54 protein-coding genes (1 of these 54 running past the window's edge) are annotated in these 55790 nt (G+C 62.4%); 29 read left to right on the forward strand and 25 right to left on the reverse strand.

What is annotated here, in order from left to right; genetic code table 11:
- The coding region (locus tag ACE3PP_RS10085) for a LexA family protein (protein WP_374381392.1) at positions 1-357 on the reverse strand (357 nt) is incomplete at its 3' end.
- Between the two features lie 252 nt (positions 358-609).
- On the opposite strand from ACE3PP_RS10085, the gene ACE3PP_RS10090 reads away from it, so the two are divergent.
- Complete coding sequence (locus ACE3PP_RS10090) at positions 610-1236, forward strand: type VI secretion system-associated protein TagO (protein ID WP_374381395.1); 627 nt, start codon at positions 610-612, stop codon at positions 1234-1236.
- 20 nt (positions 1237-1256) lie between these two features.
- Here ACE3PP_RS10090 and glp read toward each other — a convergent pair whose 3' ends face one another.
- From glp to ACE3PP_RS10115, 5 genes are read right to left on the reverse strand one after another with little or no spacing between them, the layout of a single operon-like run.
- Entirely contained in the window at positions 1257-2474 is a 1218-nt protein-coding gene (gene glp, locus ACE3PP_RS10095; protein WP_374381398.1) for a gephyrin-like molybdotransferase Glp, read from the reverse strand.
- Positions 2475-2951 carry a cyclic pyranopterin monophosphate synthase MoaC gene (gene moaC / locus ACE3PP_RS10100; protein ID WP_374381400.1) on the reverse strand — a complete coding sequence of 159 codons (477 nt, stop codon included), beginning with the start codon at positions 2949-2951 and terminating at the stop codon, positions 2475-2477. It lies immediately after the preceding gene.
- The gene (gene trpC, locus ACE3PP_RS10105) at positions 2951-3775 is read right to left on the reverse strand and encodes an indole-3-glycerol phosphate synthase TrpC (RefSeq protein WP_374381403.1); all 825 of its coding nucleotides are present in this window, start codon (positions 3773-3775) and stop codon (positions 2951-2953) included. The genes moaC and trpC overlap by 1 nt, the downstream gene beginning before the upstream one ends.
- On the reverse strand, positions 3775-4833 hold the full coding sequence (trpD, locus tag ACE3PP_RS10110; RefSeq protein ID WP_374381406.1) for an anthranilate phosphoribosyltransferase: 1059 nt from the start codon (positions 4831-4833) through the stop codon (positions 3775-3777). Before trpD ends, trpC begins: the two co-directional genes overlap by 1 nt.
- Positions 4830-5432 (reverse strand): aminodeoxychorismate/anthranilate synthase component II, encoded by a 603-nt coding sequence (locus ACE3PP_RS10115; RefSeq protein ID WP_374381409.1) that lies wholly within the window; start codon positions 5430-5432, stop codon positions 4830-4832. Before ACE3PP_RS10115 ends, trpD begins: the two co-directional genes overlap by 4 nt.
- Before the next feature lie 83 nt (positions 5433-5515).
- Between ACE3PP_RS10115 and ACE3PP_RS10120 the strand changes: the two genes are divergently transcribed.
- Genes ACE3PP_RS10120 through ACE3PP_RS10130 form a run of 3 tightly spaced genes read left to right on the forward strand, consistent with a single transcriptional unit; the run spans position 5516 to position 9127 of the window.
- A complete protein-coding gene (locus ACE3PP_RS10120; protein ID WP_374381412.1) occupies positions 5516-7405 on the forward strand; it encodes a hypothetical protein in 1890 nt (629 codons plus the stop codon).
- A gap of 1 nt (position 7406) precedes the next feature.
- Positions 7407-8591, forward strand: a complete 1185-nt coding sequence (locus ACE3PP_RS10125; RefSeq protein WP_374381415.1) for a divergent polysaccharide deacetylase family protein — start codon at positions 7407-7409, stop codon at positions 8589-8591.
- Positions 8592-8605: 14 nt separating this feature from the next.
- Positions 8606-9127 (forward strand): GNAT family N-acetyltransferase, encoded by a 522-nt coding sequence (locus tag ACE3PP_RS10130; protein WP_374381418.1) that lies wholly within the window; start codon positions 8606-8608, stop codon positions 9125-9127.
- On the opposite strand, the gene ACE3PP_RS10135 is transcribed toward ACE3PP_RS10130, so the two are convergent.
- From ACE3PP_RS10135 to ACE3PP_RS10145, 3 genes are read right to left on the reverse strand one after another with little or no spacing between them, the layout of a single operon-like run.
- Positions 9128-9646: a PAS domain-containing protein gene (locus ACE3PP_RS10135; protein ID WP_374381421.1), complete on the reverse strand. Its 519-nt coding sequence runs from the start codon at positions 9644-9646 to the stop codon at positions 9128-9130.
- Positions 9647-9654: 8 nt separating this feature from the next.
- Positions 9655-11172, reverse strand: coding sequence for an anthranilate synthase component I (trpE, locus tag ACE3PP_RS10140; RefSeq protein WP_374381424.1), 1518 nt, complete (start codon positions 11170-11172; stop codon positions 9655-9657).
- Positions 11173-11198: 26 nt separating this feature from the next.
- The gene (locus ACE3PP_RS10145; RefSeq protein ID WP_374381427.1) at positions 11199-13085 is read right to left on the reverse strand and encodes a peptidyl-prolyl cis-trans isomerase; all 1887 of its coding nucleotides are present in this window, start codon (positions 13083-13085) and stop codon (positions 11199-11201) included.
- A 208-nt stretch (positions 13086-13293) separates the two neighbouring features.
- Here ACE3PP_RS10145 and tpiA point away from each other — a divergent pair, with 208 nt between their 5' ends.
- From tpiA to ACE3PP_RS10170, 5 genes are all read left to right on the forward strand, one after another.
- Entirely contained in the window at positions 13294-14064 is a 771-nt protein-coding gene (tpiA, locus tag ACE3PP_RS10150) for a triose-phosphate isomerase (RefSeq protein WP_374381429.1), read from the forward strand.
- Positions 14065-14152: 88 nt separating this feature from the next.
- Positions 14153-14551: a preprotein translocase subunit SecG gene (gene secG, locus ACE3PP_RS10155; protein ID WP_374381431.1), complete on the forward strand. Its 399-nt coding sequence runs from the start codon at positions 14153-14155 to the stop codon at positions 14549-14551.
- An 81-nt stretch (positions 14552-14632) separates the two neighbouring features.
- Positions 14633-16261 (forward strand): CTP synthase, encoded by a 1629-nt coding sequence (locus tag ACE3PP_RS10160; RefSeq protein WP_374381433.1) that lies wholly within the window; start codon positions 14633-14635, stop codon positions 16259-16261.
- Positions 16262-16292: 31 nt separating this feature from the next.
- The gene (gene kdsA / locus ACE3PP_RS10165; RefSeq protein WP_374381436.1) at positions 16293-17138 is read left to right on the forward strand and encodes a 3-deoxy-8-phosphooctulonate synthase; all 846 of its coding nucleotides are present in this window, start codon (positions 16293-16295) and stop codon (positions 17136-17138) included.
- A gap of 186 nt (positions 17139-17324) precedes the next feature.
- Positions 17325-18494, forward strand: a complete 1170-nt coding sequence (locus tag ACE3PP_RS10170) for an acyl-CoA dehydrogenase family protein (protein WP_374381439.1) — start codon at positions 17325-17327, stop codon at positions 18492-18494.
- A 116-nt stretch (positions 18495-18610) separates the two neighbouring features.
- Here the strand turns inward: ACE3PP_RS10170 and ACE3PP_RS10175 are convergent, their stop codons facing one another.
- The 3 genes from ACE3PP_RS10175 to ACE3PP_RS10185 form a co-directional block, all read right to left on the reverse strand.
- On the reverse strand, positions 18611-20929 hold the full coding sequence (locus ACE3PP_RS10175) for an aminotransferase class III-fold pyridoxal phosphate-dependent enzyme (protein WP_374381442.1): 2319 nt from the start codon (positions 20927-20929) through the stop codon (positions 18611-18613).
- Between the two features lie 109 nt (positions 20930-21038).
- Positions 21039-21521 (reverse strand): hypothetical protein, encoded by a 483-nt coding sequence (locus ACE3PP_RS10180; protein WP_374381445.1) that lies wholly within the window; start codon positions 21519-21521, stop codon positions 21039-21041.
- A complete protein-coding gene (locus tag ACE3PP_RS10185; RefSeq protein WP_374381448.1) occupies positions 21499-22392 on the reverse strand; it encodes a LysR substrate-binding domain-containing protein in 894 nt (297 codons plus the stop codon). Before ACE3PP_RS10185 ends, ACE3PP_RS10180 begins: the two co-directional genes overlap by 23 nt.
- Positions 22393-22501: 109 nt before the next feature.
- Between ACE3PP_RS10185 and ACE3PP_RS10190 the strand changes: the two genes are divergently transcribed.
- Genes ACE3PP_RS10190 through phnY form a run of 3 tightly spaced genes read left to right on the forward strand, consistent with a single transcriptional unit; the run spans position 22502 to position 26327 of the window.
- Positions 22502-23632 (forward strand): 2-aminoethylphosphonate--pyruvate transaminase, encoded by a 1131-nt coding sequence (locus tag ACE3PP_RS10190; RefSeq protein ID WP_374381451.1) that lies wholly within the window; start codon positions 22502-22504, stop codon positions 23630-23632.
- Positions 23633-23637: 5 nt separating this feature from the next.
- Positions 23638-24888, forward strand: coding sequence for a phosphonoacetate hydrolase (gene phnA / locus ACE3PP_RS10195; protein ID WP_374381454.1), 1251 nt, complete (start codon positions 23638-23640; stop codon positions 24886-24888).
- Positions 24889-24899: 11 nt separating this feature from the next.
- A complete protein-coding gene (gene phnY / locus ACE3PP_RS10200; protein WP_374381457.1) occupies positions 24900-26327 on the forward strand; it encodes a phosphonoacetaldehyde dehydrogenase in 1428 nt (475 codons plus the stop codon).
- Here the strand turns inward: phnY and ACE3PP_RS10205 are convergent.
- Positions 26293-27228, reverse strand: coding sequence for a LysR substrate-binding domain-containing protein (locus ACE3PP_RS10205; RefSeq protein ID WP_374381460.1), 936 nt, complete (start codon positions 27226-27228; stop codon positions 26293-26295). The genes phnY and ACE3PP_RS10205 overlap by 35 nt on opposite strands.
- Positions 27229-27337: 109 nt before the next feature.
- On the opposite strand from ACE3PP_RS10205, the gene ACE3PP_RS10210 reads away from it, so the two are divergent.
- Together ACE3PP_RS10210 and ACE3PP_RS10215 are read left to right on the forward strand one after the other, a co-directional pair.
- Positions 27338-28480 carry a TauD/TfdA family dioxygenase gene (locus ACE3PP_RS10210; RefSeq protein WP_374381463.1) on the forward strand — a complete coding sequence of 381 codons (1143 nt, stop codon included), beginning with the start codon at positions 27338-27340 and terminating at the stop codon, positions 28478-28480.
- On the forward strand, positions 28477-29019 hold the full coding sequence (locus ACE3PP_RS10215) for an HD domain-containing protein (RefSeq protein WP_374381466.1): 543 nt from the start codon (positions 28477-28479) through the stop codon (positions 29017-29019). The genes ACE3PP_RS10210 and ACE3PP_RS10215 overlap by 4 nt, the downstream gene beginning before the upstream one ends.
- 7 nt (positions 29020-29026) lie before the next feature.
- Here the strand turns inward: ACE3PP_RS10215 and ACE3PP_RS10220 are convergent, their stop codons facing one another.
- Positions 29027-29515 (reverse strand): transcriptional repressor, encoded by a 489-nt coding sequence (locus tag ACE3PP_RS10220; RefSeq protein ID WP_374381469.1) that lies wholly within the window; start codon positions 29513-29515, stop codon positions 29027-29029.
- Between the two features lie 208 nt (positions 29516-29723).
- Here ACE3PP_RS10220 and ACE3PP_RS10225 point away from each other — a divergent pair, with 208 nt between their 5' ends.
- From ACE3PP_RS10225 to ACE3PP_RS10240, 4 genes are read left to right on the forward strand one after another with little or no spacing between them, the layout of a single operon-like run.
- Positions 29724-30554: an NAD(P)-dependent oxidoreductase gene (locus ACE3PP_RS10225; protein WP_374381472.1), complete on the forward strand. Its 831-nt coding sequence runs from the start codon at positions 29724-29726 to the stop codon at positions 30552-30554.
- The gene (locus ACE3PP_RS10230) at positions 30551-30880 is read left to right on the forward strand and encodes a DUF2849 domain-containing protein (protein WP_374381475.1); all 330 of its coding nucleotides are present in this window, start codon (positions 30551-30553) and stop codon (positions 30878-30880) included. Before ACE3PP_RS10225 ends, ACE3PP_RS10230 begins: the two co-directional genes overlap by 4 nt.
- Before the next feature lie 9 nt (positions 30881-30889).
- Entirely contained in the window at positions 30890-32572 is a 1683-nt protein-coding gene (locus ACE3PP_RS10235) for a nitrite/sulfite reductase (protein WP_374381478.1), read from the forward strand.
- Positions 32535-33041, forward strand: coding sequence for a DUF934 domain-containing protein (locus tag ACE3PP_RS10240; RefSeq protein WP_374381481.1), 507 nt, complete (start codon positions 32535-32537; stop codon positions 33039-33041). The genes ACE3PP_RS10235 and ACE3PP_RS10240 overlap by 38 nt, the downstream gene beginning before the upstream one ends.
- A 63-nt stretch (positions 33042-33104) precedes the next feature.
- Here the strand turns inward: ACE3PP_RS10240 and ACE3PP_RS10245 are convergent, their stop codons facing one another.
- Both ACE3PP_RS10245 and ACE3PP_RS10250 read right to left on the reverse strand, forming a co-directional pair.
- A complete protein-coding gene (locus ACE3PP_RS10245) occupies positions 33105-33770 on the reverse strand; it encodes an OmpW family protein (RefSeq protein ID WP_374381483.1) in 666 nt (221 codons plus the stop codon).
- A gap of 138 nt (positions 33771-33908) precedes the next feature.
- On the reverse strand, positions 33909-35348 hold the full coding sequence (locus ACE3PP_RS10250; protein ID WP_374381486.1) for a deoxyribodipyrimidine photo-lyase: 1440 nt from the start codon (positions 35346-35348) through the stop codon (positions 33909-33911).
- Between the two features lie 119 nt (positions 35349-35467).
- Here ACE3PP_RS10250 and ACE3PP_RS10255 point away from each other — a divergent pair, with 119 nt between their 5' ends.
- Together ACE3PP_RS10255 and ACE3PP_RS10260 are read left to right on the forward strand one after the other, a co-directional pair.
- Positions 35468-36265: a 5'-methylthioadenosine/adenosylhomocysteine nucleosidase gene (locus ACE3PP_RS10255; protein WP_374381489.1), complete on the forward strand. Its 798-nt coding sequence runs from the start codon at positions 35468-35470 to the stop codon at positions 36263-36265.
- 1 nt (position 36266) lies between these two features.
- The gene (locus ACE3PP_RS10260; RefSeq protein ID WP_374381492.1) at positions 36267-36491 is read left to right on the forward strand and encodes a hypothetical protein; all 225 of its coding nucleotides are present in this window, start codon (positions 36267-36269) and stop codon (positions 36489-36491) included.
- Here ACE3PP_RS10260 and ACE3PP_RS10265 read toward each other — a convergent pair.
- Positions 36485-36901, reverse strand: a complete 417-nt coding sequence (locus ACE3PP_RS10265) for an HIT domain-containing protein (protein WP_374381495.1) — start codon at positions 36899-36901, stop codon at positions 36485-36487. The genes ACE3PP_RS10260 and ACE3PP_RS10265 overlap by 7 nt on opposite strands.
- Positions 36902-37002: 101 nt before the next feature.
- Between ACE3PP_RS10265 and ACE3PP_RS10270 the strand changes: the two genes are divergently transcribed.
- Both ACE3PP_RS10270 and ACE3PP_RS10275 read left to right on the forward strand, forming a co-directional pair.
- Positions 37003-37893, forward strand: coding sequence for an EamA family transporter (locus tag ACE3PP_RS10270; RefSeq protein ID WP_374381498.1), 891 nt, complete (start codon positions 37003-37005; stop codon positions 37891-37893).
- Positions 37877-39151 (forward strand): MFS transporter, encoded by a 1275-nt coding sequence (locus tag ACE3PP_RS10275; RefSeq protein WP_374381501.1) that lies wholly within the window; start codon positions 37877-37879, stop codon positions 39149-39151. The genes ACE3PP_RS10270 and ACE3PP_RS10275 overlap by 17 nt, the downstream gene beginning before the upstream one ends.
- A 19-nt stretch (positions 39152-39170) precedes the next feature.
- Here ACE3PP_RS10275 and betA read toward each other — a convergent pair whose 3' ends face one another.
- Positions 39171-40838, reverse strand: coding sequence for a choline dehydrogenase (gene betA / locus ACE3PP_RS10280; protein ID WP_374381504.1), 1668 nt, complete (start codon positions 40836-40838; stop codon positions 39171-39173).
- Positions 40839-40845: 7 nt separating this feature from the next.
- The gene (betI, locus tag ACE3PP_RS10285; RefSeq protein ID WP_374381507.1) at positions 40846-41430 is read right to left on the reverse strand and encodes a transcriptional regulator BetI; all 585 of its coding nucleotides are present in this window, start codon (positions 41428-41430) and stop codon (positions 40846-40848) included.
- A 323-nt stretch (positions 41431-41753) separates the two neighbouring features.
- Here betI and choX point away from each other — a divergent pair, with 323 nt between their 5' ends.
- From choX to ACE3PP_RS10305, 4 genes are all read left to right on the forward strand, one after another.
- A complete protein-coding gene (gene choX / locus ACE3PP_RS10290; RefSeq protein ID WP_374381511.1) occupies positions 41754-42692 on the forward strand; it encodes a choline ABC transporter substrate-binding protein in 939 nt (312 codons plus the stop codon).
- Positions 42693-42797: 105 nt separating this feature from the next.
- Complete coding sequence (choW, locus tag ACE3PP_RS10295; protein ID WP_374381514.1) at positions 42798-43676, forward strand: choline ABC transporter permease subunit; 879 nt, start codon at positions 42798-42800, stop codon at positions 43674-43676.
- Positions 43677-43689: 13 nt separating this feature from the next.
- A complete protein-coding gene (gene choV / locus ACE3PP_RS10300) occupies positions 43690-44931 on the forward strand; it encodes a choline ABC transporter ATP-binding protein (RefSeq protein WP_374381517.1) in 1242 nt (413 codons plus the stop codon).
- A 3-nt stretch (positions 44932-44934) separates the two neighbouring features.
- A complete protein-coding gene (locus ACE3PP_RS10305) occupies positions 44935-45648 on the forward strand; it encodes an HAD family hydrolase (RefSeq protein WP_374381520.1) in 714 nt (237 codons plus the stop codon).
- Positions 45649-45658: 10 nt separating this feature from the next.
- Here the strand turns inward: ACE3PP_RS10305 and rnd are convergent, their stop codons facing one another.
- Positions 45659-46837 carry a ribonuclease D gene (gene rnd, locus ACE3PP_RS10310; protein WP_374381523.1) on the reverse strand — a complete coding sequence of 393 codons (1179 nt, stop codon included), beginning with the start codon at positions 46835-46837 and terminating at the stop codon, positions 45659-45661.
- Between the two features lie 177 nt (positions 46838-47014).
- Here rnd and aspS point away from each other — a divergent pair, with 177 nt between their 5' ends.
- From aspS to ACE3PP_RS10325, 3 genes are all read left to right on the forward strand, one after another.
- Positions 47015-48796 carry an aspartate--tRNA ligase gene (gene aspS, locus ACE3PP_RS10315; RefSeq protein ID WP_374381526.1) on the forward strand — a complete coding sequence of 594 codons (1782 nt, stop codon included), beginning with the start codon at positions 47015-47017 and terminating at the stop codon, positions 48794-48796.
- Between the two features lie 121 nt (positions 48797-48917).
- A complete protein-coding gene (locus tag ACE3PP_RS10320) occupies positions 48918-49955 on the forward strand; it encodes an agmatine/peptidylarginine deiminase (protein ID WP_374381528.1) in 1038 nt (345 codons plus the stop codon).
- Between the two features lie 14 nt (positions 49956-49969).
- On the forward strand, positions 49970-50593 hold the full coding sequence (locus tag ACE3PP_RS10325) for a nucleoside triphosphate hydrolase (RefSeq protein WP_374381801.1): 624 nt from the start codon (positions 49970-49972) through the stop codon (positions 50591-50593).
- Here ACE3PP_RS10325 and ACE3PP_RS10330 read toward each other — a convergent pair.
- The 5 genes from ACE3PP_RS10330 to bmt all read right to left on the reverse strand — a co-directional run.
- Positions 50587-51720, reverse strand: a complete 1134-nt coding sequence (locus tag ACE3PP_RS10330; protein WP_374381531.1) for an aminotransferase class I/II-fold pyridoxal phosphate-dependent enzyme — start codon at positions 51718-51720, stop codon at positions 50587-50589. The two genes, ACE3PP_RS10325 and ACE3PP_RS10330, sit on opposite strands and share 7 nt — an antisense overlap.
- Positions 51717-52361, reverse strand: a complete 645-nt coding sequence (locus tag ACE3PP_RS10335) for a transcriptional regulator (RefSeq protein WP_374381534.1) — start codon at positions 52359-52361, stop codon at positions 51717-51719. The genes ACE3PP_RS10330 and ACE3PP_RS10335 overlap by 4 nt, the downstream gene beginning before the upstream one ends.
- Positions 52362-53034: 673 nt before the next feature.
- Positions 53035-53571 (reverse strand): GNAT family N-acetyltransferase, encoded by a 537-nt coding sequence (locus ACE3PP_RS10340; protein WP_374381537.1) that lies wholly within the window; start codon positions 53569-53571, stop codon positions 53035-53037.
- Positions 53571-55334 (reverse strand): arginine--tRNA ligase, encoded by a 1764-nt coding sequence (argS, locus tag ACE3PP_RS10345; RefSeq protein ID WP_374381540.1) that lies wholly within the window; start codon positions 55332-55334, stop codon positions 53571-53573. Before argS ends, ACE3PP_RS10340 begins: the two co-directional genes overlap by 1 nt.
- 69 nt (positions 55335-55403) lie before the next feature.
- A protein-coding gene (gene bmt, locus ACE3PP_RS10350) for a betaine--homocysteine S-methyltransferase (RefSeq protein ID WP_374381543.1) crosses the window boundary here: on the reverse strand, positions 55404-55790 show its 3' portion. 660 nt of this gene lie beyond the right edge of the window; only the last 387 of its 1047 coding nucleotides appear in the window; its start codon lies beyond the right edge, outside the window; its stop codon occupies positions 55404-55406.

A 55790-nucleotide genomic window follows, 5' to 3' on the forward strand; every position in this document is an offset into this window, starting at 1 on the left:
ATCCTCGTCAGGCCCGAGCGATGGCGCAGAACGGACCTTGCCGAGATTGCCTTCGATGACGCTGGGGGTGAAGCCGCGTCGCGCCGGCTCGCGCTCCGGCGTCGGCGTGCCGGCCCTGGTCCCGGTCTGCGTGCCGACCTGATCCTCGGCGAGGCGCATCACTTCGAGTGCCCGCGCGCGGTGCGGCAAGCGACGGATGAAGCCGCGTTCCTCAAGGCCCGTGATGAGCCGATGCACGCCCGACTTAGACTTCAAGCCGAGCGCATCCTTCATTTCGTCGAAGGAGGGCGACACGCCGGTTTCGCCCAGGCGATCCTGAATGAACTGCAGCAATTCACGCTGTTTTCTGGTCAACATACCCGCTCTATCCCCTCAGAAAGATGCCGCCGGAACCCATCCCCTTGTCGGGTCGCCGGCCGCTCGAAAAGCGCTCTGATCCTTGTTCCAAGCGCGCCAAATCGATCACGATCCGACTTTCGCAATGGAACAAATAATCAACTCCTACATATGTTCTAGTTTAGTTCATGAAAAGTCAAGCGTGAGGTTGTGGATAAATAGGGAAGTTCTCATATACTCGCGATGATAGAAAATTACTCGATATGGGGACGCATGAGAGCGAGTTTCTTTTTCGCGAAAGCGATCTTTGCCGTGTTGATTGGCAGCTGTGGATATTGCTCGGTGTCTGTTGCTCAAGAGACCCCAGATGCCTGCGCCCAAATTGAGGACGACAAAAACCGCCTTGAGTGCTTCGACCTATTGTTTCGCAAATCAAGGGTCGACAAAGCGACCACCTCTGCCTGGCGGGTCAAGGAAGACACTTCTAAAATTGATGACTCCACAAACGTATTTGTTGCCGTGGATTCTACTGAAGAGATAGGCAATCGCTTTGGACAGCGCGGTTTCGCTTCTCTCGTTCTAGTCTGCAGAGAGAATGAGACGAACGTGTATTTTTATTTCGCAGGCGAACATATGGCCAGCATACAAGGGTATGGGGACGTGACTTTTCGCATCGACAAGCAGAAGGCGAAGACTCGCCATTTTGAAGAATCGACCGACAACGAGGCACTTGGCCTTTGGTCAGGTTCAGCGGCAATTCCATTTATCAAGGAGTTGTTTACCGGCAATAGTCTCTATGTTCGGGCCACTCCGTTCAGCGAGTCAAGTTTGCAGGTCGAATTTCCGATTGCTGGTGCAGATGCTGCGACCAAATCGCTGCGCTCCGCGTGTAAATGGTAATTGGTTAGCTTAGTGAGCTGTCAAATACTCAAACACCCGCCGTCGAGCGGCAGGATCTCGGTCGCGTCGCCTTCGTTCGCCGCCGGTGCATGCGGCGGGCGGATGATGAGGGCGTCGGCCTTGGCGATGAGCGACAGCATGGCGCTGTCCTGCTTGGGGAAGGGTGTCGCGACGAGCCCGCCATCGGCACCGCGCGAAAGGGTGGCGCGGAGATAATCCTGCCGCTGGTCATTGGCCTTTAAGGCCGAGCCGAGGCGCGCGAAAGCGGGTGCGGTCTCGATCCCGTTCTGACCGAGCAGGCGCTGGATGATCGGGCGCAGGAAGAGCGTCGCCGTCACCAGCGCCGAGACCGGATTGCCGGGCAGGCCCAGCACCGGCAGGGTGCCGACCGCACCGAACATCACGGGCTTGCCGGGGCGCATGGCGATCTTCCAGAAATCGAGCTTGGCACCCTTGTCCTTCAGCGCCTGCTGGATGAGGTCCAGTTCGCCCACCGAGGCGCCACCCGTCGTCACCAGCACGTCGGCGCCACGGGCACCATCGAGGGCGCGATAGAGATCGGGGAGATTATCGCGCGCGATGCCGAGATTGATCGGCTCGGCCCCGCAAGCCGTCACGAAGGCGGCAAGGCCGATCCCGTTCGAAGCAATGATCTGCGCCGGACCCAGCGGTTCGCCCGGATGCTGCAGTTCGTCGCCGGTCGAGAGGAGGGCCACGCGCGGCTTCCGCGTGACGGACAGCATCGGCCAGTTCATGGCGGCGGCCAGTGCAATGTCGCGCGCGCTGAGAAGGCGCCCCGGCGCCAGGCCGACTTCGCCCTGGCGGAAATCGTTGCCGCCGGCACGCACATGCTGGCCCGGCGTATTCGATCCTTCGCGCACGATGACGAACTCGCCGTCGCGGTCGCAATTCTCCTGGATGACGATCGTGTCGGCACCTGCCGGCAGGATGCCGCCGGTAAAGATGCGGGCGGCATCGCCACCTTTCAGCGCCACATCCGGCGCGGCGCCGGCGGGGACAGTGCTGGTGACGCGCAGCCGTGCCGGCAACTGACCGATATCCGGGCCCCGCACCGCATAGCCGTCCATCGCCGAGACGGCGGCCGGCGGCTGCGACAGGCGCGCGATGACGGGTGCGGCGAGCACGCGGCCGACGGCGCGATCGATGCCGATGGTTTCGGCGGCAAGGGGAGAGAAGGGCGCCAGGACCCGCGCCAGCGCCTCGGTAACCGGGATCATTTACTGTGCCTCAAAGGTGCCGGACTTGCCGCCGCTCTTGTGCACCAGGCGGATATCGCCGATGCGCATGCTTTTATCGGCCGCTTTGACCATGTCGTAGACGGTGAGGGCGGCGACCGAGACGGCGGTCAAGGCTTCCATTTCAACGCCGGTCTTGCCGACCAGCTTGCAGGTGGCAGTGATATCGACGGCGTTGCGCGCGGCATCCAGCTGCAATTCGACCTTGACCGATGTGAGAGCCAGCGGATGGCACAACGGAATGAGGTCCGGCGTGCGTTTGGCGCCCATGATGCCGGCGAGCTGCGCCACAGTGAGAACATCGCCCTTTTTGACGCCGCGATCGCGGATCAGCGCCAGCGTCTCCGTCGCCATATAGACGGAGCCCTTGGCCGTGGCGAGGCGCTCGGTCGCATCCTTTTCCGACACGTCGACCATGCGCGCGTTGCCGGACTCGTCGAAATGGGTGAGCTTGCTCATTATGCGGCCGAGTGGAGCGGTGTCCGGGTGCCGAGCAGCGCCCGGGTCGCTTCCGTCACATCCGCCTGCCGCATCAGGCTTTCGCCAACCAGGAAGATCGAGGCGCCGACGCGGTTCATGCGTTCGAGATCCGCGGTGGAATAGAGCCCGCTCTCGGCCACCAGCAGCTTGTCCTTGGGTGTCATCGCCGCCAGCTGTTCCGTAGTGGCAAGGTCGATGGCGAGCGTCTTGAGATTGCGGTTGTTGACGCCGAGCAGGCGCGATTTGAGCTTCAGCGCGCGCGTCATCTCGGCGGCGTCATGCACTTCGACCAGCACGTCCATGCCGAGCGAGAAGGCCAGAGCTTCCAGTTCGGCGGCCGTCGCATCGTCAAGGCAGGCCATGATGAGGAGAATGCAATCGGCACCCAGCGCCCGAGCCTCATAGACCTGGTAGGGCGTCAGCATGAAATCCTTGCGCAGCGCCGGCAGATCGACGGCAGCGCGGGCTTGTTGCAGATATTCGTCGGCACCCTGGAAATAGGGGATATCGGTCAGGACCGAAAGACAGGTCGCTCCACCGGCCTTGTAGGCCTTCGCCAAGGTCGCCGGGTCGAAATCGGCGCGGATGAGGCCCTTGGACGGCGAGGCTTTCTTGATCTCGGCAATAAGGCCGAAATAGCCCGCCTGCACATTCGCCTCGAGCCGGCGCAGGAAGCCGCGCGGTGCGTCGCTTGCCATGCTTGCTTCGGCAGCTCGGCGGATCTCAGGCAGCGGCACCAGCTTTTCGCGTGCCGCGACATGCAGCCGCTTGTCGTCGCAGATGCGGGTCAGAACGTCGCTCATCAGCTGAGGACCCCACCCGCATTCTCGGTGGTGAAGGCCACCAGCGCCTCGAGCTTTTCCTTGGCACGGCCGGAATCGAGTGCGTCGGCGGCAAGGGTCAGGCCCTCTGCGATATCCTTGGCCTTGCCGGCCACGATGAGAGCGGCAGCGGCATTCAGCCGCACGATGTCGCGATAGGGGCCGACGGCACCATCGAACAGATTGCGCAGCGCCTCGGCATTCTGTCCCGGATCGCCGCCCTTCAGTTCTGCCGCCGTGCTGCGGGACAGGCCGAATTCCTCCGGCGCGATCTCGAATTCGGTGATCTTGCCGTCGCGCAACTCGACAACATGGGTGGGGCCGGTCGTGGTGATTTCGTCAAGGCCATCGCTGCCATGCACCAACCATGCGCGCTCGGTGCCCAGCGTGCGCAGCGTTTCGGCCATCGGCTTCAGCCATTGCCGCGCATAGACGCCGATCAGCTGGCGTTTGACGCCCGCCGGGTTCGACATCGGGCCCATCAGGTTGAAGATGGTGCGGGTGCCAAGCTCGACGCGGGCGGGGCCGACATGGCGCATCGCACTGTGATGCTTCTGCGCCCACAGGAAACTGGTGCCGACCTCGAACAGGGCCTGCTCGAGGACCTTCGTGTCGGCATCGATATTGACCCCGAGTGCCGTCAGGATATCGGCGGCGCCACTCTTCGACGAGGCGGCCTTGTTGCCGTGCTTGGCAACCGCAACGCCATTGGCGGCACAGACGAAGGCGACGGCGGTCGAGATATTGAGCGTGCCGGCACCGTCGCCGCCCGTGCCGCAGACATCGATGGCGCCCATCGGCGCCTCGATGCGGACCATCTTGTCGCGCATGATGCTGACGGCGCCGGTGATTTCGTCGACCGTTTCGCCGCGCACGCGCAAGCCCATCAGGAAGGCGCCGATCTGGGCCGGTGTTGCTTCGCCGGTCATGATGATGTTGAACGCCGCCTCGGCTTCGCCGCGCGACAAAGGCTTGCCTTGGGCGACGATGCCGATCAGACCTTTGAGGTCGCTGGGCTTCGTTTCAGTTGTCGCGTTCACTGCAGGACCTTGGCGCTGGCCGGTGAATTGAGCCCGGCTGAGGTCAGGAAGTTGCTGAGCAGCTTGTGCCCATGTTCCGAAGCGATGCTTTCGGGATGGAACTGCACCCCGGCAATGGGCAGCGACTTATGCGCGAGTCCCATGATGGTGCCGTCTTCCGTCTCGGCGGTGATTTCCAGATCCTTCGGCAGCGTCTCGCGGTCGACGACCAGCGAATGATAGCGCGTCGCGGCAAAATCGTTGGGAATGTCACGGAACACGCTCTTGTTGCCGTGATGGACGTTGGACATCTTGCCATGCATGGGCTTGTTGGCGCGGACGACCTTGCCGCCGAAGGCTTGGCCGATCGCCTGGTGGCCCAAGCACACGCCGAGGATGGGAATCTTGCCCGACGCGGCCTTGATGAGATCGAGGCAAATGCCGGCCCGATCCGGATCGCAGGGACCCGGCGACAGGATGATTCCCTGGGGCTTCTTGGCCATAACCTCGTCGACTGTGATCTGGTCGTTGCGGTGCACTTCGATATCGGCACCCAACTCGCCCAGATAATGGTACAGGTTATAGGTGAAGCTGTCGTAATTATCGATTAGTATGAACATCTTAGATACCCGCCTGCGCGATTTGCGACGGAGTTTAGCAGGGGTGTCACGCGAACGGAAGATTCGGTACGGATGGCGCGGCCATGCACGTTTTGGGTTTGAAGCTGGACATGCCGGGGGTCGACCTCCTGCGCATGCCGCTTTTGTTGCTGCCGCTGCTCATGCTCGGGCTGACGGGGACCTGGTGGGGCATCTCCCCGCTCACGCCGGTATTGGGTTTCGTCGCACCGGCTCTGCTGGCGGCGGCGTTCATTCAGTTCATCCTCTGCCTGCCCATTTATCTGCGGGCCGCTGCCAAACTGTTGCGATTGAAATTCGGCGGCGATCATTTGCTGATCGTTGGCGCGACAGCGGCCTTCGCTCTCGCCGTGTGGCGTTACCAGCATCTGTCACCGGTCGGCGGGGCGCCGCAATTGCTGGCCATCTGGCGCGACGCATCCTTTGGCGCTGCTTTGCCGTCCGTGGCGGTGATCGGCGACATTGTTCTGCGCGCCGCCTATCGCCCGGCACGGAAGGACCATCGGGCGGTGCCGTCGGGGACGGTTCTGGTCGCGGCTGGGGACCTCATCCCCGGCGATGGTGTCGTGACCGAAGGGTACAGCGAAATTCAAGACCCGCTGGGAAAGGATGATGTTTACCCGGTGCTGGTCCGGCCGGGCGATCGGGTGCATCTGGGCGCACGGAATGGGGATGGCGCCCTCAGGATTGTGATCGATAGCGACAACCGTGCGGACAAGGTCGATCTACCCCCGGTGACGCGCGACCGGCTGCAAAGGCTTCTGGACCGGGTGGCGCTGGCGACCCTGGCTCTTATCCTGGCGGTCATCGCCTTCCGCGTCGGTCAGAATGGGTCGACAGACGGTATGCTCATTCCGGGCCTGCGCATGTTGTCTTTGGCGGCCCCACTGGGTCTTGGTCTCGTCTTTTCGGCGCCATCATCTGAAATCATTGCCGCTGCCCGGCGGATTGGGCTTGAAATCAGGGATATCGCGGCGCTCGACCGGCTGCGCCGCGTCGGTGGGGTGGCGATCAGTCATCGGGGCGTGCTCGTACCTGACAGATTGAAGATGATTTCGGCCCACCCGGTGAATGACCTGGCCGCAACCGACCTCATCCGCCGGGCTGCGGCTGTGGCGCAGATCGGTCACGATCCCTGGGGCAAGGCCATTCTCGATTTCGCCGTCGGTTATCGGATGCGATTGAAACCGGCGATGACCTATCATGCCGAGATCGGGAAGGGGATCAGCGCCGTCACGGAATCACAGCAGCTCTTTCTTGGCACGCGCGAATATCTGGAAGGCCTCGGTTTCGATTGCAGCCCGCTCAACGACGCCGCGCGGCAGGCGCTCCAACAGGGGCGCCGGTTGCGCTGGATGGCCGAAACCCAGCCGGAACGGCGTGTCATTGGCATTCTCGTCTTCGGGGCGCCCTCGGTGAGTGGCGCCGTGGAGGCCGTCAAGAATCTGGACCGGCTGGGGCTTGCCACGGCTTGGTTTGCGAATGCCGAGGATCCGGGTCACCAGGGACTCGCCAAGCATCTGAAGATCAAGCGGCTGTTGCCGATCGACCCGCAGCAGGAAGCGACCGCGTTGGCAGAATTCCGCGAAGATGTCGGACCGCTGCTGGTGGTTGCCGCGGACGAAGTGCCCTGGGAACTGAAGTCCGGCGATATTGTCTTGCCCTTCGGGCATCGGCTGGTGGAAAGAATGGGCGCCGCACAAATTGTGACCACGCGTCACGATCCTCGGATTGTCGTCGATCTCTTTCTGTTGGCCGCGCGTCACCGGCAAATGGTTGTCATGAATATGTTTATCGCCTACGGAGCCGCCTTGCTCCTGGCCCTGGCGCCTTTCTGGCTGGGGCCCCGCAGTGATCTGGGAAGCTATGAGGTGGCCGTCGTCCTCTTGCTCGCTCTTTCGCCGCTCAGCTTGCGTGCACTGTCGCTGACCGCGAATGAAGTCGACGAGGAATAGCATGGCAAAGGCGAAGAAACCGGCGCGCAAGAAATCCACCCGTTCGGCACCACGCCGTCGTAAATCTGCCAGCAGCAGCTGGCTGCGGCATTTGCCCGGTGGCACGCTGCTGTTCGGCCTCGGGATTGCATTGGGTTTGGGGCTCGGCGTGGCCGCGACGCTCGTGGTCCCGGGCTGGATGCATTCCCCCAAGCGTGAGGCCGTCGTTGCCGAAGGGGCGGCGCGGCTACCCAAATCGACCGTTCCGGCGACCCAGAAGAAAGTGCCCCCCAGCATCGTCGAGAAGCAACCCGCGACGGATGTCGCGGCCGTACCGGCCAGTGCGCCGACGCCACTGCCACCGCAGCCGGCGGTGGCGGAAGAAGGGCAGCACCAATCGACGGAAGTTACCGAGATTCCAGCCGAGGAACCGGCGCAGGTCGCGGCAGCGCCGTCGCCCAGCGCCAAGGAGCCTTCGGCGCCGAAATGGCTCGAGAACGCAGTCGCCTTCCGTGATCCCGGCAACCGTCCGATGATCGCCATCGTCCTCGATGATGTGGGGGTGGCGCCCCAGCATGCCGAATTGGCCTTGGACCTCCCGGCGCCGATCGTTCTCTCGATCATGACCTATGCCAAGAACGCCTCGGCATTGGCGCGCGCCGCTCATGCCAAGGGGCATGAGGTGATGGTTCACATGCCGATGCAGCCGGTGAACGCGACGGTCAATCCGGGGCCGAATGCGCTCAATGTCGGCATGGACAGCGCCGAACTGCGTCGGCGCATCGATTGGGGGTTGGGCCGCCTCGACGGATATGTCGGGTTCAACAATCACATGGGCAGCCGCTTTACGCAGGACCCCGCCGGGATGCGCGTCGTCCTTGAAGAGGCAAAGGAGCGGGGGCTGCTGTTCCTCGATTCAAAGACGATTGCCGGAAGCGTTGGCGACCGAATGGCCGCCGAAATGGGCGTCACGCATATCGCCCGCGACGTCTTTCTCGATGACGATATGAGCGAGGCGGCCGTCGCCCGCCAATTGGTGGAAGCTGAGCGCATCGCGCGCAAGCAGGGCTATGCGGTTGCGATCGGCCATCCGCATCCGGGTACTATCGCCGTACTGAAGCGCTGGCTGCCGGCTGCCAAGGCGCAGGGCTTTGCGATCGTCCCCTTGACCGCCATCGTCAAGAAGCGCGAGGGTGTAGCGGGCTGAAAAGGAGCGGGGCGATGCGATTCGACCACGATTACTATCCCGGCGTGATTGCCGACATCCTGGGCGCCCATGCGCGCTACTACGCGCAGGCCTGGTCCTTCGGCAAGAAGTTCGAAGCCAAGGTGGCGGCCGACCTCGCTGGTTTCATCATCAACACGAATGCGGATCGCGACCTGTTGCTCACTGCCAAGCGGCCGGATGAACGTTTTCTGGGGTCGATTGTGATCGATGGCAGCGACCATGCCGGTCGCGGTGCCCATCTGCGCTGGTTCATCGTCACGCCGGAAGCGCAGCGCACCGGCCTCGGCAAGCAGCTTCTCGACCGCGCCATCGGCTTCTGTCGCGAGCGCGAATATCGGCACATCTATCTCTACACTTTCGCCGGGCTCGATTCCGCCCGCCGGCTCTATGAGCAGGCCGGGTTCAAGCTGGCCGAAGAACAGGAAGCCAATACCTGGGGGCGGATGATGCGCGAGCAGCGCTTCGACTTGGATCTGCCGCCGGAGGACAGCGCCGGATCGGCGACCTCGGGCTGATCAGGTTTCCCTGCCGTAGCCGCGTCCGGCATCGGCGTCTGCGATATCGTCCGGCCGCGAGCCTTCGTAATCCTCGACGGCAATGCATCGATCCACCGTCTCGCCATCGCTCGAAAGCGGGAAGATGGAGCCGAAGAACGTGACCGTGTGATTGAATTTGCTCGTCAGAACGTCTTTGGAAAAGGTCGGCCTCTTCTCGCGGCAGACCAGCTGATATTCCTTCGCTAAATCCTCGCGGACGTCTGCTGGAAGCTCGCTGACCTGATCCAGGTAGCGGCCCGTCAGTTCATGGCGGAAACTCGCCACCTGGGTGCCGACCAATCGATAATAGATTCGAAACGGCTCATGCTCGATCGACGTCACGATCATGTTGGGCAGGATCCCGCGCATTTCGGCCGGATCGAAGTCCTGCCACGACGGCATGGCGCGGGTGCCGCGCTTTGCGTCCCATATCTGATGAAACGCGCGAACCAGGGGAGACGTGACCTTGTCGAACGCTATATCGAGCTCGACGATCACGGCCGGCCTCAGCGATTGCGGCTGCCGCTTTGCGCGAAGAGCACCGCCTCCTGGGCGGCACGGATCAGCGCGCGGGCCTTGTGGTGGCACTCCTGGAACTCGCTTTCGGGTACGGAATCGTTGACGATGCCGGCACCGGCCTGGACGTACATGGTGCCGTCCTTGATGACCGTTGTGCGCAGCGCGATGCAGGTGTCCATCGATCCGTCCGCCGCGAAATAACCAACTGCGCCGCCATAGACGCCGCGCCGTTCCGGCTCCAACTCCTCAATGATCTCCATCGCACGCACCTTCGGCGCACCTGAAACAGTGCCGGCGGGGAAGCCCGCCATCAGCGCCGACATGGCGTCATATTTCGGATCGATACGCCCCTCGACGTTCGACACGATGTGCATGACGTGGCTGTAATTCTCAATCGTGAACTTCTCGGTCACCTTGACTGAGCCGATGGCGGCAACGCGGCCCACATCGTTGCGGCCGAGGTCGAGCAGCATCAGATGCTCGGCCAGTTCCTTCTCGTCGGCGAGCAGGCTCGCCGCATTCGCCTTGTCCTCTTCGGCGTTCTTGCCACGCGGGCGCGTGCCGGCGATGGGCCGGATCGTCACCTTCTCATCGCGCAGGCGCACCAGGATTTCGGGGCTTGAACCGATGATGGTGAAGCCGCCGAGATCGAGGAAGAACAGGAAAGGAGACGGATTGAGGCGCCGCAGGGAGCGATAAAGGGCGAAGGGCGGCAGCTTGAACGGCAGCGAGAAGCGCTGCGACAGGACCACCTGGAAGATATCGCCGGCCAGGATGTACTCCTTGGCCTTGGCGACCATCTCGCCGAAATAGTCCCGCGTCATGTTGGACGTCGGCTCGGGCAGGTTGGCGATGTCGACGGCGCCGCCCTGCTGTGGCAAGCCGCGGTCGAGGTCGGCGACGATATCGTTGAGCCGCTCCAGCGCCTGATTGTAGGCCGCGCGGGCGTTCAGCGGGCTGTTTTGGGTCCAAACCGGGGTAACAATGGTGAGGCTATCTTCTACATTGTCGAATATGACGATGAGGGTCGGCCGCAAAAAGATGCTGTCATGCAGCCCCAATTTGTCCGACTTCAGCTCCGGCAGGCGCTCGACCTGGCGGATCATGTCATAGCCGAGGTAACCGAACAGGCCGGATGCCATCGGCGGCAGGCCGGCCGGCACGTCGATCCGGCTTTCGGCGATGAGGGCGCGCAAGGAATCGAGCGATGGCGCCGCTTCGGGTTCGAACTTCTCTGGTTCGAAACGGGCGTTGCGGTTGATTTCGGCCTTCGGACCCCGGCAGCGCCAGATGATGTCGGGTTTGAGGCCGATGATCGAATAGCGGCCACGTACCGCGCCGCCTTCGACGGATTCGAGGAGGATCGAGTTGGGGCGACCGTCCGCCAGCTTGAGCATCACCGAGATGGTCGTCTCGAGATCGGCGATGAGGCGCGTCCAGACGAGCTGCGGCTTGCCTGCTTCGTGACCGCTCGCAAATCGCTCGAAATCCGGTTCCACTTTCATGATCGATTACCCCGCAAGAATGGCACTTATTGATCGGACTGGTCGATCAAGCTTTGCCACTGCGCATCATTGCGTTCGACGGGGATCTCGGCCTTCAGGGCATCGTAGAAGGCCTGCTGCAGATCACCACCCAAGGATTGGGAGACGCGCTGCTCCAGTTGCTTCAAATCATCGGCATGCTCTTCGGGCTTGGCCGCCGTCACCTCGATCAGGCGGGCGACGACCGGGCCTTCGGCCGACTGGCCCAGGGTCAGTTCCTGGGGCTTCAACTTGAAGATGGCCTGCGCCAGGACGGGGTCGACCCCGTTTTCCGGATCGCCGTCACCACGGTTGAACGGCTTGCTTATCTTCAGCGTGAGACCCAGCGCGGTCGCCTCGGCATTGAGGTCGCCACCGCCCTTCAACTTTTCGATCAAGGCCTTGGCCTTCTCGGTCGCTTTCTCGGATTGCTGAGCGGCAATCCAATCCTGGGTTGCCTGGTCCTTGACCTGGTCGAGCGGCTTCACGGCCGGGGCGGTGACGCCGGTGACCTGGGCTACGGCATAGGAACCGTCATTGAGTGCCGTGATGTCGCTGGGGTCGCCTGCGTCGGTGCCGAAAATGAGCCCCACCGCGTCCGACGACAGAGCAAGGTCGGTGCCGGCCGCATCCTTGCCGGAGGCGTCGATCGCCTCGATCTTCTGGATGTGAAGCTGCAGTTTCTTGGCGGCATCGTCCAAGGTGGCACCGCCCGCCAACTCGTCCTGCAGCTGCTCCCGCACGGATTCCATCGCATCGGCGGCACGGCCCAGGGCCAGCGTGTTGCGGAGTTCGGCCTTTACGTCCTCAAGGCTCTTGGTGCTGCCGGGCGTGATGGCGCGGACATGGGCGATGTGGATGCCGAAGGGGCTCTTCAGCGCATCGGAAACGCCGTCGGCGGCCAGAGCGAAGACGGCATCGGCGATATCGGCCGGCAGCTTGTCCTTGGTCACTTGGCCAAGCGATACGGGATCGCCTTGGGTCTCGGCCTTGACGGCATCGGCGAAGGCCTTGCCGCCCTTGATGTCGGCCAGGATCTTGTCGGCGACGGCCTGGTCCTGAACGACCACCTGTTCGACATCGCGGGTTTCGGGCGTGGTGAATTCCGCCTGGCGGGAATCATATTCCTGCTGGATTTCATCGTCGCTGACCGAAACGTCCTGCACGAAATCCGCCGGCGCCATCTGCACCAGGGTCGCGGCGCGATATTCCGGGGCCTTGTAGCGGTCGGCATGGTCTTCATGCCATTTCTTGAGGGCCGCCTCGTCGGGTGTTCCCGCATCCGTGATGGATGCGTTGGGAATGGTCAGGACCGAGGCGGTGCGCAGTTCCTGCGTGTAGCCATAGACCGAATTGACCAGCGGCGACGGCGAGTGAATGACACCCAGCATGGCCACCAGCACTTCGTTGGCGCGCAACTGGCTGCGGATCATTTCGACATACTGCGCTTCGGTCTGGCCCATCTGGCGCAGGAAATACTCGAAGCGCGGGCGATCGAACTGGCCGGTGGCGCCGGCAAAATTCGGGTCGGCCTGGATGGCCTGGATGGCTGCCGATTGCGGCATGTCGATGCCGAGCTTTTCGGCATAGGCCTGCAGGAGGCCCTTGTTTTCTGCCTGATCGACCAGACGCTGGGCGCCGCCGAAGGCCGCGAACATCTGCGGCGTCACCTGGACGCCCTGCATCTGCGAAACGCGCTGCAGGGCCAGCTTCAACTCACGGTCGAAATCGCCCTGGGTGTATTCGAAATTCTTGCCGATCTTCAGGATCGGCTTCGCGGTCTTGGCGCCACGGAAGACATCGCCGATCCCCCAAATGGCAAACGCCGCGATGAGAAGGCCGAACAGAGCCTTGACGACCCAGGAGCGAGCATGTTTGCGAATGGAGCTGAGCATAGTCCCCGATAAACCTGTTATTGCGCCGGAAAAGCCTTGCCGGCCTTGAAGATGGGCCCCATTCGGGGCGGCGCGCATCATAGGGAGGGGGCAGGGGGTGGGCAAGGCCCGGAATCCGCCGCATTGGCACCCTGTTTGGGAGCATGATATAGGGCCTGCCGGTCCCACCGGGGCCAGGTGATTCATCGAGCGAAGGGATCGAGCGCGCATGACGACGCCGGGGATTCGGCCGTTGGTGGCCGGCAACTGGAAAATGAACGGCAGCCTCGGCATGGCCGGCACACTGATCGGCGACCTCAAGGCCCGGCTGGGGCAGGGAGCTCTGCCGGTCGATCTGCTGGTCTGCCCGCCATTCCCCTATCTCGGGGCCGTGGCCGCCGCTTTGGGCGGAAGCGCGATTTCCTTGGGGGCGCAGGATTGCCATGCTGCCAACAGCGGCGCCCATACCGGCGATGTCGCAGCCCCCATGCTGGCCGATCTCGGCTGTGGCTACGTCATCCTGGGCCATTCCGAGCGTCGGACCGACCACGGCGAAAGCTCGGCGACCGTTGCCGCCAAGGCGAAGGCCGCCCTTGCGGCCGGTCTGACCGCGATCGTCTGCGTGGGCGAGACGGAGGCCCAGCGGAATGCGGGCGAAGAGTTAAAAGTGGTGGAAAAACAGATAGTTGAATCTGTTCCTGCAGAGGCGAACGCCGGCAATACCGTCATCGCCTACGAGCCGGTCTGGGCAATCGGTACGGGAAAGACCCCGACCAGTGCCGATGTCGAGGCAATGCACCGGCATATCCGGGCGCTGCTCAAGCAGCGGGTCACTGGCGGAGCTGAGATTCGCATCCTATATGGTGGGTCGGTGAAACCCGGAAACGCGGCCGAGCTGATGGCTGTGGCCGAGGTCAACGGGGCGCTGGTCGGTGGAGCCAGTCTCAAGGCCGAGGATTTCTGGGGAATTGCCGAGGGTGCCGCCAGGAGTGCCGGGTAGCCCCTTCAAATTGGCGCTGGCCATTCCGGGTGAAAACCGGTAGAACCCGCGCCGAATTTCGACTTTTCAAGAACTTGCGAGCGCGTCCATGCTGGGAGCCCTGTTCCCGATCGTCCTGGCGATTCACGTCATCATTACGGTCTTCCTTATCGGCATCATTCTCACCCAAAAGAATGAGGGTGGCATGGGCGGCCTCGGTGGCGGCGCATCGGGCGGCATGGCGGGCTTTCTGTCCGGCCGGCAGCAGGCGAATCTGCTGACCAAGGCGACCCGCTGGCTCGCCGTCGGTTTTTTCTGCACCAGCCTGTTCCTCGCCTATTCGGACAGCCATCGCGCGGCCAAGTCGACCCTGGTCGGCAACAGCCCGGCTGCGACCGAGCCGGCCGCCCCGGCGGGCGATGCCCCGGCCGGCGACTCGGGTGCTGCCAACAGCGTGCCGACTGAGCCCACCCAACCGGCCCAACCGGCCGCGCCCTCCGGCCAATAAACCGTGATCCATCAGGACCTTCCGACCGGCAAGCACAGAGCGCTTGCCGGACTACCCCGACTCGTTCCATAAGGACCTCCCATGACGCGATTCATTTTTATCACCGGCGGCGTGGTCTCCTCTCTTGGTAAGGGTCTTTCGTCAGCAGCGCTCGGCGCTTTGCTGCAGGCCCGCGGATTCAAGGTCCGCCTGCGCAAACTCGACCCCTATATCAATGTCGATCCGGGCACGATGAGCCCGTATCAGCATGGCGAAGTCTATGTGACCGATGACGGGGCTGAGACTGACCTCGACCTCGGCCATTACGAGCGCTTTACCGGCATCTCCAGCCGCCGCTCGGATAGCGTCACCACGGGGCGCATCTATTCCGACGTGATCGCCAAGGAACGGCGCGGTGACTATCTGGGCGCCACGATCCAGGTCATTCCCCACATCACCGACGCCATCAAGGAATGGATCAAGGCCGACATCCAGGACGAAGATTTCGTCCTCTGTGAGATCGGCGGCACGGTCGGCGACATTGAAAGCCTGCCGTTCCTCGAAGCCATCCGCCAGTTTGCCAACGAAGTCGGCCCGGAACGCGCGATGTTCGTGCACCTCACGCTGGTGCCGTGGATTCCGGCGGCGGGTGAACTGAAGACCAAGCCGACCCAGCATTCGGTGAAGGAGTTGCAATCGGTCGGTATCCAGCCGGATATCCTGCTCTGCCGGTGCGACCGGGAAGTACCGGCCGACAGCCGCCGCAAGATCGCGCAGTTCTGCAATGTGCGCCCCTCGGCCGTCATCCAGGCGCTCGATGTCGACACGATCTATGCCGTCCCGCAGGCCTATCACGCCGAAGGCTATGACGACGAAGTGCTGCGCCATTTCGGCCTTACCGCGCCGGCGCCGGACCTGAAGAAGTGGGATGCCGTCGTCAACCGCATCCGCCAGCCGGAAGGCGAGGTCACGATCGCCATCGTCGGCAAGTACACCTCGCTGCTCGACGCCTACAAATCGCTGGCCGAAGCGCTGCGCCACGGCGGTATCAGCAACAACGCCAAGGTCAACCTCAACTGGATCGACAGCGAAGTCTTCGAGCGCGAGGACGCCGTCCAGCATCTGGAAGGCGTCCACGGCATCCTGGTGCCGGGCGGCTTCGGCGAGCGTGGCTCGGAAGGCAAGATCCAGGCGGCGAAGTTCGCGCGCGAGCGCAAGATCCCCTATTTCGGCATCTGCTTCGGCATGCAGATGGCGGTCATCGAGGCGGCGCGGCATCTGGCCGGCGTCACCAAGGCGGGCTCAACCGAGTTCGGTCCATGCGAGGATGCGGTGGTTGGCCTGATGACGGAATGGGTGCGTGGCAATGCGCTGGAAAAGCGCGCCAAGGACGGCGATCTCGGCGGCACGATGCGGCTTGGCGCCTACGAGTGCAACCTGACACCCGGCTCGCTGGTTTCGCAGATCTATGGGAACAAATCGTCGATCAGCGAGCGCCATCGTCACCGTTACGAAGTGAACTATCACTACCAGGAACGGCTGGAGAAGGTCGGTCTCAAATTCTCCGGCATGTCGCCGGACGGTGTCCTGCCGGAGATCGTCGAAATTCCGGGCCATCCCTGGTTTGTCGGCGTCCAGTACCATCCGGAACTGAAATCGCGCCTGTTCGAGCCGCACCCGCTGTTCGTGTCGTTTATCGAGGCGGCGGTCCATCAGTCGCGTCTGGTTTGATCCGACCCCCAATTTCAAAGGCAGTTTCGAGATGACCACAATCCGCGTTGGTAAGATCGATATCGCCAATGAGAAGCCGATGGTGATGATCGGCGGCATGAATGTGCTGGAAGACCGTGACACGGCCTTCCGCGTCGCAGAGGCCTTCTGCGATGCGACGAGCAAGCTCGGCATCCCATATATTTTCAAGGCCTCCTACGACAAGGCCAATCGTTCCTCGATCCATTCCTTCCGTGGCCCCGGCATGGAAGAGGGGCTGAAGCTGCTGGGCGACATCAAAAAGCAATTCGGCGTGCCGGTCCTTACCGATGTGCACACCGAAGAGCAGGCAGCGCCTGTGGCGGCGGTTTGCGACATCATTCAAATTCCGGCCTTCCTCGCGCGCCAGACCGATCTCGTCGATGCGATGGCGCGGACCGGGGCGGTCATCAATATCAAGAAGCCGCAATTCCTGTCGCCGCCGCAGATGAAGAACATCGTCGAGAAGATCCGGGAATGCGGCAACGAAAAGATTCTGCTGTGCGAGCGCGGCAGCTGCTTCGGCTATGACAATCTCGTGGTCGACATGCTGGGCTTCCGCACGATGAAGTCGGTGAGCGGCAATCTGCCCATCATCTTCGACGCAACGCATGCCCTGCAGATGCGCGACCCGATGGCCGGGGCCTCCGGTGGTCGCCGGGGCCAGGTGGCGGAACTCGCCCGCGCGGGCCTTGCGGTCGGTATCGCCGGCCTCTTCATCGAGGCCCATCCCGACCCCGACAACGCCAAATGCGACGGCCCCTGCGCGTTGCCGCTCGACAAGCTGCCGGCCTTCCTCGGCCAGATGAAGGCGCTCGACGACCTCATCAAAGGCCTGACGCCGCTCGACATACGCTGAAGACGCGCGGAAATTTTACATCGTCATCCCCGGGCGAAGTCCCGGGGATCCACTGTTGCAGCGGATAGACTGGATCCCCGGGTCAAGCCCGGGGATGACGCATTGGCAGCTGCATACAGCCCGTTGCCCCGTTAAAAGCGGCCCTCTATGATCTTATTAAACAAATGATCAAGGGGAGCATGCGTCATGGATTTCAAGCTGAGTGCCGCCGAGCTCGAGGTACAGGCCCGGGCGCGCGCCTTTACCGAAAATCACCTCTTTCCGAATGAGATCGCCTGCGACGAGCGCAAGCTCAGCAAGGGGAAGCTCGGCGAAATCCGCGAACAGGTGATTGCGCACAAGCTCAACGGCTATATCCACAGCAAGGCGGATGGCGGACAGGGCTACACGCCCATGCAGCAGATCCTGGTCGCCGAGGAGATCGGCAAATCGACCTGCGGCATGTGGACCGTGGTCTGGAAGGCATCGACCCCTTTGCGGCGCGGCACGCCCTGGCAGCGCGAAACATTCCTGCTGCCCTTCAATGCCGGGAAGGGGCGTTCCTGCTTTGCGATCACGGAAGAGGGGGCGGGATCGGACCCGTCGCTGGTGAAGACCAGTGCCGTGAAGCGGAACGGAAAATGGGTCATCAATGGCGAGAAATGGTTCGTGACCTCGGCCGATGCCTCGACCGTGGTCATCGTCCATGCCCATGTCGATGGTGACGCCTCGAAGCCGACGCTTTTCATCGTCGACATGGATGCGCCTGGCGTGAAGATCAAGCGCATCCCGCAATTCATGCATTCCTACCTCTACGAGCACTATGAAATGGTGTTCGACAATGTCGAGGTGGAGGACAATCGCCGCCTCGGCGAGGTGGGTCAGGGTTTCGACCTGACCAAGGAATGGTTCACCGAAACGCGCGTCGAGATTGCGGCGCATTGCCTGGGTGCCGCCATTCGTGCGACCGAAATCGCCAACGACTATGCCGCTGGCCGCGTGCAGTTCGGCAAGCCGATCCGCGATTTCCAGGCGATCGAGTTCATGCTGGCCGACATGGCGGTCGAGATCATGGCAGCGAAATCGTTTCTCTACCGTGTCGGCGCCGAACTCAACGAGGGCATGGACCCCAAGCTGATGCACGCCAAGGCCTCGGCCCTCAAACTCTACAATTCCGAGATGGCCGGCCGCGTCGTCGACAAGGCGCTGCAGATCTTAGGGGGCCGCGGCTATATGCGCGAGAACCCGGTCGAGCGCCTCTATCGCGACGTGCGCGTCGACCGCATCTGGGAAGGCACCTCCGAAATCCAGCGCGTCATCATCGCCGGACAGATCAAGAAGCGGGGCCTTGGGATTTATACGGGCTGGGCGGGGTAGTTTACTTCTTCCTGTCATCCCCCGCGAAGGCGGGGGATCCACGAGTTACTTTCTTCAGTCTCGCAGAAACTCGTGGATGGTCCGCCTGCGCGGACCATGACAGCTAAGATGCTGGACTAAAGCCGCGCCAGTGCCCGGTCCAGTGCGGCGACGGCGATGTCGGCATGTTCTTTCTTGAACACGATCGGCGGGCGGATCTTCAGGATGTTGCCGAGGATGCCTTCGCTGCCGATGAGGACGCCTTCATCGCGCATGAGGTTGGTGATCCGCTTGGTCTCGGCCGCAGCGGGCGCCAGGGTCTTGCGGTCGGTGACGAGCTCGACGCCGAGAGCAAGCCCGGTGCCGCGCACATCGCCGATGAGGCTGTGCTTGGCCATCAAGCCCTTGATCCCGGCTTTGAGATAGTCACCGACGACGCGTGCATTCTCGATCAGCCCCTCGCGCTCGATCACGTCGAGCACGGCGAGACCGGCGGCGCAGGAGACGTTGTTGCCGCCGAAAGTGGAGAAGAAGGAATATTCCTTCAGGAACGCCTCCATGATCTCGGGCGTGGTAATGACAACGCCGAGCGGGTGACCGTTGCCGGCCGGCTTCCCTATGGTGACGATGTCGGGCACTACGCCGTGATGCGTGTGGCCCCACATGTGGGTCCCCATGCGGCCGAAGCCGGACTGCACTTCGTCGCCGATGCACAGGCCGCCGGCAGCGCGGACGCGTTTGAAGACCTCCGCCACATAGTTCGGAACCGGCTCCAGCACGCCGTTGGTCATCAGGGCGGAATCGATCATGAAGGCAGCCGTCTTGAGCCCGGCCGCGTCGAGCGAGGCGATCGCCTTGTCGGCATCCGCCGCGTAAAGGCGGCCCATATCATTGGTGCCGTGGCGGTATTGGCCGCGATAGCCGTCGGGCGGCGTCAGCGTCCGCATGTGCGGCGGCACCTTGTTGGCGTGATTGCCGCTGGGCGAGAAGGCGTCGATCGCCTCGGTGATACCGTGATAGGCGAAATCCATCGTGATACCGCCGGCATGGCCGGTATAGGTCTTCGCCATGCGCCAGGCGATGTCGTTCGCCTCCGAACCTGAATTGACGAAGGCGCAGACCTTGAGCTTGCCGGGAAGGGTCGCCGTCAGACGCTCGCTATAGTCCAGTACCTGTTCGCCGAGATAGCGGGTGTTGGTGTTGAGGGTACGGATCTGGCGGGTGAGGGCCGCGACCACATGCGGGTGGCAATGACCGACATGCGGCACATTGTTGTAGCAATCGAGGAAGCGCCGGCCCGTCGCATCGGTGAGCCAGACACCTTCGCCCTTCACCATATGGAGCGGCGGATCGTAGAAGACATAGAGCTTCGAGCCCATCGTCGCCTTGCGCCGGGCGATGAGCGTGGCGACATCGGCGCCGGGCTGGGCGACGGGGAAGCCGCAGGCACGGCGCAAGCGATCGGTGAATGCGGCGCGGCCGATCTTTTCGAGTGCCAGGCAATTGTCGATCGCATGCTCGCCATACTCGGCCATGTAATTGGGCTCGTCTGGCGTCTCATGGGCGCGGATCGCGTTGGTGAGCGGCGTTATCAGCAGGCGCGCACTGATGAGATCGAAAAGGAGCGCGATCTCGTCTTCCTCAAGCGGCGTCACCTGATGATAGGCCTCGACGATGGCTTCCGGCACGATGGCAAGGCGCGCGGGGTCGAGGGCGAAATCGGCAATGGCGTTGGCGACATCGAAGACGAGCGGGCCGTGAATCATGTCGCCGAAATCGATGATGCCGGCGATGCCAGCATCGTCGAGGATGAGGTTATGTTCATGAACGTCGGCATGGACCAATTGCGCCCGCATCCCTTCAAGGCGCGACAGTACATCATCTTGCAGATGATTGAGGATGTCGGCAGCGATGCGGCGGTGTTCCGGCCTTTGCAACAGACCGACATGCGGCAGCAGGCGCGGTGCCATCCGCACATCCCACAGCAATTCGCGGTTTCCCGCTGCAGGATGGAAGTAACCGCGCATGGCGCGACCGAGCCGCGCCACCACCCCGCCGATGTCGCGATAGAGGGCGGCGGTCTGATCGCCGGTGCCGGCGATGCGGCCGTCGAGATAGGAGAGGACATAGAAGATGTGCGAGGCGCCATCTTCTGCCGTGATGCGCACAGTGGTGGCACCGTCGCGGGTGAGGCGGACCCGTGGCACCGGCAGGGTGGGATCGACACGCGAGATGTGCCGCAAGGTCTCGATCTGGCAATCGATGATGGCGGGATCTTCGGCGACGTTGGCGACCTTCAGAACCCAGGCCGCGCCACCCGCTTCACGCAGGCGCAAATTCTGGTCGCGCTCGCTGTAAAGCGGCGTTACCTCGCCTTCGAGATTGAAATGTTGTCGGGCAAGTCGCTCCACCAGTGACGTATCAAGGCGTGGTGCGTTGGTGCGCAGGAACTTCATGGTGAGCTACTCCCCTTCTGGCGCCGCAAGGTAAGGGGTGGCGCTCGACCGCGTCAATCTGCGGCAATGGGGGAGGGGGTGGGATCAAAGCGCATGGCGCACGGCGCGGTCAGAGACACTTGTCCATCAGGCCGGCCAATGCCTCGGCTGCGTTGTCGTAGGTGTAGCTCCCGCGCCAGTTGATCGAGCTGATTCCCATTTCAAGCTGATGGCTGGCACTGATCTCGTCGAAGAGGCGGGCGAGCGTCAGCTGCTGGCTGAGATCGTTCGCCTCGAACCACAATTCCACATCCTTGGCGCGGAGAGTCAGGCTGTCCCGCGCCCCGTCGATGACGATGTTGAGCGAGTAGCGCTGCTCGTCGCGCACCAGCGTGTGGAAGATGGGCATCTTCATGGCGATGCCGCCGACATATTTGTTGTCGACCTTGCGGCAGAAGAAGCCGAAGAGATCGGCGACGCCGGATTGCATGTTGGCATAGTCGATATTTCTGGCCGAACCGCGCACCCACTCGCCGGCCTGCTGGGCAGAGGCCGGTGTCGCGAGGCAGAGACAGACCAAGGCGGCGAGGCTAAGGCTGCGCGCGCGGATCATGGGCGGTCTCCTTGGCGACGTCGAGAAAGGCTTTCACCAGCGGCGTGCCGCGCCGGTCGGCAAGGCAAGCCACGAACTCGGTCGATTTGATGCGCGGGCCCTCGAACTCAAGCGCCTTCAGCCGCATATCGTCACCGAATTCCGACCGGGCGACGATGCCGATGCCAAGGCCCGCTGCGACACCCTCGCGGATCGCTTCGCGGCTGCCGATTTCGAGGATCTCGCCGGTCTGGATGCCGGCCTTGGCGATGGCGGCGTCGAAGGCGCGGCGCGTGGTGGAGGCAGGCTCGCGCAGGACCAGGCGACGGCCGGCCAGTTCCTCGAGTTTGATCTTCCGTTTCCGCGCCCAAGGATGGGCCCGGTCGACGAAGGCGATGAGGTAATCCTCCTGGAACGGGAAGGCGTGGAGCTTGGAATCGCCGCCGATATCGGCCGCGATCACGACGTCGAAGCGCTGGTCGATGAGATCGGCCTTGAGGCCCAGCGAATTGCCGATCGACATGGACAGGCGCACATTGGGATAGCGCCGGTTGAAGGCGGCGAGGAACGGGATCGAATGATAGGGCGCATCGGCGCCGATGCGGAGATGGCCGCGTTTCAGCCCCTTGGCGGCGGTGAGAACCTGCTCGGCCTCTGCCTCCAGCCCGAAGAGCCGCCAGGTGATGTCGAGGAGGTTCCGGCCGATATCGGTAAGCTCGATCTTGCGCTTGCGTCGATCGAACAGGCGAACCCCGAATTGCTCCTCTAACCCTTTGACCTGGCCCGATAAAGTCGGTTGGGTAACATTGAGGGTGCGGGCCGCTTTGGTGAAGCTGCCTTCGGTCGCCACGGCATGAAAGGCCCTGAGGGCCGAGTGACTTATCGATGTCATCTATAGATCGGATCGTATATAGCGATTGGACTTATGGTAGGGGCCAGCGCATGTTCCTGCAACATGAATCGGCGATGCTCTCGCCCACCGTTCCTCAAGGATGAAATCCATGGCGCAAGATCCCTGGCTGTTGACCCCCGGTCCGCTCACGACGTCGATGACCGTCAAGCAATCCATGCTGCACGATTGGGGCTCGCGCGATGCCGGCTTCATCGCCGTCAACGATCGCATGCGTCAGCGCCTGGTTGCCATGATCGGCGGCGAGGGTGTCTTCAGCACGGTGCCGATGCAGGGCAGCGGCACCTTCGCCGTCGAAGCGATGATCGGCACCTTCATCGGGCCGAAGGACAAGCTCCTCATCCTCATCAACGGCGCCTATGGCAAGCGCATGGAAAAGATCTGCCACGTCGCCAAGCGCGCTTGCACGACGCTGGAATGGGCCGAGGATATGCCGGTCGATCCCAATCTGGTGAAGTTGGCCTTGGCGCGCGATCCGGCGATCACCCATGTCGCCGTCGTGCATTGCGAGACGACCTCAGGCGTGCTCAACCCGGTTGCCGAGGTGGCGCAGGTCGTGGCTGATGCCGGCAAGAAGCTCCTGATCGACGCAATGAGCGCCTTCGGTGCGATCGAACTCGACAGCCGCAAGGTGCCGTTCGATGCCGTCGCTGCGTCGTCGAACAAGTGTATCGAAGGTGTGCCGGGCCTCGGCTTCGTGCTTTGCCGCGTCTCGGCACTGCAGCAGACGCAAGGGAATGCCCATGCGCTGACACTCGACCTGTTCGATCAGTGGCAGAATATCGAAAAGACCAAGCAATACCGCTTCACGCCGCCGATCCATTGCATCGTCGCTTTCGATCAGGCCCTCAATGAGCATGAGGCCGAGGGTGGCGTCGCCGGCCGTGGTGCGCGCTACCGCAACAATTGCAAGATCCTGGTCGATGGCATGCGGCGCCTTGGTTTCGAAACCCTGCTGCCGGATCATCTGCAGGCACCCATCATCGTCACTTTCCACATGCCGTCCGATGCCAACTTCCAGTTCCAGACCTTTTACGACAAGCTGAAGGACCGGAACTTCGTGATCTATCCCGGCAAGCTGACGGTCGCCGATTCCTTCCGCATCGGCTGCATCGGCCGTCTTGGCGAAACCGAGATGAAGGCTTTCCTCGGCGTCGTCACGGACGTGCTGAAGGAGATGAATGTCAGCAGCGGCGCCCCGGCCCGCAAGGCAGCGGAGTGACCCCGATGAAGAATGTCAGCGTCAACGGCAAGACCTATGCGGCGCCACAAGAACCGATCGTCATCGTCTGTGTCGATGGTTGCGAGCCGGACTATCTAAAGGAAGCGATCAGCGCGGGCGTCATGCCCTGGCTGAAGAACGCCGTCGCGCAAGGCGCTGATCTCATCGGCGATTGCGTGGTGCCGAGCTTCACCAACCCGAACAATCTTTCCATCGTCACCGGCGCGCCGCCCTCGGTCCACGGCATCTGCGGCAACTACCTCTATGACCGCGAAAGCGGGCAGGAGGTGATGATGAACGATCCGAAATTCCTGCGCGCCGACACGATCCTCGCAGCCTTTGCGCGGGAAGGGGCCAAAGTGGCCGTCGTCACCGCCAAGGACAAGCTGCGCCTCCTCCTCGGCAAGGGCATGAAGGGGATCTGTTTCTCGGCCGAGAAGGCCGACCAGACGACCAAGGCCGAACATGGCATCGACAATGCGCTGGCCTTCGTCGGCAAGCCGCTGCCCTCGGTCTACAGTGCGGATCTCTCCGAATTCGTCTTCGCCGCCGGCGTCAAGCTGATGCAGGCCGAGCAGCCCGACATCATGTACCTGTCGACGACTGATTACATCCAGCACAAGCACGCGCCGGGCACCAAGGTCGCCAACGATTTCTATGCCATGATGGACCGCTATCTCGGCGAGATCGAAGCGATGGGCGCCACCATCGTGCTCACCGCCGATCACGGGATGAACGACAAGCACGGTGCCGACGGCAAGCCGCAGGTGATCTACCTGCAGGACGTGCTCGATGGATGGCTGGGTGCCGCCGCCGCGCGCGTCATCCTGCCGATCACTGATCCCTATGTGGTGCATCACGGCGCGCTCGGTTCGTTTGCCACCGTCTATCTGCCGGACAATGCCGACAAGAAGGATATCATCGCACGTCTGGCGCAGCTGCCGGGGATGGAACTCGTCGTCGACCGGGCAGAGGGCTGCCGCCGGTTCGAGCTTCCGGAAGATCGCGTCGGCGATATCATCGCCATCTCGGCCAAGAACCATGCGCTGGGAACCTCGGTCTCGCGGCACGATCTCAGCGGTCTCACCGTGCCGCTCCGGAGCCACGGCGGCATGACCGAGCAGCAGGTTCCCGTCATCGTGAACCGCAAGCTGAAGGCTCTTCCTGCCGGCTATCGTCTGCGCAATTTCAGCGCCTTCGATCTCGCTTGCAATTATGCCATTCCCGCGGCCCTGCCGCAGAAGAAAGCGATCTGAGGAAACGTGTCATGGGTATCCTGCGCAAAGAGAAGATGCGGACGGTCAATTCGTCGACGGCCGGCGACCGCCATTTCGAAGTCTTCAATCCTTATACAAATGAAGTGATCGGCACCTGTCCGAAGGCTAGCCTGGATGACATCGCCAGCGCGTTCCGGACCGCGAAGAATTACAAGGCAACCTTGAGCCGCGCCGACCGCAGCCAGATCCTGCGCAAGACGGCGGAAATCCTGGTCAGCCGCCGCCAAGAAATTGCCGAGCTCATCACGGCGGAATCAGGTCTTTGCCTCAAGGATACGCTCTACGAAGTCGGCCGCGCCTATGACGTCTTTCATCTGGCATCGACCATCGTCATCAAGGATGACGGGGAAATCTTCTCTTGCGATATCACCCCGCACGGCAAGAAGCGCCGCATCTACACGCAGCGCGACCCGCTCCTCAATGCCATTTCCGCCATCACGCCGTTCAATCATCCGCTCAACCAGGTGGCCCACAAGGTGGCGCCCTCGATTGCCACGAACAATCGCATGGTTCTGAAGCCCAGCGAAAAGACGCCGCTCACCGCCCTGGTGCTGGCCGATGTGCTTTACGAGGCCGGTCTGCCAAAGGAAATGTTTCAGGTCGTCACGGGCGACCCGCGCGAAATCGCGGACTCGTTGCTGACAGATCCCAATGTCGATCTCATCACCTTCACGGGTGGTGTCTCGGTCGGCAAGTACATCTCGGCCCATATGGGCTATCGCCGAGCGGTGCTGGAACTCGGCGGCAACGATCCGCTGATCGTGATGGAAGACGCCGATATCGAAGAAGCGGCGACGCTTGCCGTTGCCGGCTCCTACAAGAATTCCGGCCAGCGCTGCACCGCTGTGAAGCGCATGATCGTGGTCGAGAGCGTCGCCGACCGCTTCGTCGAGCTGCTGCTCGAGAAGACGAAGAAGATCAAATATGGCGATCCGATGGATCCGGAGACGGACATGGGCACCGTCATCGACGAGGCCTCGGCCCGTTATTGCGAGGACAAGGTCAACGATGCCGTCGCTCACGGCGCCAAGCTGCTCTATGGCAACATCCGCAAAGGCGCGCTCTATTCGCCGACCGTCGTCGATCACGTGCCGTTCGATTGCGATCTCGTGCGCGTCGAAACCTTCGGGCCGGTGTCGCCGGTTATCCGCGTGAAGAATATCGACGAGGCTATCCGCGTTTCCAATTCGACCGCCTATGGCCTGTCATCCGGCGTCTGCACCAATCGCCTCGATTACATCACGCGCTTCGTGAAGGATCTTGAGGTCGGCACGGTCAATGTGCGCGAGGTGCCGGGCTATCGCATCGAAATGTCGCCCTTCGGCGGCATCAAGGATTCCGGCCTCGGCTACAAAGAAGGCGTCATTGAGGCAATGAAGTGCTTCACGAACGTGAAGACTTATTCCTTGCCTTGGTAAGTCCGATGGCGGGCGTGTTGGCCTCCGAGACCAGCCAGTTCTTGAAGGCCAGCACTTTCCGCTGTTCGCTGCTGCGCCGGCGATGGACCACCCAGTAGCCGGCCTTCGTGTCGAGCTTCAAGGTGAAGGGGGCGACCAGTCTGCCGTCGGCCAGTTCCCGCTGGATGAGGGGTGAGCGGCCGAGGGCGACGCCTTTCCCCGCGAGCGCCAGTTGAATGGCCATGATCGACTGGTCGACGGCGATGCGATGTTTCATCCAATCAACCGAGACCTTGGCGGCGCGCAACCAGTCGGACCAACCTTGCGGATATCCGGGAACGTCGATGAGGTCGTAGCGGTGCAGATCCTTGGCGCTTTTGAGGGGCGGCTTCCGGCGCAGCAATTTCGGATGGCAGACGGGAAAGATGAACTCGTCTACCAATTTCTCTGCGGCGACATCGGGCCAGTCACCCGTGCCGTAGCGGATCTCGATCTCGGCCGTCGACCGGGTGCTTTCAATGGGTTCGGCGGTTGCCGAGACCTGCACGGCGAGACCGGGATGAAGCTGGCGAAAGCCGTCGAGGCGGTTCATCAGCCACTGGCTGCCGAACGAGGTCGTCACCTTGACCTGCAGCGATTGCTGCCGTCGTGCGGGGAGGGAATCGTCGATCGCCTCATGCAGCAGGTTGAGAGCATTGCCGAGCTTCGGGGCCATCAAGGCGCCGCCCGGCGTCAATGCCAGGCGGCGGTTGGCGCGGGTGAAGAGCGGCCGTCCGAGATAGGCCTCAAGTGCCGCGATCTGCTGGCTGACGGCCGAGGCGCTGACGTTGAGCTCGGCAGCGGCGCGGGTCATGCTGAGATGTCGTGCGGTCGCCTCGAAAGCGCGCAGCCAAGGAAAGGGGGGAGGTGCCGGTCTTGTCACGATATCTTAATCTTAAGTGGCACTTAACGATACGCCAAGCTAGGCTCATTTGTCGCAGGTCGCAAGCTCGGTCATCATCACCGGGATCCATTGGTTCCGAGAGGCAGACATGATCGCCAATATCACGCACACGGCCACCAGCTTGACGGTTTCGTGGAAAACCGGTGGCGCCGCCACTTTTCCGGCCATCTGGCTGCGCGACAATTGCCGCTGCGCCAAGTGCCGCCATCCCGGCAACGGGCAGCGCCTCTATGAGATCACCGATCTGCCGAGCGACCTCAAGATCGCTTCGGTCGAGACGCGTGGCGACGGCGCGCTGATCGTCAGCTGGGCGCCGGAGGGGCATTCGTCCACCTTCACGGCCGACTGGCTGCAGGCGCACAATCTCTCGCCGTCCGCGCGAAAGGCACGAAAGCCAAAGCCCACACTTTGGGACAAGACGCTCGGCGCAGATATGCCGGTGGGCGATTGGCGTCAGATGATTGCCAACCCGGCCGCTGAGCTAGCGTTTATCGACGCCTATCACGCGCATGGCTTCGGCCTGATCCGTCATTCGCCGGTGGAAGCGGAGACGGTGCTGAAGATCGGCAATCGGCTGGGCTTTGTGCGCGTGACCAATTACGGCGCCTTCTTCGACGTCGTTTCCGTGCCCAATCCCACCAACCTTGCCTATACGCCGATCGGGCTCGGGGTTCATTCCGACAATCCCTATCGCGATCCGACACCGGGTGTGCAGCTTCTCCATTGCCTGATTTCGGATGCGCCGGGTGGCGACACCTTGCTGGTGGACGGGTTCAAGGCCGCGACGATCTTGCGCGATGAGGACCCGGCCGCCTTCGATCTGCTGACCCGCGTCCCGGTCAATTTCCGCTTCCGTTCCGACAATGCGGACCTCAATGCCCGGCAGACACTGATCACGGTCGATGAAGATGGCGACATCGTGGGCGTCCATTTCAACAACCGCTCGCTCGATTGGCTGGATGCGCCGGCCGACATTGTGGAACCTTGGTTTGCGGCCTATCGCAAATTTGCCGACGTTCTGCATCGGGCGGAAGGCGAGTTGATTTTCAAGCTGGAGCCGGGCGACTGTGTCGTGATGCAGAATGACCGGGCGCTGCATGGTCGGACTGCCTTCGATCCGTCACGCGGCCGTCGCCATTTGCAGGGATGCTACGTAGACAGAGATGGCATCGACAGCCGGGCGCGCGTCCTGCGCCGGCAACTCGCGGACAACAAGGGAGCAGCAGCATGAACACGATGCGCGCCATTCGCGCAGCCTTCGACAAGCGTGGGCAACAGAGCTATGGGGAAGGCGTCAACCAGCTCGATCATGCGCTGCAATGCGGCTATTGCGCCGAGCGGGACGGGGCGCCGGCGTCACAGATCGTGGCCTCTCTGCTCCACGATATCGGGCATATGCTGCATGATCTGCCGGAAGACATTGCCGACCAAGGTGTCGACACGGTGCATGAAAGCCTGGGTTCGGCCTGGCTGTCACAGCATTTCGGGCCGGAAGTATCCGAACCGGTGCGCCTCCATGTTGCCGCCAAGCGCTATCTCGCGACCAAGGAGAAGGGCTATTACGACCTTCTTTCCGAAGCGTCGATCCAGTCGCTGAAACTCCAGGGCGGCCTGATGTCAGAGGATGAGGTGAAGGCTTTCGAAAACGAGCCTTACTTCAAGGAAGGCATCCAGCTGCGCCGCTGGGACGATGAAGGAAAGATCGCCGGCTGGGAGGTGCCCGATCTGGGGCATTTCGAGCCGTTCATAGATGGATGCAGACGCGACTAAGGCGCTCTCAGGCAGCGGCCCTGCCGCAATTGGGGCAGAGGCCCTGAAGCTCGATGGTGAGGCGGCTGACGGTGAAGCCCGCAGCCGCTGCACTTTTGCTGACGGCACTTGAGATGCCGGAATCCTGAATTTCCACTGCCGACCCGCATTTGGTGCAGATCAGGAACTGGCTGACATGCCGGTCTTCCGGGTGATCGCAGCCGATGAAGGCATTGAGGCTCTCCAGCTTGTGGATGAGGCCTTGCTCCATCAGAAAATCGAGGGCGCGGTAGACCGTGGGCGGGGCGGCACCACGATCGCCCTCCCGCAGATGGTCGAGGATCGCATAGGCGCCGACCGGCTGGTGGCTGTTCCAGACCAATTCGAGGACTTTGCGGCGGAGCGGCGTCAAGCGCACGCCGCGTTCCTGGCACAGGAGTTCAGCGCGAGACAGAGCCTCGGTCTGGCAATGCGCGTGATCATGGGGCGCGGTCGCGCGGTTGGCGGATTTGTCCATTGATTCAAAGCCCAAGCAGCGATTCCGAGCTATTATAGCGACTTTGGCTGCTTCGGTCCTCCTGTTAAAATATCTCATGCTAGTGTGAATAATAATTTCACAGTGTAAAAACCCATTGACGGTCCGGCGAGACGCTATATATCGAGGTGAAAGGCGCGCAGATTAAGACCTGTGCAAAACCCATTGTATTTGTGTGAATAGGCCGGCGATGCAGGCGTTCCCCATCTTCATGCGTCTGGAAAATCGACGGGTTCTTGTCGTTGGAGCGGGTGCTGCAGCGGAAGCCAAGCGCCGCTTGCTGCAGGCCGCGGGTGCTGTTGTGACGCTGGTCGCGTGGGCCGATTTTTCGGCGGACCGCGTTGGTGAGAATGTGCTGGTGATCGGCGCCACGGGTGAGGCTGATGCGGATGCAGCCATCTCGGCGGTGGCGCGATCGGCTGGTGTTCCCGTCAACGTGGTCGACCGGCCGGATCTTTCCGATTTCATCATGCCGGCGATCGTGGACCGTGGCGACATCGTCGTGGCGATTTCGACCAACGGCGCTTCGCCGGTTCTGGCGCAACGCGTGCGTGCCGCCGTCGAGGCTGCCTTGCCGCATGGTATCGAGAAGCTGGTGCGCTTTGCCGCGCGCTTCCGCAGCGCCGTCCATGCACGCATCGCCGACCATGACGGAAGGCGCCACTTCTGGGCCGGCTTCTTCGAGGGCCCGATCGCCAAGGCGCTGCTCGCAGGTCGCGAGCGCGATGCCGCCCGTGAAGTGATCCGCGCCATCAACGGCGACATGCGCCGCGAACCAGCGCGGTTTGTGGAACTGGTCATCGATGCCACCGACCCGGATCTGCTGACGCTCGGTGCCCTGCGGGCGCTGCAGCAGGCGGACCTCGTTCTATTCGATCAGAGCGTCGCCTCCGAGATCGTCGACCTCGCGCGCCGCGATGCCGAACGGGCGCCGTGGATCGGTCAGGAAATTCCAACGGATAGGCATGTCGTGCGTCTCAGGGCGCAGCGGCCGGCCGCTTTTGCAAAGGTGAGCCAATGACCCAGCCAACCAACCAGATGGTGACGGCGCAGTGGCTGTTGGGTGGCGAGTCCATCTATTGGACGGTCGCTGAAGCCTGGTCGGAATCCTTTGCCGACGGAGCTGTGTTCGCGACACAGGCGGAAGCTGATGCGGCACTCGCCAAGGCGCAGGCTTATGTCGCGCAGCGGATCGTCGTTGGCCCGTACCTGATCGAGGTTGAGGTTGATACCGCGGGCCCGCGCCCGACCTCGGCGCGCGAGCGCATTCGTGCCGCGCACAATGCGACATTCCCCATCGATCACGGGTCGTGGACGGCCCGCATTTCAGCTAGCCATTCCGACTGAGGGGAAGCGATGTATCGCTACGACCAATTCGACGCCACTTTCGTTCGCGAACGCACCGAGCAGTTCCGCGGCCAGGTGGCACGCCGCCTTGCAGGCGAGCTCACCGAAGAAGAATTTCGGCCGCTGCGCCTCAAGAACGGCCTCTATCTGCAACTTCACGCCTATATGCTGCGCGTCGCCATTCCCTATGGCGAACTGTCCTCGAAGCAGATGCGCAAGCTCGCCTTCATTGCGCGCCGCTATGACAAGGGGTATGGCCATTTCACCACGCGCCAGAACATCCAGTACAATTGGCCGCGCCTCGATGACGTACCTGAGGTGCTGAAGCACCTCGCTGAGGTCGAGATGCATGCCATCCAGACCAGCGGCAACTGTATCCGCAACGTGACCGCCGATCATCTGGCCGGCGTTGCCGCCGACGAGATCGAGGACCCGCGCGTCTGGGGCGAGATCATCCGCCAATGGTCGACGCTGCATCCGGAATTCAGCTATCTGCCGCGCAAATTCAAGATCGCGGTGATTGCCTCCGAGCATGACCGCGCCGCACTCCGCACCCATGATATCGGCCTGAAGATCGTCAAGAACGACAAGGGTGAGGTCGGTTTCGCCTTCTATACCGGCGGCGGACAGGGGCGTACCCCGATCATCGGTCCGCTCGCCAAGGCCTTCGTCGCGAAGGAGGATCTGCTCTCCTATCTCGATGCGACCTTGCGCGTCTACAACATGCACGGCCGTCGCGACAATATTTACAAGGCCCGCATCAAGATCCTGGTCCAGGCGCTTGGCGTCGAGGAATTCACTCGTCAGGTCGACGAGGAATGGCTGCGCATCAAGGACAGCGTCCTGAAGCTCCCCGATGCGGAGGTGGCGCGCATCCGCGCCTATTTCGCAGCGCCCGCTTATGAGAAGCTGCCGGCCTTCGTGCCGGAGCTCGAGGCTCAGAAGAAGAGCGATCCTGAATTTGCCCGCTGGGTCCGCGCCAACACCGACCCGCACAAGGTCGACGGCTATGCTGCCGTGACGGTGTCGCTGAAGCCGGTCGGTGCAGCGCCGGGGGACATCACCGCCGACCAGATGGATGTGGTGGCGGACCTTGCCGACGATTACAGCTTCGGCGAGGTGCGTGCGACCCATCGGCAGAATCTGGTGCTGCCACATGTGCGCAAGCAGGATCTCCATGCGCTCTGGCAGCGCCTTGCGGCAGTGAAGCTTGCCGAGCCCAATATCGGTTTCGTCAGCGATATCATCGCCTGCCCGGGCCTCGACTATTGCAATCTCGCCAATGCGCGCTCGGTGCCGGTGGCGCAGCGCATTTCGCGCCGCTTCAGCGACCCGCAGCGTTTGGCCGATATCGGCGAACTGCGCCTCAATATCTCGGGCTGCATCAATGCCTGCGGGCATCACCATGTCGGCCATATCGGCATCCTCGGCGTCGACAAGAAGGGCGAGGAGTTCTACCAGGTGACGCTGGGTGGCTCGTCGGCCGAGGACATTTCCATCGGCAAGATCCTTGGCCCGGCTTTCTCGTATGACCAGATCACCGATGCGATCGAGACGGTGATCGATATCTATATCGATCTGCGCACCGACAAATCGGAACGCTTCATCGATACCTATCGCCGTGTCGGCATCGAACCCTTCAAGGAGAAGGTCTATGACAGTCTTAAAGAACGGCGTAGCGCAGCCGAATGAGTGGGTTCGGGTCGCCGACGACGCGGCCCTGCCGGACGGCGCCAAGGTGATCGTATCGCTTGAGCGCTGGCAGAACGAGCGCGACGCCTTGCGTGGCCGCAACGCAGCGATCGGCGTCAGCCTGAAGAGCGACCAGTCGCCGCTGCTCATCGCCGACGACCTCGATCAATTGTCGTTGGTGGCGCTTGAATTTCCGAAATTCACCGATGGCCGCGCTTTTTCCTATGCGCGCGTTCTGCGGGACCGGTTGAAGTACCGCGGTGAAATCCGCGCCTTCGGTCAGGTCCTGCGCGACCAGTATCTCTTCATGCTTCGCTGCGGCATCGACACAATCGAACCGCCGGCCGAGAAGCGCGTCGAAGGCTATGCCGAAGCCTTGAGAGAATTCTCGGTCTTCTACCAGCCGACGGGCGACCAACGCCGGACGGCGATCAGCTTGCGGCATTCTCCGGAATCAGCCGCCGCCTAAGATGCACAAAAAAGAGGCCCGCGTTTCCAGGAGGAACGCGGGCCTTCTTCATTCGCCGGAAATTTAGAACTTGTAGCCGATACCCATACCGAAGATCCAGGGATCGACATCGACATCCGCCTTGACGCCGCCATTGTTGATGTTGACATCGGTATCCAGGAACAGGCGCTTCACGTCGGCGTTGACGTACCAATGATCGTCCAGCCGATAATCGGCGCCGATCTGCAGGGCCCAGCCGATGCTGTTCTCGTAATCGACATCCTTGGCGATGCTGTTCTTGGCTTCATCGACGGCATAGAAGATCGTGTAGTTGATGCCGGCGCCGACATAGGGGCTGAAGCGCGACTTGGGGAAGAAGTGATACTGCGCCAACAGGGTCGGCGGCAGCAGCCAGACGTCACCGAGATCGACATCGCCCGCAGAGGTGCCCTTCGCTGACACGTTGTGGTGCGTCGTCGAGGCAATCAGTTCGACCGCGATGTTGTCGGTGAAGAAGTAGGTGAAATCCACTTCCGGCATGCCGGTGTTGCTGAGCTCGGTATCGCCACCGATCGGGTCGATATCGGCATTGTCGCGCGGAATGACACCGATGCCACGCAAGCGGATCATAAAGTCGCCGGCGCTCTTGCCGGGCTCAGGGGCGATTTCCTCCTGGGCGGCGGCAATATCGGCGAAGAAGAGGCTACCCGCGACGGCGAGGCCAGCGAGCAAGAGGTTTTTCTTTTTCATCTTTCATCATCCCCATGAAGTCGAAGTGAGCGCGGTAGACTCACTACCAAGCTCATGGAGAAAATGCCCGATATGTCAGCCATATGTCAGCTTGGCAGAATGCCGCGTGACAGGTTGGCACATTCGTATTTCTACGTATTAGGGGAAGAGATTTCCGGTGCCGGCATCGCCTGTTTGGCCGCCGCCGAGAGTCTTATAGAGCGCTAGGGCACGCGCGCGGGCCTTGGCGTGATCGACGATCGGCAATGGATAGGTTTTTCCAAGGATAATGCCGGCTTTGGACAGTTCGGTCGACGGTGCGGTCGCTGGCGCGTGGATGAGAGTGCTTGGCAATTGCGCCAGTTCCGGCAGCCACTTCCGTACATAGGTTCCTTGCGGATCGAACTTTTCGCTCTGCGTCGTCGGGTTGAAGATTCTGAAATAGGGGGCGGCGTCCGCACCGCATCCTGCGACCCATTGCCAGTTGCCGGCATTCTGCGCGAGATCGGCATCGACCAACGTATCCCAGAACCATTTTTCGCCTTCACGCCAGTCGATCAGGAGGTCCTTGATCAGGAACGAAGCCGTGATCATGCGCACGCGGTTATGCATCCATCCCGTGGCAAAAAGCTCGCGCATTCCGGCGTCGACGATCGGGAACCCGGTCTGCCCGCGACACCAGGCCGTGAAGTCCGCCCCGGGGTTTTGGAAAGGGAAGCCATCGAACTGCCGGTTCCAATTGTCGACCGGCAGGCGCGGATAGTGATAGAGCAGATGGGAATTGAAATCGCGCCAGCCGAGTTCGCGTAGAAAGGCGTTTTGCGCCGTATCGCTGCCGCCGAGGCGCCGCCAGATCTCATGGACGCTGATTTCGCCCCAGGCAAGATGCGGGCTGAGGCGCGACGTGCCATCGATTCCGGGCAGGTCGCGCTGTGCCGCGTAGGTCGCGACCTTCTGGGGCAATGCGTCAAGGCGCACCAGCGCAGACGCTTCGCCCGGCTTCCAGTTGTCGTTCATGCCGGCGGCCCAAGTGGCAGCGACGGCAAAATCGGTGAGGTCGGCAGAAGAGGGCCAAGTCGCAGGTGCCGGCAATTTCGACGGCGTCGCGACGGGCTGGGGAGGGCGATAGCTTTCAGCCAGTCGCCGCCAGAAGGGTGTGAACACCCGGAACGGGTCGCCTTTCAGCGTCTTCAGGGCCCAGGGCTCATGGAGACGATTGCCATTGCTTTCGATCACCTCGAGCCCGACCGACCGGAAATGGGTCACGATCTCGGCATCTGCGTTGAGACCGCGCGGCTCAAAGCGGCGATTGAAGCTCAGCCTCACCGCACCTGTCTCCCGCACGAGGTCAGTCAGCGCTGGCAAGGCCGGTCCCTGGCGCAGGATCAGGCGCGAGCCGATCCGTTGGAGCGATCGACCCAAGGCCTCAAGACTGCGCCCGCGCCACCAGCGCGCGGCACCGCCCAGCTTCGGCTCATCGTCGATGTAGATGGGAATGACCGGGCTGCCGGCAGCGATGGCCGCGCCAAGCGCCGGATTGTCGTGCAGGCGCAGGTCCCGGCGCAGCCAGAGGAGGGTGGGGGCGGTGGATTTGGGCATCGGTCTGCGCGTATATCTTGCTCTTGCCGGTACAAGCGGCCGATCCTGGAATCCTGGACCGGAAGCAAGGTCGAGATTAGGGTGCCGGAATCCGTTTTGCCATAGGTCAAAGGTCCACCATGCCCAACGCGAATGCTCCGCTGGCCGTTATCTGCGCCATGGCGGAGGAAAAGGCCGCCTTGCGGGAGCATATGACCGCTATCGAGACACGCGATCTGCTCGGCCGGTCGGTGACGCTGGGGGCGCTCGAAGGTCACGACGTCGTCGTTGCCGAAAGCGGCGTGGGAAAGGTTGCCTCCGCTGTGACGGCAGCGTTGCTGGCGCGGGAATTCGGTTGCCGTGGCCTGGTGGTCAGTGGGGTAGCCGGGGGTCTCGACCCAAGTTTGCACATCGGCGATACCATCATCGCTCATTCCCTGGTGCAGCATGATTACGGTCATCTGCACGATGCGGCGCTGACGCCCTTCCGGCCGGGTGTGCCGCCGCTCGGCCCCAATCGAAAGGATATCGCCTTTGACCTTTCGCCCGAGATGGTCGAGCGGTTGCGCCGCGTGGCGGCAGCGATCCAATTGCCGGACTTGCCGGGCGATATCGTGGCGCCAGAATCCCAAAGCGCGCATGACAGGCCGGAAGGATTGCCGCGCCGTGTGCTGATGGGGCGCATTCTCTCCGGCGACCAGTTCATCAACAGCGAGGCGGCGCGGCGCCGGCTGCACCAGGAGTTCGAGGCCCAGGCGGTCGAGATGGAAGGTGCGGCGGTGGCGCAGGTCGGTGCCCTGCTGGGGTTGCCGGTCGTCGTGGTCCGTTGTCTCAGCGATCTGGCGGGCGCCGAGAGTCATCTGGATTTCCCGCGCTTTGTCGATGCGGTGGCCCCCGGCGCCGCCCTGGTGCTGCGCCACATTATCCGCGAGCTTTGACGTGCCTGGTGGGCCCGGACTTTTCGCCAGTGCGGCCATCTTTCTGACGGCTTTGGCCTGCGGAATTGTCGCCAATCTGCAGATGCGCCGGCCCTATGAGCGCCGCATTCACGGTGTCCCGTGGTTTGCCATTCAGTTCGTTGCCGTCGTGATCTGTTTCACCTTGATCCTGCACATGGCCAGCCTCATCACCGGCCATGAGTTCAAGGGACGCGCGCCTTACTGACCCAAGGCGGCACGCAGGCGTTCTGCCTCGGCACGGGCGGATGCTTCGTCGAACGGCTTTGGCGGGTTCACGCCCCAGATCGGCCGCGGCCAGGCCGGATCGCCGGTAAAGCGGGCTATGATATGGATGTGCAGTTGCGGGACGGCATTGCCGAGTGCCGCGACGTTCAGCTTGTGGGCACTGGTCAGGTCGCGCAAGGCCGTGCTGGTGCGGGAAATCTCACGCATCAAGGTCAGTTGGTCATCTTCGGACAGATCGATGATCTCCCGCAAGGCGTTCCGTCGCGGCACCAGAATCAGCCAGGGATAGGTTTGGTCGTTCATCCGCAGGATGCGGCACAGCGGCCAATCCGCGACCAGGAAAGTGTCTGCTGACAATTGGGGGTGCAGCGTGAATGTGGCGTCGCTCACATTTGGTCTCCTCGGGCGGCGGATGATCAGTCTCGGCCTTGTCACCGAATCCGGAACTGGGGCAAGTTATCACGGATTTGGAGCCCGCAGGTGAAGCGCTCATGAAACCCGTCCACATTGCCCTGGCGCTGCTGGTGGCAGCCCTCTGGGGCATCAATTTCGTTGCCATCAAGATCGGCCTCAAGGACTTCCCGCCTTTCTTGCTGTCCGCGCTGCGCTTCGTCGCCGTGGCCCTGCCCATGCTGTTCGTGGTCGGTCGCCCCTGTGTCAGCTGGAAGTGGATTCTGTCGATCGGCCTTGTCTTCGGAATCGTCAAATTCGGTCTGCTGTTTCTGGGCATGGATCTCGGCATGCCGGCCGGCCTCTCGTCGCTGGCGCTGCAGGCGCAGGCTTTGTTCACCGTGGTATTTGCGGCACTCCTGCTGGGTGAGCGGCTGCGCCCGACCCAGATGTTCGGCATCGGCCTCGCCGCCCTTGGTCTGGTGCTGATTGGCGTCGAGCGCGCCCAGGAAACGACATTGGTCGGTCTGGTGTTGGTTCTCGCCGCGGCCTGCGCCTGGGGCTATGCGAACATTCTGATGAAGCAGGCCAAGGCTCCCAACATGCTCAACCTCATCGTCTGGGTGGCCGTCGTCCCGCCGCTGCCGATGCTGGCCTTGTCCTGGGCCTTCGAAGGATCCGATCGCATCGTTGCCACAATCGCCGGCCTCAATTGGAGCGGCATTTTGGCGGTTCTCTACATCGCCTGGGCGTCGACGATCGTCGGTTTCTCGCTCTGGGTCTATCTGCTGCGGCTCTATTCCGCCAGTGTCGTGGCGCCATTCTCGCTGATGGTGCCGGTCTTCGGCATTGCCGCCTCGGCGCTCATTCTGGGTGAGGGGCTCTCTGTGCTGGAGATCGTTGCCGGAGCGCTGACTTTGGCCGGTCTGCTTTGCGTCGTGAAGGCGCCCAAACCATTGTCACAGGTTGCCAGCAATGCTGCTCGCTCTTAGACCCGTCGCCTCGCTTCTTTTCGGTGCCGGCCTCCTCGTTCTGGGGACCGGTCTCATCGGCATCCTGCTGCCGGTCCGGATGGGGATCGAGAAAGTCTCGGCCGATATTTCCGGCCTGGTCATGTCGGCCTATTACCTGGGGTTCATGCTGGGCAGCGTGCTGGGGCAAGGCATCATCCGGCGGGTCGGGCATATCCGCGCCTTCGCTGCTTTTGCCGCCTTGGCGACAGCGACCTCGCTGGTGCATGCGCTTTTCTTCGATGTGGCCCTTTGGGGTATCATGCGCGCGCTGACGGGCTTCTGTCTCGCCGCCCTCTACGCCACGATCGAAAGCTGGCTGAACGTCAAGACCAGCAATGAGGGACGCGGGCAGGTTCTCTCGATCTATCTGGTGACGACCTATCTCGCGACCCTGGTCGGCCAGTTGCTGATCAACGCGCTCGAAATTGAAGGGCTCGGTCTTTTCTGCCTTGGCGCGCTGTTGATGTCGCTGTCGCTGGTTCCGGTGGTCCTCACCCGGGTCGCCGGCCCGGAACTTGCCAACGTCAAGCGCTTGGGGCTGCGCGTGCTCTATAAGGCGTCGCCCTTGGGCGTCGTGGCGACCTGGGGTGCCGGCATGCTGTCCGGTGCCTTCTACGCGCTCGGTGCCATCTATGCCGGCAGCCTCAATCTCGACGTCTTTCAGATATCGCTGTTCATGGGCGTGCCGATTTTCGGCGGCTTCGTCCTGCAATGGCCGATCGGCCGGCTGTCGGACCGGTACGACCGCCGTACCGTGCTGCTGGGCGTGCTGACCGTCTGTGTCGTCTCCAGCATGGTCCTCAGCTATTTCAGCTTCAGCGGCGCTGCGTTGACGCCCTTGCTGGTGGCCGTCGTTTTTCTGGGTGGTGCCTTGGCGACCATCTATCCGATCGCCGTCGCTCAGGCCTATGACTATGTCGACCGCGCCGACATGGTGAGCGCCTCTGGTGGGCTGCTGCTGGTCTGGGCCATTGGCGGTACGGTGGGGCCGTTGGTTGCGTCTTTCTTCATGGGACGGTTCGGGCCTTCGGCCCTGTTTGTCTATCTGACGGTGGTTGCCGGCGCGATTGCAGCCTTCACCCTCTACCGCATGCTGGCGCGCCAAGCGCGGCCGTCTGCCGAACAGACGAACTTCGTTTCCATGCAGACGACCTCGGCAATTGCCAACGCACTCGATCCGCGAACCGATCCGCTGCCGGAATTCTATTACAATGACGAGGATCCGGGCGACCGCTGACGGCCGCCCGGATTTGATTTTACCGCTGCTGGGTCTGCCAGTTCGGATGCACCCAGACCGGCGCATTGGCGGGCGGCAGAGGCTCCTTGCCCAGGATCATGTCGCTGCACTTTTCCGCCATCATGATGGTCGGCGCGTTGAGATTGCCGCTGACGATCGACGGCATGATCGAGGCATCGACCACGCGAAGGCCTTCAAGGCCATGCACACGCGCCTGAGGATCGACCACGGCCATTTCGTCCGTCCCCATCTTGCACGAACATGACGGATGATAGGCGCTGTCGCCGCGCCGCCGGATGAAGGCGTCGATTTCAGCATCCGTTTTCACCGCGTCGCCGGGATTGATTTCCGGGCCGCGGAATTGATCGAAAGCCTTCTGCGCGAAGATCTCGCGCGTCAGCTTCACCGCATCGCGGAACTCGCGCCGGTCGTTCTCGGTTTGCAGATAGAAGGGCTGGATGCGCGGATGATCCTTCGGATTGCTCGATTTCAATTTGATCCAGCCACGCGCTTCCTGGCGCATATTGCCGATATGGACCTGATAGGCATGTGTCGTGCCGTTGACGCGGCCATGGTCGTTGACCGTCGACGGCAGGAAGTGGAATTGCAGGTTCGGATGTTCGATACCGGCCTTCGAGCGGATGAAGCCACCGGCCTCCAGCTGTGCTGAGGCGCAGACGCCCTGATGGTCCATGAACCAGCGCATGCCAGCGAGCGCCATCGGCACCGGCTTGGTATAGGTATAGAGGGTGATCGGCTTGGTGCATTGCTGCTGGATGTACATCTCCAGATGTTCCTGCAGGTTCTCGCCGACGCCCGGCAGATGGTGCTTCACCGAAACGCCCACCTCGCGCAGATGATCAGCCGGCCCGATGCCGGACAGCATCAGCAATTGTGGGGAGTTGATGGCACCGCCCGCGCAGATGACTTCGCGTTCGGCCCGGTAGCGCTTGATCTGACCGTTCTGCTCGAACTCCACACCGACCGCGCGCTGGCCTTCCAGAATGATGCGGCTGGTGAGGGCGCGGGTTTCAACCGTGACATTCGTGCGCTTCTCGGCCGGTCGCAGGAAGGCTTGTGCTGCCGACCAGCGGCGGCCTTTCTTGATCGTCATGTCCATCCGGCCAAAGCCTTCCTGGCGATAGCCGTTCATATCCTCAGTATAGGCATAGCCGGCCTGCTGCGCCGCCTCGATGAATGCCTCGAACAAAGGGTTCTGCTGGTTGCCGGTATGGACGTTCAAGGGACCGTGGTCGCCATGATAGGCGTCGCCGCCCTTTTCGCGGCTTTCGGCGCGTTTGAAATAGGGCAGGATCTCTTGGTACGACCAGCCGGGGCAGTTCTCCTTGAACGCCCAGCGGTCGTAATCGAGCGCATGGCCGCGGATATAGACCATCGCATTCAGTGACGAGGATCCACCCAGCACGCGCCCGCGCGGCCAGTACATGACGCGGTTGTCCATATAGGGCTGCGGTTCGGTATGGTAGTACCAATTGTACCGGTCGTGGCACAGATTATACATCAGCGCCGCCGGCATATGAATCTGCCAGTTCCACCAATGGTCCTTGGGACCGGCTTCCAGCACGCAGACCTTGATGCTGCTGTCTGCGCTGAGGCGGTTGGTCAGCACGCAACCGGCCGAACCGGCGCCGACAATGACATAATCGAAGGTCGCATCGAATTTCATGGGGCAATCATCCGAGTTTCAAATCGAGTTTTGCATTGAGATAGTCGAGCACCATCTGCCGCGCGGTACGCGGGTCCGGTCCTTCTTTGGAAAGAGCGGCGCGCAGCCACAAGCCATCGATGAGGGCAGCGGTCACGCGAGCAATGCCGTCGGCGTCCCGGCGTCCCATCATCTTCAGGGCATGCACCAGATTGTCGTGAAGACGCGAGATGATGATCTTCTGGACCCGGGCCAGCCGGTCGTTCTTCGGCACCTGCGCCCAGAATGCGAGCCAGGCGGAAACGCCTTCCGGCGAAAACTGATCGGGCGCGAGGTTGCCGTCGATGATCGCCAGCAGCCGTTCGACCGGCGAACTAGCCTGCTCCAGCCGCATGACCACGGCGTCCCGCAAGCGGTCGCCGAGCTGGCGCAGTGTCGCCTCCAAGAGGTCGGCCTTGTTGCTGAAATAGTGATGCACGATGCCGGTCGAGACGCCGGCGCGGGCGGAAATGCGGGAGAGGCTGGAATCGGCAAAGCCGAGCTCGTGGATCGACGCGATGGTCGCATCGATCAACTGCCGGCGCCTGATTTCCTCCATGCCGACTTTCGGCATCCTTACTCCTCGCGGAACTTTGATCTGGCTCCCACTTGCCGCCGGGAGCGGCCCGCCGCACACTTCCCGCAGCCTTTCCGGGGCCGAAAAGGGTGAAGATTGGAGCCTTTTCGGGTCGGATCCGGCAGGGTGGGCGAGGCATCCTGATGGTTTTATATTGGACGATCAATCAAAAAAAACCGTGGGATTTGCCGCCGCTCGACGATAATATGGCGTCCTGGCGAAACTTTTTTGCCAATTTGCCCCTAACTTTGAAGTCGCCCACAAGCAATCGACAACAAGCGGGGCAGCACGGGATGGCAACGGAAATGGGAGATAAATCAATGTTGATGCGTAAACTGCTCGCCGCTTCGGCGATGTCGCTGGTTCTCGGCGTCGCGGCCAATGCGGCGGTGGCGGCCGAGCCGGATTCCTGCAAGACCATCCGCATGGCGGATGTGGGCTGGACCGACAACACCGCGCAGAACGGCCTGCTGAAGAACGTCGTGAAGCCGCTCGGCTACGAAGTCAAAGAAGACGTCCTTGGCCTGCCGATCATCCTGGAAGGTCTGAAGAACAAGGATCTCGACTTCTTCCTCGACAATTGGATGCCGTCGAACGCCGCCAACGTGCAGCCCTATCTCGACGAGAAGTCGATCGATTCACTGCAGCCGAACCTGGTCGGCGCCGGCTATGGCCCGGTTGTCCCGCAATACGTCGCTGATGCCGGCGTGAAGAGCCTCGCGGACCTCGCCGCCAACACCGACAAGTTCGAAGGCAAGTTCTACGGCATCGAGCCGGGCAATGACGGCAACAAGATCGTCCAGGCCAAGATCGACGATCCGGCCAACAAGCTCGACGGTTGGGAACTGGTGGAATCCTCGGAACAGGGCATGCTCGTTCAGGCCGAAAAGGCCATCAAGAACAACGAGTGGATTGTGTTCCTGGGCTGGGCTCCGCACCCGGTCATGGGCAAGATGCCGCTTTACTACCTCTCGGGCTTCGAGGCTGACGGTTTCGGCGAAGCCAAGATCAACGCGCTGACGCGTCCGGGTTACACCACGGATTGCGCCAACATGGGCAAGCTGCTGGCGAACCTGAAGTTCGAGCTCAACATGGAATCGGCCGTTATGGAAACGATCCTGGCGGGCAAGGACGGTGAGACGGCAGCGGCCGAATGGCTGAAGGCCAACCCGGCCGTGCTCGATACCTGGCTCGCCGGTGTCACGACCTTCGACGGTCAGGACGGCGCTGCGGCGGTGAAGAAGGCCCTCGGCCTCTAATCCGACCACTGTGATATGAGCGGCCTTGGCCAAGGTGAGCCTTGCCAAGGCCGCTTTTCTTCATAAAGCTCGACATTCATCGCCGCACATCGCTGGGGGCAGGGCATGGAATGGCTGAACGAGATCGCTAAGTGGATTTCCGCGCGCGAGCACCGACTTCCGATCGGCGACTATGTGAAAAGCATCGTCGAATACCTGACGACGAACTACGATTCTGTCTTCGATTCATTCACCAAGATTTTCGAGGCCATCATTGAAGGGACATCCGACCTTCTGATCGGCATCCCGGCCCTGCTGCTGATCGCCCTGATCGCCGGGCTGGCCTACTATCTGCAGCGCAGCTGGAAGCTGGTGATCTTCGCCGTACTCGGCCTGCTGCTGACCCTCAACTTCAATCTGTGGAACCTCACCGTCCAGACCTTCGTCCTGGTGATCTATTCCACGGTCGTCTCGCTGATGATCGGTGTGCCGATCGGCATCATCGCCGCGCGTAGGCCTGCCTTCTATCAATTCATCAGCCCGATCCTCGATCTGATGCAGACGTTGCCGACCTTCGTCTATCTCGTGCCGGTGTTGAGCTTCTTCGGCCTCGGTGTCGTGCCGGCGCTCGTCGCCACGGTGATTTTCGTCGTCCCGTCGCCCATCCGCTTGACCTACCTCGGCATCAGTCAGGTTTCCAAACCGCTGGTCGAAGCAGGCGAGAGCTTCGGCTGCACGCGCTGGCAGCTTCTCACCAAGGTCAAGCTGCCGGCCGCCATGCCGACCATCATGGCGGGCGTAAACCAGACCATCATGCTGTCGCTCTCGATGGTCGTCATCGCGGCCCTGGTCGGTGCGTCGAGCCTCGGCAAGCCGGTGGTCCTTGCGCTTAACCAGCGCAACGTGCCTTTGAGCGTCGAATCCGGTCTTGGCATCGTCATCGTTGCGATCCTGCTCGACCGCATCATGAAGCAGCGGCGCCAGACGCCGCAGCGGAAGTCGTGAGCGGGGGCCTAGTATGAGCAATATCAACGCCGTCCGCTTTGAAAACGTCGACGTCATCTTCGGCGACCGCAGCAAGGAAGCGCTCCAGCTTCTCGATCAGGGCGAGGGGCGCGACAGCATCCTCGACAAGACCGGTTCGCTCGTTGCCGTCCATGATGCCTCGCTCTTCGTGAATGAGGGCGAGATTCTGGTGATGATGGGCCTGTCCGGCTCCGGCAAATCGTCACTCCTGCGCTGCGTCAACGGCCTCAACCAGGTCACGCGTGGCAAGGTCATGGTGCACACCGAGAAAGGCGAGGTGGATGTCGCCTCCTGTTCGGAGGAGACCTTGCGCCAGATCCGCCGCAAGCGGGTCTCGATGGTGTTCCAGCAATTCGCGCTGATGCCGTGGCTGACGGTCCGCGACAATGTCGGCTTCGGCCTGGATATCCGCGGCATGTCGAAGGCCGAGCGCGACCGGATCGTCGACGAGAAGATCGCCCTGGTGCGCCTCGATAAGTTTGCCGACAAATTCCCGCACGAGCTTTCCGGCGGCATGCAGCAGCGCGTGGGCCTTGCGCGGTCGTTTGCGACCGAGGCCGACATTCTGCTGATGGACGAGCCGTTCTCGGCACTCGATCCGCTCATTCGCGAGCATCTGCAGGACGAACTCATCGAACTGCAGCGAAAGCTCAAGAAGACCATCGTCTTCGTCAGCCACGATCTTGACGAGGCGCTGAAGATCGGCACCCGCATCGCCATCATGGAAGCGGGCAGGGTGGTGCAGTTCGCCGTGCCGGAGGAGATCATCCTCAACCCGGTCAACGATTGTGTCCGACAGTTCGTGGCGTCGATGAATCCGCTGACCGTCCTCAAAGGCGGCACGTTGATGCGGCCGGCGGGCGAGCTGGTGCGCGAGCCGGGGTCGAGCTTCATTCAACTGGATCGGGCCGGTCGCTGCCGCTGCCAACTCGACGAGGCGGGGAAGCCCACCAATCTCATCGTCAACGGACGGCCGGGCCAGTTCGTGGAATATTCCAGCGATCTTGATCTTGCCGCGATTGCCGAGAGCAACGTCATGGTGACGGGTCTCGACCGCACGCCGATGCGTGCGGCTGTGACGGTGCGCCAGCAGACCAAGCGCCCAATGGTGCTCCTTGGCGACGACGGGGCGCTGCTCGGCGTCGTCGGCGAGCACGAGATTTATCGTGGTATGCTCCGGCAGACGGAATATGCCAAGATAGGCGGGTCTCCACCCGACAAGGCCGTCGTCTAAATCATGCCCGAAATTTCCGATGCCATTCACGCCATCCTGTTCGACAAGGATGGGACTTTGTTCGACTTCTACAAGACGTGGGGGCCGGTCACGGAAGAGGCGGCCCTGCTCGTCGCCAAGGGCGATCCGGCGAAGGCGCGGCATATTCTCAAGGGCAGCGGCAAAGATCTCGATACGGGCAAGTACATTCCCGGCTCGCCGATCGCCTCGGGCAGCAACCGCGAGATTTCGGATCTCTGGGCGGATCTTGCCGGCCGCACCGACTATGACGTCGTCTATGAGGAAGTGCACAAGCTCTTCCTGAAGCGGCAGGCGACGGCGGCAACGCCGGTGACCGATCTCGATCTGCTGTTCGGGCGGCTCCGCGCGCGCGGCTTGTCGCTCGGTGTGGCGACGATGGACAGCGAAGAGTCCGCCCGCGCCTCAATGGCCCGCTTCGGCGTTCACGGCTCGCTCGATTTCATCTGCGGCTTTGATACCGGCCACGGCGTGAAGCCTGGTGGTGGCATGGTTGAGGCTTTCGCGCGGCACGTCAATCTGCGTCCGGCGATGGTCGCCGTGGTGGGTGACAGCCCGCACGACATGGCGATGGCACGGGCCGGTGGTGCGGGGAAGGCGATCGGTGTCTTGACCGGTGTCAGCCACCGCGAGCATCTGATGGATCACGGCGCCCATATCGTGATCGAGAGCATCGCTGAACTGGAAGCGATCCTCTAGCCCACGCCCCTCAGTCGAGGGTGATGACCTTGATCTTCTTGCCGGCGGTGGTGAGCGCCAGCTTGCCGTGCTTCAGCTTCAGGGCCTCTTCGCCGAAGATTTCGCGCCGCCAGCCTTTCAAGGCCTGGATGTCGGCGTGATCGTCGGCGGCGAGGGCCTCGAGATCCCCTGAATTGGCGATGAGCTTCTGCGCGACCTCGTTCTCGTCGCAATGGAACTTCAATAGCACGCGCAGCAATTCGATGATGGGGCCGAGGCCCGGGGGAATGTCGGGTCTTGGATCGAGGCGCGGCGCCTCGCTTTCGGGGATTTCGAGCCCGCGCTTCACGGCGGCGAGTACCCCGTCGCCGAGCTTCCCCTCGGCGAAGCTGCGCGAAAGACCGCGGCAGCGGGAAAGCGCGTCGACATCCTTGGGCGGATGGGCTGCGATCTCCAGCAGCGTCTCGTCCTTCACCAGCCGGTTGCGGGGCAGGTCGCGGGCCTGGGCCTCGCGCTCGCGCCAGGCGGCCACTTCCTTGAGGACGGCCAGGAACCGCGGCTTGTCGCTGCGGGTCTTCAGGCGCATCCAGGCGTTTTCCGGATTGGCCCGATAGGTATTGGGGTCGGTGAGGATCGCCATCTCATCCGCAACCCAATGCGCCCGGCCCGATTTCTCGACCTTGGCGTGGAGCTTTTCATAGACGGTCCGAAGATAGGTCACGTCCGAAAGCGCGTAGGAGAGCTGCTTCTCGGTCAGCGGCCGGTGCGACCAGTCGGTAAAGCGGGAGGATTTGTCGATCCGGGCGCCGGCGAGCTTGGTGGCCAGCGTCTCGTAGCTCGCCGCATCGCCGAAGCCGCAGACCATCGCGACCACCTGGGTATCGACGATTGGGGTCGGGACTTTCCCCGTCATGCGGACAAAGATTTCCACATCCTGCCTCGCCGCGTGGAAGACCTTGGTCACCTTCTCATTGGCCAGAAGCTCAAAAAGAGAAGATAAATCAATGCCATCGGCCAAGGCATCGATGGCGGCGGCCTCATTGGGACCAGCCAACTGCACCAGGCACAGGACCGGCCAATAGGTCTTGTCCCGCAGAAACTCGGTGTCGATGGTGATATAGGGCGCCGACGACAACCGTTGGCAAAAAGCGGCCAAAGTGGCGGTATCGGCAATGACGGTGGGGAGTGGCTTCGCTGTGACCATGTTCATCAAGGTAAGCTATAGCGAGGCCACCCGAGTCAAGGGAAGCGCCTCGTTTGCAATGCGGGAATGCTCGACGAGAACCTGCTGAAACCCTTGACAATCCGCCGCTTTCCGCGTCTTTTGCGGCCCTGATCCGAAGACCCAACCTCGCTAAAACGCGTCTGTTTTCAAGGACTTCCCAAGATGCATGCCTATCGCTCCCATACCTGCGGCCAATTGCGTGCCAAAGACACGGGTGAGACCGTCCGCCTGTCCGGCTGGATCCACCGCAAGCGCGACCATGGGAACCTGGTCTTCATCGATCTCCGCGACCATTACGGCCTGACCCAGTGCGTGCTGGATATCTCGAACCCGATCTTCAAGCAGGTCGAACAGACGCGCCTCGAGAGCGTCGTCACCGTGACCGGCAAGGTTGTGGCGCGCACGGCTGAGACGAAGAACCCGCGCATGCCGACGGGCGAGATCGAAGTCGTGATCCAGGATTACGCCGTCCAGGGTACCGCCGAGGTGCTGCCGCTGCAGGTCAACAGCGACGAGGATTACAGCGAGGAAATCCGCCTCACCAACCGCTTCCTGGATCTCCGCCGCGACAAGGTCCACCGCAACATCGTGCTGCGCGCCAACGTCATCGCGAGCCTCCGCCGCCGCATGATCGCGCAAGGCTTCACCGAGTTCCAGACGCCGATCCTCACCTCGTCCTCGCCGGAAGGGGCGCGCGACTTCCTGGTGCCGTCGCGCCTGCATCCCGGCAAGTTCTACGCGCTGCCGCAGGCGCCGCAGCAGTTCAAGCAGCTCCTCATGGTGGCGGGCTTCGACCGCTATTTCCAGATCGCGCCCTGCTTCCGCGACGAGGACAGCCGCGCCGACCGTAGCCCTGGCGAGTTCTACCAGCTCGATTTCGAAATGTCGTTCGTGACCCAGGAAGACGTCTTCCAGGCGATCGAACCGGTGCTGCATGGCGTGTTCGAGGAATTCGCCGAGGACCGCGTCGTTTCGGCGATGCCGTTCCCGCAGATTCCCTATGAGGAATCCATGCTGCGCTACGGCTCCGACAAGCCGGATTTGCGCAACCCAATCCGCATCACCGATGTAACGGAAGTTTTCCGCGGTTCCGGCTTCGGCATCTTCGCGAAGGCCGTCGAGGGCGGCTCGGTCGTCCGCGCCATTCCGGCGCCGGGTGCGGCTGCAAAGCCCCGCTCGTTCTTCGACAAGCTCAACGATTGGGCGAAGGCGGGCGGTGCTGCCGGTCTCGGCTACGTCATCTTCGAAGCGGCCGGCGCCAAGGGCCCGATCGCCAAGAACCTCGACGAAGCGCGTTTGGCACAGTTGAAGGAACAGGCGGGTCTGAAGGATGGCGACGCTGTCTTCTTCTCCTGCGACAAGAAGCTCGCCGCTGCGAAGTTTGCGGGTTCGGTGCGCACGCGCCTGGGCGAGGAACTCGGCCTCATCGATCCGAAGAAGTTCGAATTCTGCTGGATCGTCGACTTCCCGATGTACGAGCTCAACGAAGACACCGGCCAGATCGAATTCAGCCACAACCCGTTCTCGATGCCGCAGGGTGGCTTGGAAGCGCTCCTCACCAAGGATCCGCTCACCATCAACGCCTTCCAGTACGACATCGTTTGCAACGGCATCGAATTGTCGTCGGGCGCCATCCGTAACCACCGCCCGGACATCATGTACAAGGCGTTCGAGATCGCCGGCTATCCGGCCTCGGTGGTCGAGGAAAAATTCGGCGGCATGCTCAACGCATTCAAGTTCGGCGCGCCGCCGCACGGTGGCTCGGCACCGGGCATCGATCGTATCGTTATGTTGCTCGCCGAAGAGAAGAATATCCGCGAAGTCATTGCTTTCCCGCTCAATCAGCGCGCCGAGGATCTGCTGATGCAGGCACCGACCGAAGTGCCGGTGGCGCGGTTGAAGGAATTGAGCATTCGCCTCGATTTGCCTTTGACCAAAAAGTAGGTCAGTATCCGGCCAAATCCCGCGCTGCGGAGGCCCCACCGGACCCAAACCGGTGGGAAAAAGGGCCGGCAAATCAAACGCTGGCGGGCGCCGGTGATCGGACCAATATCCAGGGGAGCGGATGTCCTTACCCTTCGATGACGGCTTCACCGTTCCGGCCGAATGGGCTGATCATGCCCGTTGCTGGATGGCGTGGCCGACCCGCGCGGAAAGCTGGGGCGAGCATCTGGACGCGGCGCGCGACTGCGTCGCGGAACTCGCCAATGCGGTGGCCGAGTTCGAGCCGGTTTCGATGATCGCCAAACCCAAGAATGTTGCCGAGGTTTCCTTGGTGACCGGCTCCGGCGTCAGCCAGGTCTCGATGAACCACGACGATTGCTGGATCCGCGACATGGGGCCAAGCTTCATTGCTGGCAAGGGCGGCGAGCTGGCCGGCGTTTACTGGCGATGGAATGCCTGGGGCCATCGGTTCGAGGAATTCGAGCGCGACGCGGCCGTCGCCGAAGCGATGCTCGATCAACTCGGCATGCGCCGCTATCAGGGTGATCTGGTGCTCGAAGGCGGCGCCATCGGCACCGATGGCGAAGGCACGCTCATCACCAGCGAGAGCGTTCTGCTCAATCCCAACCGCAATCCGAACCTCACCAAGGAACAGGTCGAGGAACAGCTGATCCAGATGTTGGGCGTGCGGCACATCATCTGGCTGGGCGAAGGCTTGCAGGATGACATGCGCGGCGGCCAGGTCGAAAATTTGGCGCGCTTCATCCGCCCCGGTGTCGTGGTGGCGAACGCCTGCAGCGATCCGGCCGACCCGAACCACAAGGTCTGCACCGACAATCTGCAGCGCCTGCGCCAGACGCGCGACGCCGCGGGTCGTGAGCTGGAGATCATCGAGATTGAGCAGCCCCGGCCACGCTTCGACACCGAAGGGCGTCGTCTGGCTCTTTCCTACGTCAATTTCTACATGGCCAACGGCGCGGTCATCATGCCGGCTTTCGAAGATGGGCCTGCCGACAAGCGCGCCTATGATATCGCCTCGCGCATCTTCCCCAAGCGCGAGATCGTGCAGCTGCCCTCCATCGAGCTCGCCTTCGGTGGCGGCGGCATCCATTCCATCTGCCTGCCGCAACCGGCCGGCACCATCGCGAAACCGCTCTGACCGAGCCACGGAATATAGACGCGCAAGACCTCGTTGCGTTGATCGCCGCGCGGGTCGCGACCGTTCCACGCCTCATGGTCGGGATTGCCGGTCCACCCGGCGCCGGCAAGAGCACCCTTGCCGAAAGCCTCTGCACGCGTCTCAATGCCGATCTCGCCACGACGCCCGCCGCCATCGTGCCGATGGACGGTTTTCATTTCGATGATGCCGTCCTTGAGGCGCGCGGGCACCGCCCCCGCAAGGGCGCACCCCACACATTCGATGTTGCGGGCTTCCATCATCTGCTGACGCGGCTGCGCGGGAATGAGCCGGAGGTGGCGCTGCCGGTCTTCGACCGCAGCCAAGAACTCGCCCGCGCTGGTGCCCGCATCGTAACGCCGGCACAGCGCATCCTGCTGGTCGAAGGAAATTACCTGCTGCTGAAACAGGATCCTTGGGCGAAGCTGAAGCCGCTCTTTGACCTCACGGTCTTCCTGCCCGTGCCGATTGGCGAACTGGAGCGCCGACACATCCAGCGCTGGCTCGGCTACGGCTTTACCCCAGAGGCCGCCGAAACGAAGGCCCGCAGCAACGACATCCCCAATGCCGAACTGGTCGTGCGGGACAGCGCGCCGGCGGATTTCAATCTGATCTACTGATTACTGCGCAGGAAGGCCCGCATCGCAGCCAAGCCTTCCGGGACATAAGTGCGCCCGAAGCCGATGCGGAAGCGGTCGCTCGGTGTTGATGTCAGGTCCGAGGCGTAGAGGCTCGGTGGCAGCAGGACAATGCCGGCTTCCTCGACCAGCCGGCGGCAGAAGGTCTCGACACCGTCCTTGCCCAGATAGCGCGGGTAGGCGATGCAGCCGCCATCCGGGTGGCGCCAGTCGAAGAGATCCGGAAACTCGCCAAAGAAGGCATCGACCGCAACGAGGTTGCGCGCGATGAGGTCGCGGTTGCGGCCGATGATCTTGTCCGATGCCTTGAGGGCGATGACGGCCAGATGCTCGCTGGGCCCGGCATTGCAGATGGAGAGGTAATGCTTCACGCGCTCCATTTTGTAGAGCAGGGCATGGTCCTTCGACGCGATCCAGCCCACGCGCAGGCCGGGCAGACCATAGGCCTTCGACATAACGCCGAGCGTCAGACCCTTCTCATAGGCTTCGATGGCGGAGGGAAGGCGGATCTCCGCAGACCGCTCAAGGCCGCGATAGACTTCATCCGAGAACAGCCAGATGCCGTGCTGGCGGCACAAGGCCACCAGTCCGTCGAAGGTTGCGCGGTCGATCACCTTGCCGGTCGGGTTGTGCGGGAAGTTGACGGCGATGAGCTTGGTGTTTGGGCGGATGGCGGCCTTCACCTTGTCCAAGTCGAGCGACCAGTTGTTGTCGGGATCGAGGGCGACACCGCTCGTCGCGCACAGCGCCTTCGGCAGCTCCTCGCTCGATTGATAGTTGGGCGTCACCACGATGGCATGATCGCTTTTGTCGAGCAGCGCATGCATCGCGCAGAAGATGCCTTCCTCGGCGCCGGCAAAGGCCAGGATGTCTTCCGGAACCACGCCCTGATAGGTGGCGGCGACCGCCGCGCGAAGGGCAGGGGTGCCGGTCGGCTCGATATAGTGGAGCGGCAGCTCGTCCCAGGCGGCGCGGTCTTCGGGCGTCGCCATCGCCAGCAATTCCTGGAGGCTCAGGGTTTGCATGTCCGATGCCGTCATATGATAGCGGCAGGCGAACTCCCACTTGCCGAGATAGGTCTCCAGGCGGAAATCGGGCAGCATGGTCATGGTGTTGTTTCCTTGAGACGGCGGGCATCGCCCAGCAAATTGTAGATAGTGGCGCGCGACACGCCCAGCGCATCGGCCACATGGAGCGCCGCGTTGCGGGTCGCAAAAAGATTCTGCGCATCGAGCGACGCCATCAACGCCACACGGTCGCTGCGATCGAGCGCCTTCAAAGTCAGCTGCTTCTCCTGCAGAAAGGCTCGGATGCCCAGATTGATCTGCTCGCGCCAATCCTGCGCGAAGATCGGCTCGGGGCGGGGCTGCTGGCTCTCGGTGAAGGCGCCGATCAGCGCCATCGCTTTGTCGAACATGGCGAGATCGAAATTGATGCAGAGCAGCCCGACACGGCGGCCGGCCTCATCCTTCAGGATGGCGCTCACGGATTTCAGCCGGCCGCCATCGGGTGCCGCCTTTTCATAGGGGCCATAAACATCCCTCTCGCCGATCAATTCCGGATCGTCGCCGAGATGCGATGGATCGCCGATCTTGCGCTTGGAAAACGCATTCCAGATTCCCGCCACCCGGTCCGACCGCAGATCATGCACCACCACCTCCGCCTGGGGCGCCAGCAAGGCGGCAATGGCAGCGGCGGTTGGAAAATGCACGGCCAGACTGCCGGGCGCTTTGGGAAGGGTGCGGCTCATCTGGAGACATATGATCTAAAATAGACGAAGTGTCAAATTTGGATCTGGAGTGTTCTGCGTGCTGTCGTTCCGTAAATGTTCTTGACAAAACACTAGGAATGTTGTACTAATAGAGCTGTGCACACATCACCCGCTCCCCATCCGGAGCCGCTCGGTTGTCCCTCGGCGCAAGTCCAGCGATGGACGCAGGCCGAAAGCATCCGCCCCTGGTTGAGAGGGGCAGGCCTGGTCGGCGGCCACAAGGCCCGACCCCCCGGATCAGCGGGTGAGCGATCCTCCGCGAGTCCCGGGTCACAGGACGCTCCCCCAGGGTTGCGGCGGTTAAGCCAGCCCCCGCCGGACCCGATGCGGTGACCGGGTTCCCCTCCTGGAGGGCAGGAAGCCATCCACGTCACAGCCGGCAACGAAACGGCTGCCATAGCTGCCCGAGCGGGTCCGGATGGGGAGACGTGGATCATCGAATGAATTTGGCGAGAGCTTTCAGTCCCACCCCCACCCAACCCTCCCCCTGAAGGGAGAGGGGATCTCATCGAGTTTGCTGCAGCGCGCGTGCGAATTCCGCACCAAAGCCCTCTCCCTTTAGGGGGAGGGTTGGGTGGGGGTGTGGGCGCAAGCCGAATGCGGGTGCGCGCAAGCGCGCACAAGCCGCCGCGCGACGGACCTCGCCGACGATCTACCCGCGCCGCATCCGATAGAGAACATGCCGCAGCAAGGGGTGATCCGCCGCCAGCATCGGGTGATCGAAATCGTCGCGCGCATCATGCGTCAGTCCCAGCCGTTCCATCACGGCGCAGGAGCGAACATTGCTGACCGTGGTGAAGGAAACAATCTCAGGAAGTTTCAACGTCCCGAAACCGAAATCGAGCACAGCGCGCGCTGCCTCGGTGGCATAGCCCTTGCCCCAATGCGCGAAAGCCAGCCGCCAGCCGATTTCGACGCAGGGCGTGAAAGGCGCCTCGAAGCGCGGGCGCGACAGGCCGACATAGCCGATGAAATCGGCAATGCCAGGAACCTCGACGGCCCAGAGGCCCCAGCCATGCTCGGCGATATGCGCCGCGATGCGATCGGCGAATGCGTCACTTTCCGCACGCGTCATCGGACCTGCCAGCGTCGCATAGACGCGCGGATCGTTGTTGAGCGCGGCGAAGGGCGCCTTGTCCGTTTCCCGCCACGGGCGCAGCAGCAGCCGCTCCGTGACGAGAGTTGCCATTACATCCGGTCCGGGACGCTGATGCCCAGAAGCTCCAGGCAGAGTTCCAGTTCCTTCAGCACCAATTCCGCCAAGGCGAGGCGCGAGCGGCGGCGGGCCACATCCTGTTCGGAGAGGATATGGAACGCGCTGTAATAGGAGCTGAAAGTCTGCGCCAGGTTGAAGGCGAAATCGGCGATGCGGTTCGGGGCCAATTCGGCATAGGCCGAGGTGATGGCATCCGGCATGTGCCCCAGCATCAGCACCAGATCGCGCTCACCTTCCTCCGGAGGCAGGATGGCGGCGGGCTTGTCGCCCTGGGCCTCCGCCTTCTTCAGCAGCGATTTCACGCGGACGGCGGCGTAGAGCAGATAGGGGCCGGTCTTCCCCTCGAAGCGCGAGAAGCGATCGATGTCGAAGACGTAATTGGCGATCGGGTTGTTGCTCAGATCAGCGAATTTCAACGCCGACACGCCGACCTTCTTCGCGATGTCGTCGCGTTCCGCTTCCGAATAATCGGCGCCGAGCCCATGCTCGTTGAGCTTCTTCAGCGCTTCGCCCGACATCATCTGGATGAGGTCGTCGAGGCGCATGACGCCGCCGGCCCGCGTTTTGAACGGCTTGCCGTCGGTGCCGTTCATCGTGCCGTAGCCCAAGTGGAACAGGCTGCCTTTGCCGTTGATGCCGGCCTTGATCGCGGCGCGGAACACCTGCACGAAATGCAGGCCCTGGCGATGGTCGACGACATAGATCGACCGGTCCGGGTTCTGGCAATTGACGCGGTCGATGATGGTGGCAAGGTCGGTCGTGCCGTACATGGCGGCGCCGTCGGATTTAATGAGGATCAGCGGCGGAATGTCCTGCTTGTCCGTCTCTTCCTTCACCGGAATGATCAGCGCGCCCTTGTCCTCGATGGCGACGCCCTTTTTCTTCATCTCCTCGACCATCGGCGGGATGAGGTCGTTGACGCAGGCCTCGCCCTTCCACAAATCGAAATAGACGCCGAGATTGCCATAGTCGCGCTTCATCGCGTCGACCGAGATGTCGAAGAAATGCTGCCACACGGCGCGGTAGCCGGGGCGGCCTTCCTGCAGTTCAGCGGTCGCCTGGCGCGCGCGCTCAAGCCGCGCCGGGTCCGCTTTGCAATCGCCGGAGGCCTTCGGATACATCTCCTCGAGCTGTGCCAAGGTGACGGGGCTTTCCTTCGGATAGGGGCCGGTGAACTTGGCATCGAAATAGGGGAGGTCGGGCTGACGGATTTCCAATTCGGAAATCAGCATGCCCATCTGCAGGCCCCAATCGCCCATATGCACATCGCCGATCGTCTCGTCGCCGACGAACTTGAAGATGCGGCGCAGGGAATCGCCGATGATGGCGGCGCGCAGATGGCCGACATGCATGGGCTTGGCGATATTCGGTCCGCCGTAATCGAGCACCACCACTTCCGGCTTTGCTTTGACCGGCTGCCCGAGGCGCGGGTCAGTGGCGACACGGTTCATCGCCTGGCCGAGATAATCGTCGGTGACGCTGAGATTGATGAAACCGGGACCGGCCAGCGACACGTCGCGGAAGATCGGGTTGGCCTTCAAGGCCTCCGCCACCTTCTCGGCAATCGCGCGCGGGTTCTGCTTCGCGGCCTTGGCGGCGGCGAGCGCCCCGTTGCACTGGAACTGGCCAAGGTCGGGACGGCCGGACACGATCACCTGGCCGAAGGCTGGGTCGAGGCCTTGGCCCTTGAAGATGGCGCCGGCAATGTCGCTGAGCTGGGCGGTAAAGGAAGTCATCTCATCAATCCAACGAAAAGGGGCCCGCGCACCGGCAAGCGGCGGCGGGCGATGACGGTTTATAGCGGATCAGAACGCGACGTCGCCAGTCGATGTGCGGTCGCGGCGGCGGGCGCGTTTGGTGGCCTGGACCGGGTCCTCGCCGGACAATTGGGCGGTGGCGCCTGCCGTGACCGGACCCAGGCGGGCGACGATGGTCTCGATGGTGGGTTTTTCACCCGGCGTATAGGAATTGAGGGCACTGCGCATATGGACCAGATGCTCGGCCGAGGTGCCGCAGCAGCCGCCCACGATCCGCGCCCCGGAATCCCGCGCCAAGCGGCTGTAATCCGCCATCAGGTCCGGGGTGCCGTTATACTTGATCTTGCCGTTCTCGAAGAACGGGATGCCGGCATTTCCTTTGGCGATGATGACATCGCCCGGCCGCGCCGCCGCCGACAGCTGCACGATGGTAGC

This window comes from Dongia sp. (assembly GCF_041910485.1).
In the GTDB taxonomy this organism is placed as follows: domain Bacteria; phylum Pseudomonadota; class Alphaproteobacteria; order Dongiales; family Dongiaceae; genus Dongia.

What these genes read in the sequence shown, in the direction of transcription:
- ACE3PP_RS10270 (WP_374381498.1), top strand. Translation starts at nt 37,003, where the DNA reads ATGAAACCCGTCCACATTGCCCTGGCGCTGCTGGTGGCAGCCCTCTGG.
- betI (WP_374381507.1), bottom strand. Translation starts at nt 41,430, where the DNA reads ATGCCGAAAGTCGGCATGGAGGAAATCAGGCGCCGGCAGTTGATCGAT.
- tpiA (WP_374381429.1), top strand. Translation starts at nt 13,294, where the DNA reads ATGACGACGCCGGGGATTCGGCCGTTGGTGGCCGGCAACTGGAAAATG.
- ACE3PP_RS10275 (WP_374381501.1), top strand. Translation starts at nt 37,877, where the DNA reads ATGCTGCTCGCTCTTAGACCCGTCGCCTCGCTTCTTTTCGGTGCCGGC.
- ACE3PP_RS10245 (WP_374381483.1), bottom strand. Translation starts at nt 33,770, where the DNA reads ATGAAAAAGAAAAACCTCTTGCTCGCTGGCCTCGCCGTCGCGGGTAGC.
- ACE3PP_RS10215 (WP_374381466.1), top strand. Translation starts at nt 28,477, where the DNA reads ATGAACACGATGCGCGCCATTCGCGCAGCCTTCGACAAGCGTGGGCAA.
- kdsA (WP_374381436.1), top strand. Translation starts at nt 16,293, where the DNA reads ATGACCACAATCCGCGTTGGTAAGATCGATATCGCCAATGAGAAGCCG.
- ACE3PP_RS10230 (WP_374381475.1), top strand. Translation starts at nt 30,551, where the DNA reads ATGACCCAGCCAACCAACCAGATGGTGACGGCGCAGTGGCTGTTGGGT.
- ACE3PP_RS10305 (WP_374381520.1), top strand. Translation starts at nt 44,935, where the DNA reads ATGCCCGAAATTTCCGATGCCATTCACGCCATCCTGTTCGACAAGGAT.
- ACE3PP_RS10090 (WP_374381395.1), top strand. Translation starts at nt 610, where the DNA reads ATGAGAGCGAGTTTCTTTTTCGCGAAAGCGATCTTTGCCGTGTTGATT.
- choW (WP_374381514.1), top strand. Translation starts at nt 42,798, where the DNA reads ATGGAATGGCTGAACGAGATCGCTAAGTGGATTTCCGCGCGCGAGCAC.
- ACE3PP_RS10235 (WP_374381478.1), top strand. Translation starts at nt 30,890, where the DNA reads ATGTATCGCTACGACCAATTCGACGCCACTTTCGTTCGCGAACGCACC.
- glp (WP_374381398.1), bottom strand. Translation starts at nt 2,474, where the DNA reads ATGATCCCGGTTACCGAGGCGCTGGCGCGGGTCCTGGCGCCCTTCTCT.
- ACE3PP_RS10250 (WP_374381486.1), bottom strand. Translation starts at nt 35,348, where the DNA reads ATGCCCAAATCCACCGCCCCCACCCTCCTCTGGCTGCGCCGGGACCTG.
- ACE3PP_RS10335 (WP_374381534.1), bottom strand. Translation starts at nt 52,361, where the DNA reads ATGAGCCGCACCCTTCCCAAAGCGCCCGGCAGTCTGGCCGTGCATTTT.
- ACE3PP_RS10175 (WP_374381442.1), bottom strand. Translation starts at nt 20,929, where the DNA reads ATGAAGTTCCTGCGCACCAACGCACCACGCCTTGATACGTCACTGGTG.
- ACE3PP_RS10340 (WP_374381537.1), bottom strand. Translation starts at nt 53,571, where the DNA reads ATGGCAACTCTCGTCACGGAGCGGCTGCTGCTGCGCCCGTGGCGGGAA.
- ACE3PP_RS10145 (WP_374381427.1), bottom strand. Translation starts at nt 13,085, where the DNA reads ATGCTCAGCTCCATTCGCAAACATGCTCGCTCCTGGGTCGTCAAGGCT.
- trpC (WP_374381403.1), bottom strand. Translation starts at nt 3,775, where the DNA reads ATGAGCGACGTTCTGACCCGCATCTGCGACGACAAGCGGCTGCATGTC.
- ACE3PP_RS10160 (WP_374381433.1), top strand. Translation starts at nt 14,633, where the DNA reads ATGACGCGATTCATTTTTATCACCGGCGGCGTGGTCTCCTCTCTTGGT.
- moaC (WP_374381400.1), bottom strand. Translation starts at nt 2,951, where the DNA reads ATGAGCAAGCTCACCCATTTCGACGAGTCCGGCAACGCGCGCATGGTC.
- ACE3PP_RS10170 (WP_374381439.1), top strand. Translation starts at nt 17,325, where the DNA reads ATGGATTTCAAGCTGAGTGCCGCCGAGCTCGAGGTACAGGCCCGGGCG.
- ACE3PP_RS10210 (WP_374381463.1), top strand. Translation starts at nt 27,338, where the DNA reads ATGATCGCCAATATCACGCACACGGCCACCAGCTTGACGGTTTCGTGG.
- phnY (WP_374381457.1), top strand. Translation starts at nt 24,900, where the DNA reads ATGGGTATCCTGCGCAAAGAGAAGATGCGGACGGTCAATTCGTCGACG.
- ACE3PP_RS10180 (WP_374381445.1), bottom strand. Translation starts at nt 21,521, where the DNA reads ATGATCCGCGCGCGCAGCCTTAGCCTCGCCGCCTTGGTCTGTCTCTGC.
- ACE3PP_RS10255 (WP_374381489.1), top strand. Translation starts at nt 35,468, where the DNA reads ATGCCCAACGCGAATGCTCCGCTGGCCGTTATCTGCGCCATGGCGGAG.
- ACE3PP_RS10115 (WP_374381409.1), bottom strand. Translation starts at nt 5,432, where the DNA reads ATGTTCATACTAATCGATAATTACGACAGCTTCACCTATAACCTGTAC.
- choV (WP_374381517.1), top strand. Translation starts at nt 43,690, where the DNA reads ATGAGCAATATCAACGCCGTCCGCTTTGAAAACGTCGACGTCATCTTC.
- aspS (WP_374381526.1), top strand. Translation starts at nt 47,015, where the DNA reads ATGCATGCCTATCGCTCCCATACCTGCGGCCAATTGCGTGCCAAAGAC.
- trpE (WP_374381424.1), bottom strand. Translation starts at nt 11,172, where the DNA reads ATGAAAGTGGAACCGGATTTCGAGCGATTTGCGAGCGGTCACGAAGCA.
- ACE3PP_RS10240 (WP_374381481.1), top strand. Translation starts at nt 32,535, where the DNA reads ATGACAGTCTTAAAGAACGGCGTAGCGCAGCCGAATGAGTGGGTTCGG.
- ACE3PP_RS10120 (WP_374381412.1), top strand. Translation starts at nt 5,516, where the DNA reads ATGCACGTTTTGGGTTTGAAGCTGGACATGCCGGGGGTCGACCTCCTG.
- ACE3PP_RS10320 (WP_374381528.1), top strand. Translation starts at nt 48,918, where the DNA reads ATGTCCTTACCCTTCGATGACGGCTTCACCGTTCCGGCCGAATGGGCT.
- ACE3PP_RS10130 (WP_374381418.1), top strand. Translation starts at nt 8,606, where the DNA reads ATGCGATTCGACCACGATTACTATCCCGGCGTGATTGCCGACATCCTG.
- ACE3PP_RS10185 (WP_374381448.1), bottom strand. Translation starts at nt 22,392, where the DNA reads ATGACATCGATAAGTCACTCGGCCCTCAGGGCCTTTCATGCCGTGGCG.
- choX (WP_374381511.1), top strand. Translation starts at nt 41,754, where the DNA reads ATGTTGATGCGTAAACTGCTCGCCGCTTCGGCGATGTCGCTGGTTCTC.
- ACE3PP_RS10225 (WP_374381472.1), top strand. Translation starts at nt 29,724, where the DNA reads ATGCAGGCGTTCCCCATCTTCATGCGTCTGGAAAATCGACGGGTTCTT.
- ACE3PP_RS10190 (WP_374381451.1), top strand. Translation starts at nt 22,502, where the DNA reads ATGGCGCAAGATCCCTGGCTGTTGACCCCCGGTCCGCTCACGACGTCG.
- phnA (WP_374381454.1), top strand. Translation starts at nt 23,638, where the DNA reads ATGAAGAATGTCAGCGTCAACGGCAAGACCTATGCGGCGCCACAAGAA.
- ACE3PP_RS10220 (WP_374381469.1), bottom strand. Translation starts at nt 29,515, where the DNA reads ATGGACAAATCCGCCAACCGCGCGACCGCGCCCCATGATCACGCGCAT.
- argS (WP_374381540.1), bottom strand. Translation starts at nt 55,334, where the DNA reads ATGACTTCCTTTACCGCCCAGCTCAGCGACATTGCCGGCGCCATCTTC.
- ACE3PP_RS10125 (WP_374381415.1), top strand. Translation starts at nt 7,407, where the DNA reads ATGGCAAAGGCGAAGAAACCGGCGCGCAAGAAATCCACCCGTTCGGCA.
- rnd (WP_374381523.1), bottom strand. Translation starts at nt 46,837, where the DNA reads ATGAACATGGTCACAGCGAAGCCACTCCCCACCGTCATTGCCGATACC.
- ACE3PP_RS10330 (WP_374381531.1), bottom strand. Translation starts at nt 51,720, where the DNA reads ATGACCATGCTGCCCGATTTCCGCCTGGAGACCTATCTCGGCAAGTGG.
- secG (WP_374381431.1), top strand. Translation starts at nt 14,153, where the DNA reads ATGCTGGGAGCCCTGTTCCCGATCGTCCTGGCGATTCACGTCATCATT.
- betA (WP_374381504.1), bottom strand. Translation starts at nt 40,838, where the DNA reads ATGAAATTCGATGCGACCTTCGATTATGTCATTGTCGGCGCCGGTTCG.